The 50,304-nt window shown below is 56.9% G+C and carries 41 protein-coding genes; 19 read left to right on the top strand and 22 right to left on the bottom strand.

The genetic code is table 11. The features are described from left to right. The first annotated feature begins 146 nt into the window (after positions 1-146). The 3 genes from P1S46_00780 (at position 147) to P1S46_00770 (ending at position 3,746) form a co-directional block, all read left to right on the top strand. Positions 147-1,406 (top strand): multiheme c-type cytochrome, encoded by a 1,260-nt coding sequence (locus tag P1S46_00780; protein ID MDF1535022.1) that lies wholly within the window; start codon positions 147-149, stop codon positions 1,404-1,406. Positions 1,407-1,589: 183 nt separating this feature from the next. After that, positions 1,590-2,147: a redoxin domain-containing protein gene (locus P1S46_00775; protein ID MDF1535021.1), complete on the top strand. Its 558-nt coding sequence runs from the start codon at positions 1,590-1,592 to the stop codon at positions 2,145-2,147. Between the two features lie 315 nt (positions 2,148-2,462). After that, positions 2,463-3,746 (top strand): multiheme c-type cytochrome, encoded by a 1,284-nt coding sequence (locus tag P1S46_00770; protein MDF1535020.1) that lies wholly within the window; start codon positions 2,463-2,465, stop codon positions 3,744-3,746. 474 nt (positions 3,747-4,220) lie between these two features. On the opposite strand, the gene P1S46_00765 is transcribed toward P1S46_00770, so the two are convergent. After that, positions 4,221-4,790, bottom strand: coding sequence for a TlpA disulfide reductase family protein (locus tag P1S46_00765; GenBank protein ID MDF1535019.1), 570 nt, complete (start codon positions 4,788-4,790; stop codon positions 4,221-4,223). A gap of 20 nt (positions 4,791-4,810) precedes the next feature. Beyond that, positions 4,811-5,263 (bottom strand): TlpA disulfide reductase family protein, encoded by a 453-nt coding sequence (locus P1S46_00760; protein MDF1535018.1) that lies wholly within the window; start codon positions 5,261-5,263, stop codon positions 4,811-4,813. An 871-nt stretch (positions 5,264-6,134) separates the two neighbouring features. On the opposite strand from P1S46_00760, the gene P1S46_00755 reads away from it, so the two are divergent. The 4 genes from P1S46_00755 to P1S46_00740 are packed head-to-tail and all read left to right on the top strand — an operon-like array spanning position 6,135 to position 11,314. After that, positions 6,135-7,613 (top strand): 6-bladed beta-propeller, encoded by a 1,479-nt coding sequence (locus tag P1S46_00755; protein MDF1535017.1) that lies wholly within the window; start codon positions 6,135-6,137, stop codon positions 7,611-7,613. Further along, positions 7,613-9,580, top strand: coding sequence for a cytochrome c3 family protein (locus P1S46_00750; protein ID MDF1535016.1), 1,968 nt, complete (start codon positions 7,613-7,615; stop codon positions 9,578-9,580). The genes P1S46_00755 and P1S46_00750 overlap by 1 nt, the downstream gene beginning before the upstream one ends. Before the next feature lie 5 nt (positions 9,581-9,585). Next, entirely contained in the window at positions 9,586-10,197 is a 612-nt protein-coding gene (locus tag P1S46_00745; protein MDF1535015.1) for a sigma-70 family RNA polymerase sigma factor, read from the top strand. Positions 10,198-10,225: 28 nt separating this feature from the next. Further along, positions 10,226-11,314: a PQQ-binding-like beta-propeller repeat protein gene (locus P1S46_00740; protein MDF1535014.1), complete on the top strand. Its 1,089-nt coding sequence runs from the start codon at positions 10,226-10,228 to the stop codon at positions 11,312-11,314. Between the two features lie 63 nt (positions 11,315-11,377). Here P1S46_00740 and P1S46_00735 read toward each other — a convergent pair whose 3' ends face one another. From P1S46_00735 to P1S46_00665, 15 genes are all read right to left on the bottom strand, one after another. Further along, positions 11,378-11,632 (bottom strand): hypothetical protein, encoded by a 255-nt coding sequence (locus tag P1S46_00735; protein MDF1535013.1) that lies wholly within the window; start codon positions 11,630-11,632, stop codon positions 11,378-11,380. A 439-nt stretch (positions 11,633-12,071) separates the two neighbouring features. Then, positions 12,072-13,169, bottom strand: a complete 1,098-nt coding sequence (locus tag P1S46_00730) for a hypothetical protein (GenBank protein MDF1535012.1) — start codon at positions 13,167-13,169, stop codon at positions 12,072-12,074. Beyond that, the gene (locus P1S46_00725; GenBank protein MDF1535011.1) at positions 13,159-14,202 is read right to left on the bottom strand and encodes a hypothetical protein; all 1,044 of its coding nucleotides are present in this window, start codon (positions 14,200-14,202) and stop codon (positions 13,159-13,161) included. The genes P1S46_00730 and P1S46_00725 overlap by 11 nt, the downstream gene beginning before the upstream one ends. Then, on the bottom strand, positions 14,199-14,555 hold the full coding sequence (locus P1S46_00720; GenBank protein ID MDF1535010.1) for a DUF192 domain-containing protein: 357 nt from the start codon (positions 14,553-14,555) through the stop codon (positions 14,199-14,201). Before P1S46_00720 ends, P1S46_00725 begins: the two co-directional genes overlap by 4 nt. Then, a complete protein-coding gene (locus P1S46_00715; protein MDF1535009.1) occupies positions 14,552-15,289 on the bottom strand; it encodes a type II secretion system F family protein in 738 nt (245 codons plus the stop codon). Before P1S46_00715 ends, P1S46_00720 begins: the two co-directional genes overlap by 4 nt. Further along, positions 15,289-15,951, bottom strand: a complete 663-nt coding sequence (locus tag P1S46_00710; GenBank protein ID MDF1535008.1) for a type II secretion system F family protein — start codon at positions 15,949-15,951, stop codon at positions 15,289-15,291. The genes P1S46_00715 and P1S46_00710 overlap by 1 nt, the downstream gene beginning before the upstream one ends. Beyond that, complete coding sequence (locus tag P1S46_00705; GenBank protein ID MDF1535007.1) at positions 15,938-17,545, bottom strand: ATPase, T2SS/T4P/T4SS family; 1,608 nt, start codon at positions 17,543-17,545, stop codon at positions 15,938-15,940. The genes P1S46_00710 and P1S46_00705 overlap by 14 nt, the downstream gene beginning before the upstream one ends. 51 nt (positions 17,546-17,596) lie before the next feature. Then, complete coding sequence (locus P1S46_00700) at positions 17,597-17,893, bottom strand: ComEA family DNA-binding protein (GenBank protein MDF1535006.1); 297 nt, start codon at positions 17,891-17,893, stop codon at positions 17,597-17,599. Positions 17,894-17,930: 37 nt separating this feature from the next. Continuing rightward, entirely contained in the window at positions 17,931-19,142 is a 1,212-nt protein-coding gene (locus P1S46_00695; GenBank protein MDF1535005.1) for a type II and III secretion system protein, read from the bottom strand. Then, positions 19,139-19,864, bottom strand: coding sequence for a Flp pilus assembly protein CpaB (gene cpaB, locus P1S46_00690; GenBank protein ID MDF1535004.1), 726 nt, complete (start codon positions 19,862-19,864; stop codon positions 19,139-19,141). Before cpaB ends, P1S46_00695 begins: the two co-directional genes overlap by 4 nt. A gap of 23 nt (positions 19,865-19,887) precedes the next feature. Next, positions 19,888-20,043, bottom strand: coding sequence for a hypothetical protein (locus tag P1S46_00685; GenBank protein MDF1535003.1), 156 nt, complete (start codon positions 20,041-20,043; stop codon positions 19,888-19,890). Continuing rightward, positions 20,030-20,647: a hypothetical protein gene (locus tag P1S46_00680; GenBank protein MDF1535002.1), complete on the bottom strand. Its 618-nt coding sequence runs from the start codon at positions 20,645-20,647 to the stop codon at positions 20,030-20,032. Before P1S46_00680 ends, P1S46_00685 begins: the two co-directional genes overlap by 14 nt. Continuing rightward, positions 20,644-21,768, bottom strand: a complete 1,125-nt coding sequence (locus P1S46_00675; GenBank protein MDF1535001.1) for a hypothetical protein — start codon at positions 21,766-21,768, stop codon at positions 20,644-20,646. The genes P1S46_00680 and P1S46_00675 overlap by 4 nt, the downstream gene beginning before the upstream one ends. Then, on the bottom strand, positions 21,758-22,288 hold the full coding sequence (locus P1S46_00670) for a pilus assembly protein (protein MDF1535000.1): 531 nt from the start codon (positions 22,286-22,288) through the stop codon (positions 21,758-21,760). The genes P1S46_00675 and P1S46_00670 overlap by 11 nt, the downstream gene beginning before the upstream one ends. A gap of 14 nt (positions 22,289-22,302) precedes the next feature. Continuing rightward, a complete protein-coding gene (locus P1S46_00665; GenBank protein MDF1534999.1) occupies positions 22,303-22,551 on the bottom strand; it encodes a hypothetical protein in 249 nt (82 codons plus the stop codon). 492 nt (positions 22,552-23,043) lie between these two features. Here P1S46_00665 and P1S46_00660 point away from each other — a divergent pair, with 492 nt between their 5' ends. The 6 genes from P1S46_00660 (at position 23,044) to P1S46_00635 (ending at position 31,017) form a co-directional block, all read left to right on the top strand. After that, a complete protein-coding gene (locus tag P1S46_00660; protein ID MDF1534998.1) occupies positions 23,044-24,564 on the top strand; it encodes a right-handed parallel beta-helix repeat-containing protein in 1,521 nt (506 codons plus the stop codon). Between the two features lie 10 nt (positions 24,565-24,574). Then, a complete protein-coding gene (locus P1S46_00655) occupies positions 24,575-25,681 on the top strand; it encodes a DUF362 domain-containing protein (GenBank protein MDF1534997.1) in 1,107 nt (368 codons plus the stop codon). Beyond that, positions 25,665-26,564 carry a phosphate/phosphite/phosphonate ABC transporter substrate-binding protein gene (gene phnD / locus P1S46_00650; protein ID MDF1534996.1) on the top strand — a complete coding sequence of 300 codons (900 nt, stop codon included), beginning with the start codon at positions 25,665-25,667 and terminating at the stop codon, positions 26,562-26,564. The genes P1S46_00655 and phnD overlap by 17 nt, the downstream gene beginning before the upstream one ends. Positions 26,565-26,582: 18 nt before the next feature. Further along, positions 26,583-28,844, top strand: a complete 2,262-nt coding sequence (locus P1S46_00645) for an ATP-binding protein (protein MDF1534995.1) — start codon at positions 26,583-26,585, stop codon at positions 28,842-28,844. Beyond that, a complete protein-coding gene (locus tag P1S46_00640; GenBank protein MDF1534994.1) occupies positions 28,792-30,285 on the top strand; it encodes an HD domain-containing protein in 1,494 nt (497 codons plus the stop codon). Before P1S46_00645 ends, P1S46_00640 begins: the two co-directional genes overlap by 53 nt. Positions 30,286-30,453: 168 nt before the next feature. Continuing rightward, the gene (locus P1S46_00635; GenBank protein ID MDF1534993.1) at positions 30,454-31,017 is read left to right on the top strand and encodes an AAA family ATPase; all 564 of its coding nucleotides are present in this window, start codon (positions 30,454-30,456) and stop codon (positions 31,015-31,017) included. A gap of 193 nt (positions 31,018-31,210) precedes the next feature. On the opposite strand, the gene P1S46_00630 is transcribed toward P1S46_00635, so the two are convergent. Then, on the bottom strand, positions 31,211-32,815 hold the full coding sequence (locus P1S46_00630; protein MDF1534992.1) for an AAA family ATPase: 1,605 nt from the start codon (positions 32,813-32,815) through the stop codon (positions 31,211-31,213). A 383-nt stretch (positions 32,816-33,198) separates the two neighbouring features. Here P1S46_00630 and P1S46_00625 point away from each other — a divergent pair, with 383 nt between their 5' ends. Beyond that, on the top strand, positions 33,199-34,062 hold the full coding sequence (locus P1S46_00625; protein ID MDF1534991.1) for a hypothetical protein: 864 nt from the start codon (positions 33,199-33,201) through the stop codon (positions 34,060-34,062). Positions 34,063-34,182: 120 nt separating this feature from the next. Here the strand turns inward: P1S46_00625 and P1S46_00620 are convergent, their stop codons facing one another. From P1S46_00620 to P1S46_00605, 4 genes are all read right to left on the bottom strand, one after another. Then, positions 34,183-34,734, bottom strand: a complete 552-nt coding sequence (locus P1S46_00620) for a nitroreductase family protein (GenBank protein MDF1534990.1) — start codon at positions 34,732-34,734, stop codon at positions 34,183-34,185. A gap of 317 nt (positions 34,735-35,051) precedes the next feature. Beyond that, positions 35,052-35,261 (bottom strand): zinc ribbon domain-containing protein, encoded by a 210-nt coding sequence (locus P1S46_00615; GenBank protein MDF1534989.1) that lies wholly within the window; start codon positions 35,259-35,261, stop codon positions 35,052-35,054. Positions 35,262-35,597: 336 nt separating this feature from the next. Continuing rightward, positions 35,598-36,524: a thioredoxin-disulfide reductase gene (gene trxB, locus P1S46_00610; GenBank protein MDF1534988.1), complete on the bottom strand. Its 927-nt coding sequence runs from the start codon at positions 36,522-36,524 to the stop codon at positions 35,598-35,600. 208 nt (positions 36,525-36,732) lie between these two features. Then, complete coding sequence (locus P1S46_00605; protein MDF1534987.1) at positions 36,733-37,125, bottom strand: CoA-binding protein; 393 nt, start codon at positions 37,123-37,125, stop codon at positions 36,733-36,735. 153 nt (positions 37,126-37,278) lie between these two features. Here P1S46_00605 and P1S46_00600 point away from each other — a divergent pair, with 153 nt between their 5' ends. The 5 genes from P1S46_00600 to P1S46_00580 form a co-directional block, all read left to right on the top strand. After that, the gene (locus tag P1S46_00600) at positions 37,279-38,112 is read left to right on the top strand and encodes an MBL fold metallo-hydrolase (protein ID MDF1534986.1); all 834 of its coding nucleotides are present in this window, start codon (positions 37,279-37,281) and stop codon (positions 38,110-38,112) included. 298 nt (positions 38,113-38,410) lie between these two features. Continuing rightward, the gene (locus P1S46_00595) at positions 38,411-39,052 is read left to right on the top strand and encodes a zf-HC2 domain-containing protein (protein MDF1534985.1); all 642 of its coding nucleotides are present in this window, start codon (positions 38,411-38,413) and stop codon (positions 39,050-39,052) included. A 26-nt stretch (positions 39,053-39,078) separates the two neighbouring features. Continuing rightward, a complete protein-coding gene (locus P1S46_00590) occupies positions 39,079-39,654 on the top strand; it encodes a hypothetical protein (protein MDF1534984.1) in 576 nt (191 codons plus the stop codon). A 267-nt stretch (positions 39,655-39,921) separates the two neighbouring features. After that, positions 39,922-42,519 carry a hypothetical protein gene (locus P1S46_00585; protein MDF1534983.1) on the top strand — a complete coding sequence of 866 codons (2,598 nt, stop codon included), beginning with the start codon at positions 39,922-39,924 and terminating at the stop codon, positions 42,517-42,519. 227 nt (positions 42,520-42,746) lie between these two features. Further along, the coding region (locus P1S46_00580; protein ID MDF1534982.1) for a CxxxxCH/CxxCH domain-containing protein at positions 42,747-50,304 on the top strand (7,558 nt) is incomplete at its 3' end.

Below are 50,304 nucleotides of genomic sequence, written 5' to 3'. Positions count from 1 at the left end.
AAGGAAAGGGAAAACGACGCTTTTCCCTTTCCGTGGAGCGAAAAGTCCCGGATTGGACTTTTTGCGACCCTGTCAAAAGTTGATGGACTCGCAAAAAGTCCATCAACGCGAGAACCTGATTTTTCGATGTGAGGGGGCTCCAGGTCATGTTCCGGTCTGCGATCGCGATTCCCAGGTTGTTTCTTGCAGGGTTTTCCTGCCTGCTTCTGGTATTCTTTTCCTGGCCTGTGCCTTCGGGACTGGCTGAGGGAGTAGCAGAGGGAGTAGCAGAGGGGGTAGCCGCCGGCAGCTCCCAGGCGGTTTCCTCGTCCGGGCAGGCCAGGGTTGTCGCCGGCTTTACGATCAAAAGGGACGGTCCGAACGGTAATGACTACCTTGGTTCGGAGGGGTGCATCCCCTGTCATGAGGGGGAGTACAACGGCTGGAAAAAGACCTTTCACAGCACAGCCGTTCAGGATGCCAGGGCCAATCCCGCCGCCATCCTCGGCGACTTCACTCAGGAGGAACTTCCCTTCACCAGGGACGAGATCGAGTACACCATCGGTTCCCACTGGGACCAGCGCTACATGAAACTGATCGACGGAGAATATTACGTCCTTCCCCGCCTGTGGTCAGTCCAGTCAAAGGAGTGGCGGCCCTATTCGGTCTGGTCCTGGAAGAAGAAGCCCTATTCCCTTTACTGCGCGGGATGCCACACGACCTTCATCGACCCGTTGAACAGGACCATCGGTGACCAGGGTGTCGGGTGCGAAGCGTGCCATGGCCCGGGAGGAAAACACGTCGAGGCCGGCGGTACTCCGGAACTCATCGTCAACCCGTCAGACCTGACTATTGAAAGGTACAACATGATCTGCGCCTCCTGCCACGTCAGGGGGACGGACATTTCCGGGGAATATTATTATCCTGTGGGCTTTATACCGGGGGATGACCTGACAAAGTTTTACATTCCCCTCGAGATAAAAGCGGATGAGAGTGTCCGGGGCGCCATCAGCCGCTTGTACCGTGACTGGACCGACAAGAAGCTCAATTCGGCGAGGGCAAGGTGCGAGGTCTGCGGAATCGCGGGTACGGATGGCGCCAAGATCGATGAGGGGGAGAAGAACGATATGCTGGATTTCTGCTTCTCCTGCCACAATTTCAGGGCCAAGATGCAGCTGCACACGCACCATCCCACGAATGTGACCCACGTCTGCATCGACTGCCATGTCCCCAAGGCCAAGCCCCTCAAGGAGAGCATGGAAGGGGACATCCATTCCTACAGCTACTTCATGGTGCACAACGACAACTGTTACGACAAGGAGATCGAGAAAGCGTGTGTGGTCTGCCACGAGGATGAGGAGGGCGGGCTTTCATGGGCAAGGGATATCATGGGGGGATGGAAAAAAACCATTTTCGTGGACCACTAATATCCGCAGCACGTCAGCGGCTTGCTGTGGATATATATTTGGGGCAGTGTTTTGGCAGGTGCCTGAATTGAATCTGCTGGAAAATGCTTCAGAACCGGCCTGAAAAGGCTATCAGGTTGAGGAATTTATGATCCGGAATCGGCACCCGGTTTTGGATGGAGGCACTCCTCGGAGGTTAAAGAAATGAAGAAAAAGAAACTCGTGATGGCGACCATATTCATGCTCGTGGTGGCTCCCCACGCCACCTTCTGTTTCCCGGGCGTTTCAGAGGCCCAGAGCACCGCCATGAGGGTGCAGATCGGCCAGCAGGCTCCCGACTTTACCCTCAAGACCCTGGACGGCAGGGAGATCACGCTCTCGGACTATTTCGGCAAGAAGGTGGTCATGCTGGAGTTCTGGGCCACCTGGTGCAACATCTGTGTCGCCGAGATCCCCAATATCCTGAAGAACTATGACAAGTTCAAGGACCAGGGGTTCGAGATCCTGGCCATCACCCTGCAGTCCGGGGATGACACCGAGATCGCCAAGGTTGTGGAGGAGAACGGTGTCACCTATCCGATCCTCATCGACGAGAGGCTGAAGGTGGCAACAAAGATTTACGGCCTTTCCGGCCCTATCCCCCTAAAGGTAGTCATCGGTGTCGACGGTGTCGTCAGGTACAGCCATGTGGGCGACTTTCCGCCCGGTGAAGATGAGATCCCCTTTGTCATCGAGGACCTCATCCAGGCTGTTCCGAAGTAAGGAGATCTGTGTGTATCCAGGTATGCAGGTATCTATGTGCCTATGTAAGAACCTGATATCGCAGGCAGGTGGAAATCTGGGAACTTGGATACGTAGATACTTGATGGACTCGCAAAAAGTCCATCAACGCGCCCCGCGCGGGGCGCCCAAATCAATGACTTACACCGTAAGTCATTGATTTGTAAGGAAAGGGAAAACGACGCTTTTCCCTTTCCGTGGAGCAAAAAGTCCCGGATTGGACTTTTTGCGACTCTATCATACTTAGTCACTTGGATATTTAGTTGCATCATTGAACTTTACTCAAAGGGGCCGGCCTTGAAGCGTTCCATGAACCAGTCCATTTTTCTGCCGATCTGCATCCTGATCACCCTTTGCCTCATTCCCGCGCAGGTTCACGCGCAGGGGGCCGAGGGTTTCATCGGTTCGTGGGAGTGCCAGGAGTGCCACGAGGAAATTTACGCCCAATGGCTCCGTACCCCCCATGCAAGGATGCTCCGCAACGCCATGAAGGACCCGAAGGCTGTCGAGGCCACCGATTTCGGGCCGAGCATACCTTTCGAGAAAGGCGATATCTATTTCACCATCGGCAGCCACTGGATCCAGAAGTACATGACCCTTCTGGGGGGGCAGTTCTACGTTCTGCCGAAGTACTGGAATATCGCCGAGGAGAGGTGGGAGCCGTATTCCATCTGGAACTGGAACGAACAGCCTTATCCCCTGTACTGCAACGGATGTCACGCGGTCGGCTTCGACATGGAAACCAGGTCCTACCAGGAGGAATCCATCGGGTGTGAGGCCTGCCACGGCCCTGGAGAGGCGCACGCCGATTCGGACGGGGACCCGGAGAAGATCGTCAATCCGAGGAACCTTTCCAAAAACTTGCGAGACATGATCTGCGAGGCTTGCCACACAGACGGCAAGGACAAAAAGACCCAGATCTTCCCATTTCCTGTTGGCTACATCCCAGGTGAGAATCTAAACGATTATTATACCGAGTTCTTCATGCCCAAACCCAAGTCAAAGGGCTGGTACTGGGGGACCATGGATTACCATGAACGCCACAGGATGTTCATGTTCTGGGCCAACAAGTTCTACGCCACCGACCGGGCCTGCGAGGTGTGCGGGTTCGACCGTGGGATCACGGTGACCGAAGCGAGAACGATGACCCGAAGTGAGTACTGCGGCACGTGCCATCGCGGTATCTATAAAAATTATAACAATCACGCTTTCCACTCCGAAGGCCAGGCTACCTGCGACGATTGCCACATACCCACCGTTATCGAAGGCGGTCAGGAGTACAGCATCCACGACCACAGGTTCGATTTCAGCCGTCCGGCCCCCCCCTGCATCGAATGCCACGGGGAGAGCATGGAAGGGCAGGAAGCGCCTGCCGAGAAGAACCACGACTTCAATTTCAGCCCTGTAAAGGTCCAGGAGAACCTCACCATCGTGCAGGCCTGTGCCCGCTGTCACACCAGGAAGGACGATGTCTGGCTTAACGAGCAGGTCACCCGAATCCAGAACGAAGGGTTCGAGGCCAGGAAAACGGTCGTCATCGAGGAAGAAAAAGAGGAGCGTATCGTCCCGCTGATACGGTAGGGATAGCCTCGGGAGCCGGACTCAGGCAGGAAGGTGTAAGGGCAGGGTCTAGGTGTCTGGTATCTGGGGAAGAACCGTGATTTTCCCCACCTGAAACCTAAAACGTAAAACCCGCGGAGTGGCAGCTCTGCGCACCAGGAATTTGAAACTCCGGCACATTGCCGGAGTTATTTTGTTCGGAGGTCGGCGTTCATCGGTCCATCCCGATGCAGCGTACTGTTCTTTTGGCATTCCGGGCGTCCATTAGTGTATTTCGATACTCTCCCTCTCCCCGCCGTGGGAGAGGGTCGGGGTGAGGGGGAAAGAATTTCCAGAGGGGGGGGATTGTAGGAAGGGGTGATGTCCGGAATGACGGACCCCCTGTTCTCCTGCACCTTTCCCTGGATTCATCCAAATTTAAAGGGGCTGCAATTTGTGCAGCCCCTTTTAACCTACAACCTGAAATCCGATGGATCCCAGGGGTTTTGTCGGATTTCAGGTTCCTGACATGGATTGCCTGATGACCTCCTTGAGTTCGCTGGGCTCAAGGTGGCCGACAGTCGAAAAGATCACTTTGCCATCCATCCCGATGGCGTAGGTTGTGGGTGTTCCCGCCACTCCGTAGGGATCGGCGATCTTGTACTCCAGACCGTTCAGTTCGTCGTAAACGGTGATAAAATTCAGGTTCGAGTCGGCCATGAACTTGGTGATGGCCTTGCCCAGTTTATCCCCGTCCAGGTTGACCCCGATAAAGGCGACCTCGTCCCGCCCGAACTCGTCGGAAAGGTTCTGCAGGACCGGCATCTCCTCCCGGCATGGGCCGCAGAAGAAGGACCAGAAGAAAAGGACCACCGGTTTTTGTCCGATGAGCTGCTTGAGAGCGAACTCGCTTCCGTCCAGGCTGCTGCACGTGAAAAGGGGTGCGTCCGCGCCGACCTTGAGGATCCGGCTTTCAAGCAGGCCCTCCTTTTCCGCTGACATGGAAGGGGGAGCGGCGAGGAAAAGAGAAAGGCACATCACGGTAATGAGCAGGGGGTGGAGGTTTGTCTGTCTGATCGGGTTCATGAAATGAGTCCTTTCCAGGATCACTTTAAAAGGGATTCGATAAGGTGGTCGAACTCCTTCTCATCTCCGGGTTTGTAACCGATGTGGAACATCTTCACCTTGCCGTCCTTGCCGATGATGATGGTGGTCGGCAGCATCCCCACCTTGTAGGCTCCGGCGATCTCACGCTTCTGATCGATGATCACGGGGTAGGTGATCTTGAAGTTGAGGCCATCGATGAACTTGCCGACCCTGCGGGGGCTGAACGAGTCGAGGTCGACTCCGTAGACCATCAAACCCTGGTCCTTGTATTTTTCGTACAGATCCACGAGGGAGGGCATTTCCTGGACGCAGGACACGCAGTAGATCGACCAGAAGTCGAGCAGGATCACATCTTTACCCAGGTGAGGCTCGAGACCTCTCATCTCCCCGTTCATGTCCGCCATGGCAGGCCAGATAGGCGAGGGCTGGCCCTCGAGGGGGTTGGCGGCCATGGAAACTCTAGGGAGAGCAAGCGCGGTGAGGCTTACGGCACACAGGAACAAAAACAGGCAGAGCTTTGTAACCCGTGATAACCGTTTGGGGAACATGGAAGCGGACGTCATTAATAAAATCCTCCGTTGCTGACACGAGGATATGGAGAGGAGGGCCTGTATGCCCCCCCAAACCCATGAATACCTATCAGCGCAGGGCTTCATTTGTCAACCCGAAACCCTCGATGGCGATCCTGGTTTGTTACCAGGGGATTGTATTTAATTTCATTATTGTAACTCTCTGCTTTTGGATTGTCCACATTTTGACTATCCTGCCGATAACCTTTTTACACAGGTTTGATGAACTCGCAAAAAGTCCATCAAACATCTCGCGCCTGTCAGGGAAAAACCGGTTCGGGGGAGTCACGCTTATGGCGTGATCCAACACCCCGCAAAATGGCTCGAAGGGACTTTTTGCGAGGTTGCCGAATTTGGTAATGAATGGGGGTTTTCTTTTGTGTTATATAATGCGTTACTGTGACAAGTGAATTTTGATGGACTCGCAAAAAGTCCATCAACGCACCCCGCGCGGGGTGCCCGGATCGATGACCGGCAAATATGTCAGCGATCCGTGAGGAAAGGGAAAACGACGCTTTTCCCTTTCCGTGGAGCGAAAAGTCCCGGATTGGACTTTTTGCGACCCTGTCAATTTTGATAGATGAAGCCGCTTTTTAAAAGAGCGTTCAATATATCGGCAATCAGCTCCCTTCTCCTGGTTTTCATTCTGGTGCCCTTGGCGTCTGCCCAGACATCATTATCTCCTCCCAAGTGGATCGATATCACCGAAATCCGTGGTGGTGTAAGCCTGCGCTGGTTTCGGGTGCAAGGGGCTGTGAAGTACCAGGTACATCGGCGTGTTGGAGAGAAGGGAGATTTCCTGCATGTTGGTGACGCTGTGAACCCTGTACTCGATGATTTTAACTTATCTCCCGGGGAGGTCTATTTCTATACGATCACCGCGCGGGATATTAATGGGATAGCGAGTGAAAGATCGGAGATGCGGTACATAAGGTTGGCGCCTCCAGAACTTGGGGCGCTCCTGCCTCCGAGTTGGGCATCATACCAGATCCGCCCTGAAGGGATCGCCCTGGCCTGGCTTCATGAGAACCCTGAACATGTGTTGGCTTTCAACCTTTACAGAAGAAAAGAGGGTGATAGTTCCTTCACCCTGTTAAGCAGCACTCTGGATTCGACTTTTCTGGACAGGGATGTGTTCCTGGGCAACCGGTACGAATATGTCGTTTCCGCTCTGGATAGGAAACTGCAGGAATCTGACAACAGTGATGTCCTGAAGATCTTGAATGTGTCGTCAGCAGTTCTTGCACCAGCGGATTCCAGACTCTTGGCCATAAAAACTCTGGAGGAGGTAACCGCTCGGACAGAGCTTGTCACGCAGTTCAATCAAGATGGGTACGGATTTGTCAGTCCCGTGGACATCGAATACCTGCCCTCTGAGCAGAAACTTTTTGTGTCTGACAGTGGTACAGGACTGATAACGGTCATCGGTCCCAACGGGGATATCCTGGCCCGGCACGGCGGCCGGGGGGCACAGCCGTGGGAGTTCGAAAGACTTCTCGGGATCGCCGTGGATGAGCACGGTTACGTTTTTGCCGCGGATGCGTACCGGGGAGAGATAGTGGTCTTTTCTCCTCGCGGCAATTTTGACCGAAGAATACAGCTCAAAGAGATGGTCCTTGAATACTTCGGCCCGGGATTCCAGCTTCGATTCCCGTGGTTCAGGTTCGGCCTGGTGGATATTATCGCCGGCAGCGATGACAGGCTTTTTGTGGTGGATAATCCCAACGGGTGGGTCTACGTGCTCGACAATAAGGACGAACTGGTCAAGGTCATCGGTGAAAGGGGATCCGACCCGGGAAGGATGCACTATCCAACCTTTGCAAACCGTGATCCCGGCGGGCGGCTTGTCGTTTCGGACACCCTCAACTCCAGGTTACAGATGTTCGACCTGAATGGAGGATATCTCGGAGCCATCGGTGAGAGAGGCCTGGGTATCGGTCAGTTCCTGCGACCAAAAGGCATTGCCATCAGTAGGGATGGGCACATATATGTGGCAGACTCACAACAGAACGTTATCCAGGTCTTCGATGATGAAGGAGAATTCGTATTTCTCCTCACGAATGAGCGCGGGTTGCCCATCGATCTCGGTTCACCCAACGGGCTGGTATTTGTGGAACCGGACCTGCTGATTGTTTGTGAGAAACTGGCTCGAAGAGTCCAGATCAGAAAAATTCTTTTCGCAACGGCGGGTGGAGGGGACAGGATCGATGTTGTTCCCCTGAAAAAACCATAATGACTCCTTTAAAACTCAAAACATCGGTTCCCATAATGGGAACTGTCCTGATGCTCTTTTTTTTGCCGGGACCTGTTGGTGGAAATATTTTTAATTCCCCTCATGATCTGTATGAGCAAGGGTATCTTCAGCTTACAGAAGATTTGAAGCGTCAAAATCCGCAGTGCAAGGTCTGTCACCCTTTACAGACTGACGGCAGGCCCTTGATCTGGGACTCACTGCCGGAGTCGCTTCTGGAGTATGGAAAGACAGGCAACATCTGTGCTTCCTGTCATGACGGTGTCGCGATCGTCGATCAGAATGTTGATGCCGGTTTGACGGTATACCATCCTCAAAGCCACGGATACGATCCGGGAAACGGTCCGACTGATACGGAGTTGAGTAACACGGGGCTGGCTTATGTGAAGGGCGAGAAGATCGAGTGCTCACTTTGCCACGACCCCCACAACCCGGCCCGCAGGCCGTTCCTCCGGGTTCCTCTGGAAGGGTTATGCGTGCGGTGCCACAAGAATAAGGTACATCAAGGGTACGGTACCCAGAATGTCACAGGTACCCACCCGGTGGGTATAGAACCGTATGATCAAACAAAAGGAGCAAGCCCGATTATTGTCGATGCGGGCTTTATGGTCCCGTTTCCGGAGCCTTATCCGCTTTCCAGTGGAATGTTAGCCGAAGAGGGACATTGGACTTTGGGTGGGCACCTGACCTTTGGAACATACGGCAAGATAGAGTGCACCACCTGTCACGCGTTCCATGGCATCGAGAGCGTGGGACCCACGGAGAATCTGCTCTCCAAGGACCCTGTAAAGGAAGTGTCGAACGAATTCTGTGAAGGGTGCCACAAGGGAGAAAGGGGTGATAAAAAAAGTCAGCCCCCCTATCCCAACCCCGGTGGTACGGTTACGGAAAGGACCTACCATCCCGTGGATGACGACGAGGCGAACGGAACCGGTTGGATCGCCGCGATAGCCGATACTACTGAAAGGATCTATCTCGAATGGGGAAAAACAGATACTGATACCGATCTGCCCCTGATGATCTGTACGAGCTGCCATGTGGCCCACGGTGGAATGGAAAATTCACCCGCTCTCATCGATATCCCGGCACCGGTCAGGGATGGCGATGTCGATACATTTTGCGAGATATGCCACAGGGAACCGCCGGTAGGTCATCACGGTTATGAGAATGACGGTCTGTTAAGCCCGGAGATCGCCCAGCAGATAAGCTCCAACCAGGAAAGTTTGGGTAAAACCTACGGCGAGCCGCTGCCGGACAGGGTATACTGTTCTCATTGTCATCGGGCCCATAATGCGGGGTATGGTCGGGTGGAGGTGAATTTTATCCCTATTCTTGTGGACATGCTTGCGGATATTTGCGCCAATTGTCACCAACTGGGTGTCAGCCATTTTATGGGTGACCCCACGTTGCCATCAACATATGATAAACTGGATCCGCCGCTTTATCGTGGGGAATGGCCTGCGACGGGCATGGTGTCCGCATACGATGGTGAAGGCGACACACCGACTACGATCACGTGTCTGACCTGTCACTATCTGACGCCACTTCCGGGGACGGATCCTTCGGTGCCTCATAAGCTCCTTGCGCCGGCTGGCCCGGATTCTGAATGGAGCGATGAGACGCCTGAAGATTACCTCTGTATTGGTTGTCACGGCATGGACGCGGAGACTTTTGGAGAGGGCCACACCCACCCTCTCCTGGAAGCTGACTGGCTTTCATTTCCCAATATATATACAACTCACCTGTTGCCTGATGAATATCCGGCTACATATACGCAAAATGGGAACATGAATTGTCATTCGTGTCATGTGACTCACAACGCCATCACACGTGGTGGTGCATATATTTTTAAAGTGGGGGATGGCGATAACATCGATCCAAAAGCGATTCACCCGAAAATCGACTTTACGCGTCTTTGCCACTCCTGCCATCCGGCGTCAGCTTATTGATCGTTATGGTAACCGGCGACACGGATCGAAAAGATGCTGTTCTCGCAAAACTTGCCCAGAGAGGTGACAGGGATGCCTATGGCGAGCTAGTCACCCGTTTTCAAAACCGGATGTACAGCTTCTGCTACCAGTTCTTCCGAAACCCGGACATCGCCTCCGATCTTGCCCAGGAAACGTTCCTGCGGGCCTACCGTTACATCAAGAAGTATGATCCCGACAAAAAATTCTCCACCTGGCTTTACAGCATCGCTAAAAATATCTGTATCGACGAGCATCGTAAGATGGGTCGAGGCAAAACGGTTTCCATTGATGACCTTCCTCCGGAAAAGATCAGGTCTACTGAGGACAGCCTGCATTTGAAGAACCCGATGCAGATTTCGATGCAGATACAGGATCGGATGATGCTTGAAGAGGCCATCGGACGGCTTCCTGAAAAGTACCGGACCGTTATCATCCTGTGTTATTTTCAGGAGATGCCCTACCAGGAGATAGCCGACGTGCTTGGTCTCAACCTGAACCTGGTCAAGGTGCGGATCTTCAGGGCAAAGAAAAGACTCCTGGAGATCCTCAACGAAGAATCGGGTGCGGGCATCCCTGAAGGGAACGAGGACGATTAACTCTTTTCCTGCCAGGAGACCATTTGTGATGCGACCGGCGAGAAAGGGCTTTTCCCGGCTCCTGACTGCTCTCTTTCTTTCCATGGTGATTTCATGCGCCACAGTGGAAAAAAATCAGGATAATGTGCCGCTCGAACCAGACCGACAGGCCGAACTGGCCCTTTTATGGAGATTCCAGGCTGCCGGTCCGGTTGTTTCATCCCCTTTGGTAAGCGCTGGAATCCTTTATATCGGTGACAACACCGGTGCGGTCTATGCACTGGATTCAGCAAGCGGGGAGCAGAGGTGGAAGTTCAAGGCGTCTTATTTTGTGCAGTCAACTCCTGCGGTTTTCAAGGGAATGCTCCTCGTTTCAGCCTACGATTTTAGCTTTTACATGATCGATTTGTTAACCGGTGAAATGGTTCATCGGATCGTGACGGGTTCCTCGAATCAATCCTCTCCAATCATCGCTGATAATATTTTTATATTCGGTAGTGCCGATCATCACCTTTATGTTGTTGATATCGATAACCATGATAACATCTGGAAATACAGAGCAGATTCGGGAATTTTCACCACTCCTGTTATCGATGACAACCGGGTTGTTTTCTTCGGAACCGAGAAAGGCAGCTTCCTGGCTCTGGATATCGTTGAAAGGAAAGAACGTTGGACTGTCTCCAATGGTACAAGAATATTTTCCTCGCCGGCTCTCCAGGCTGGGATGGTGGTCTTCGGATGCGACGACGGCAACCTCTACTGCCTGGATCAAAATACAGGTGAAGAGATCTGGAGGTTCGGTACGGGGAGTCAGATCATTTCCAGTCCGCGGATTGCCGATGGGGTGGTCTATGTGGGTGGAACGGACGGCACCTTTTACGCTATCGACCTTTCGACCGGACAGTTGAAGTGGGAACATGTCGTCGGTACCGAAATATATTCTTCCCCTCGTGTTTCGGGAGGGGCGGTCTTTTTCGGGGCACAGGACGGGACTTTGTACATACTGGCGGAAAAGGATGGGAGACTTCTCACGAAATACCAGACCGGAGGGCCGGTTTCCTCTTCGCCTGCCGTGGAGAATGGCGTCGTCTATTACGGAAGCGACGACGGCTACGTCTACGCCCTTAAGGTGGAATAGAAGATATGCTGGCATCCAGGATAGGTGATGGATACAAGGAGGGCCACTGATCCGTGGCCCTTTTTATTTGCTTTTGATCTTCCCGCCCACGATCTGGCCCAGAACAGTGCTGGCCAGGAAAAGAGGGATGAAAAAGTAGGTAAACCCCCCCCATCTACGCATGATGAAGATGAACGGGATGACCAGGTGGATGGCCAGCCACCACTGGACGGTGAATTTACGGCACCGGGCGCGCCACATCCCGAAGGGCAGGGTGATGACGAAGGTCACAGCCAGGAGGGTGACCAGCATGAGGGGGTTCTGGGGGGGGAAATCCATGGCGAGGGTTTTAGCAGAGGGGCAGGGCGGGGTCAAGGATAGGTAATAACGACTCACAATAGCACGCCATCTACTTCGTACTCCCTCCTCGGGAACCTCGAAGTACCAACTTACGTACGTCTTCGGTTCCCTCGTCAGTCGAGCCTCGTATCTGCCATACTCTTGTGAGCCTTCCTTTAATTGAGGTGCGGATAGGTTAGGATAAAGATTGATGACTTCGCAAAAAGTCATCAACGCGCCCCGCGCGGGGCGCCCAAATCAATGACCGGCACCGCAAGTCATTGATTTGTAAGGAAAGGGAAAACGACGCTTTTCCCTTTCCGTGGAGCGAAAAGTCCCGGATTGGACTTTTTGCGACCCTATCAAGATTGATTGCCCTTGGCTTTGCATGCTCAGAGAGAAGACAGTTGCTTCTTCTCCGCGTCCGCGTATCTCCGTGTCACCGCGTCGAAGTTACTCGACATCCATCCAGAAGCGTCTGCGCCTTCTGCCAGGCGGGCAGGAACTCCAGCCGGCACATGACGATGTCGTTCAGTATCCTGACCGATTCGGATCGTTCGTAATCTTTAAGCAGGTAGGCTTTTTTGTACTTTTCCTGCAGCGGAGGATCCATTATCCCGATGATCTGAACCCGCTGGGCATGGTTTGCAAACGGTACAATGGGCCTCACTGCCCTCACCGCCTCGTTTATCTGCCCCCTCCCAAGCAGGGACCTGACCGTCGAAATGATCTTTTCGAACTGGTCGGCCTTGATCCCTCCCTGCGATGCGCTTAATGGATCTGCTTTTTCGTTGACGCCCGCAGCGGTGATCCGGGGGGATTGATCTCTTCCGGAAGGACCGCGATCCAGGGGGACGGACGGCGCTCTTGTAGCAGGGTTACTTTCTTTAAAGGGTGGGTCCTCTGTTTTAACGGTGTCTCTCGATACAGGCAGAACGGTTTCCGTCAGAGCCGCTCCGCCTGCCAATTCGTTTGAGCTTTCGTTTGTTTTTTGCCCGACCCGGCTGGTTTGAAAGGGCGCTTCCGGTGCCTCCAATGGTTCAACGTTCCATGAGTGGGAGACAAGGACATAACAAATGGTTGTCACCAGGATCAGGGCTCCTGATATGGCAAACCCTGATATGGTGGACATTGACCGGCGGACCCCCTTGCCGGATCCGGCCCTGTTAGCCAGGATATCACCAGGACCCATGAGACGCACGGAGTAGGGACCGAACCGATAATCTTTTCCGGGAACCATAGTGTTCAGCGCCTTTGAACCGCTCCCGTTACCGCCTTCCCGGTAATGGGGAACTGGTCCCAGAATGATCTCCCCAGCCTGGCGGGGGAAGGCAGGATGCGGCAGCACGATGGAGTTGTTCCGGGAACGGCCGAAGGTGATCTGTTTTCCTCGGGGCTGGAACGTGTGGACGACTTTTCCCCCTTCCCTCACGACGACCAGGTGCCCTCCGCCATTATGACCCCATGAATTTCCCGGCAGTTTCAAGCCGGTATTGGTCGCTTCATCGAAAACATCCCGGTTATTGTCAGAAACCATTGAGAATCCTCCAGCCTTCCTCCCACTCTTCAGGTATCCAGTCCCGGGTTCGGGCTGCCAGTTTCCCGGCAGTTTCCTCGTCCCCCATGATACGCGCAGACCTTATCTGAAAAGTGGTTTCCTGCAGTATTTCGATCATCCTGTTGTGCACCATATCAAGGACGCTGTTTTTCATCGAACTCAGCTCGGGCAGATGGTTCGGGATCGAAATTTTGTTCAGGATCCCATACAAACGGCCGAGATCCGGACCGTCGAGCACTTGCTCTTTCAGGAGATTGTTGGCGCCTTCCAGAGTTTGTCTGACGGCGGCCTGGTCCATGGGGCGCTCCACGGTCCGGATCGATTCGACCTCTTTCACACCCCATCCGTTGGTGTCCGGTAACTGTGAAAAACGGCGAAACTCTATTGTGTTTTCTCCCACCTGGATCATTTTGGCGGGAATCCGGACCACTCTTTTCATACCCCATCCTTCCGGCAGTTTAATTGAGTTCAGAGGGGGATTCTGATTAACCGAAAGAGATAGTGTGGAGCCGTCCCCTTCGCCGCCGGGCACAAAGGTAATGTCGTGAGGTTCGGCTGCCTCGGCCTCAAAAGAGTAAAGGATCCCATCCCGATGGTTGTGATCCTGGCGGCAAAAGCCATAGGCTTCCCTTGCAGGAAGGGGGATGGCAGACCAGTCCTGAGCACTGGATCCCCCACGCACCGCTTCGAGAACCAGGGCCAGGAGAATGGCCGCTAACAATGAAACCGCCGCCAGTAAAACGGGCAGCTTCAGCGACCGGCAGCGTATTTGAAGACCCGGCACATCCGTCGACCATCGGACTTTCCCTCTGTCGATGTTTTCTCCCCCATTCTTTCCCATACCCTTCCGTGGAGCATTAACAGCCAGGGTTTGAGAATTATCATGCAGGAACGGGTGGTTGACGATAAAATCGGACTCTTTTCCGGTACCGATGACCAGGGCTTTTCTGAAGGTCAAAAAGTACCTTTGTTTTTTATCCGTTTTAATAAGGATCAGGGAGGGGATCATCATCCTGCGCTCCAGAGGATCGAAACCTGCTCACCCGCTTCCAGTTCAACAGACAGGTTGTGGGCGTGGTGCGGGATTTCCAGAATGTGGCGGGTCCCCCGGGGCGACCGCGGGAACTTCATCGGCCGAATGGCCTGGGAAGAACCGAGCAACCGAAGGGAGGTGTCGAAAAAGTACAGGTCCAGAGGGAACAGCATCCCCAGGGTGTGGACCCTGGGAGTGTCAAGAAAGAGCATACCGGGACAGTTAATGAAACCTCTCAGAGCATATCCCGTTAAACGTCCGAAAAAGGTCGACCTCACGTCCAGCTCATCCAGGATCACCTGTCCCGTGTTACTGTTTACGAGAGCGTTCATGGTATCCTGCCTGCCAGAGACACGATCACGGGACTGAAGATCACCAGGAACGCCGCCGGGAAGATAAAGAAAAGAAGAGGTATCAGGATCTTGATTGAAGCGGTGTTAGCGAACTGTTCTCCCTCAAGGATCATGTGCTCTCTCATCCTGACAGATTGTTCACGGAGCATCGCACCCATGGGAGTGCCATGACGCAGGGCGCCGGATATAGCCTGGAATGGGACTTCTGCTTCAGGGCTGTTCATGAATTGGATGGTTTTTTCCAGGGCTCCTTGAAAAGTCTCCCCGACCTTCAGATGGCGGTCGAGCTCTGTCAGGCTCTGACAAAGGGGCGCTGATGGTTTGAACAGGCTTGGGGCAGACCGCAAGGCGGACAGAAGGGAGTGGCCCGATTCGACCTGAAGGACCAGGTAATCCAGGAGCATGGGAAGGTCCCGTCTGATGGCGGCTCTTCGGATGACAACCTTCCGGTGGGTGTGGGATATTAACAGTGCCCAACAGAATAAGATCGCCAGTGTGGAAAGGATCGCGACCCTCGGTGAGAAGGATGTGAAAATAGTGATCAGAAAGGCCATGCTGCTCATGGCGGATATTGTGATCGCTGAAGTTCTCCTGTCCTTTGTTTCCATATTTTTTACAGGTTCAGTGTCCCCGGAAAGGTACTCGGTAACCAGGACCATGATGCCTGTGGTAAACATCGCCACCAGAAGGCCGGTAACAACTGTAATTCCCATCACAGGATCTCCTGTTTTAAAACCCTCCTGATCAGAAGGGCGCCAATGGTCTGAAGAAGTAATGCTGCTGCCATGATATTTCTGCCAAGATCCGTGCGGATCACCGGGATCATGTTCTGTGGGCTGACGATATACAAAAGGATCATGAAGACCAGGGGAACAGCCACAATGACGCTCCCTTGCATCCTGCTTTGAGCTGTCCTGGCCAGGATCTTTTTTCTCAGATTGGATCGCTCTCTGCAAAGAGTAGCAAGAAGGGAGAGCGCTTCGACCATGTTGCTTCCAGAACGGTAGCAGGCTGCAATAGAGTTGAGCGCCAGAGACATACTGCCTGTGCTGATCTCATCGGCCTCTGATTTGAGAGCCTCTTCGAGAGACATGCCTGATCTGTGTTTGAGAAGGATCTTCTGCACGAATGTCATCAGCGGGTCAGGCGCCTTCCTGATACAGATGTCCATGGATTGCTGAAGGCTGTTACCTGCCGAGAGGCCAGAGGCGAGAGTGTCCAGGAAGGCGGGCAGCTGCTCTTCCATCTGCTGTGAACTCTTGCGGGATATCTTCTCCCTGTTGGATCTTTTCCCATACCATCCTGCCGCGAGGAAGGTGATGGTTGTCGCCGCTGCCCCTGTGAGAAACGTCGAAAAAATATCAAGTAAGTGCATTGGAGCGCACCTCCATTGAAGGGGAGTGGACCTTTTCCATGATATCGCTTCCCGAAAGGAATGAAGCCTGGATACCGGTGGCCGCAGCGCCGCCCTCGTCACCGTCGGGTTCGAAGATGGGTTGTGTCAGGACCTGTTCTGATTCGTATCCATCCACTTCGACGATGTGAGTTACTGCGCGCCTGCCACCGGGCAGACGAACGATCTGGACGATAATGTTGACGGCAGATGCGATCTGTTCGCGGATAACATGCTGGGGAACGGCCAGGCCGCCCATGAGGGCCATCATCTCGATCCTTTTGAGTGCGTCCCTGGGCGAATTGGCGTGACAGGTCGTCATTGAACCTTCATGCCCGGTATTCATGGCCTGGAGCATGTCAAAAGCCTCACCGCCCCGACACTCACCGACGATGATGCGATCCGGTCTCATCCTGAGAGAGTTTCTCACAAGGTCTCTGGTAGTAATCTCGCCCGTCCCCTCCAGGTTGGCCGGCCGTGTTTCCAGGCGTACCACATGTTCCTGATTCAGTTTGAGTTCCGCGGCATCCTCTATGGTCACGACCCGTTCCAGGTCCTGGATGAAGGAGGCCAGAACGTTGAGAAGGGTTGTCTTCCCTGCGCCGGTGCCCCCTGAGATGATGATGTTCCTTTTCTTGCGCACCGCCTGCTTAAGAAAGGAGGCAGCGTCCGCGCTGACCGTCCCGTTGGCAACCAGGTCGTCGATCCTGGGTTGTCGAGCCGGGAATTTACGTATGGTTACAACGGGACCGATGAGGGATGCCGGAGGGATGACCACATTGATCCTGGAACCGTCCGGCAATCGGCCATCCACGTAAGGGTTTTTCTCGTCTACACGTCTGCCCAGGGGGGCAAGGATCCGGTCGATGATGCCCATGATCAGGTTGGAGTCACCAAAAGGGGTCTTCACTCTTAATATCTGTCCCTTTTTTTCCAGGTAAGCAGAGTCGGTTCCGTTGATCATGATCTCAGAAACTCCCGGGTCTTCAAGCCATTCCTCCAGGGGACCCAGACCAAGAGACAAGGTGAGGGCTTTTCGGGTCAGGATTTCGGCGTTGCCCGTTCCCGTGTGCGAACCCAGCAGGTGGATGATCTTCTGATACAGGATCTTCTCAGCTTTGACGGACAGCTCCTCCCCCCCTTCACCGTTGTGGTTGTGCCGGGCAGCTTCCATCAATGCCGGGAGGGATCTGACAGCTTCCTGGACGATGGAATCCTCCTCCGGGGAACGATCATGGGATACCTGGTGAGGTCCGGCGGGAAAAGAACTGAGGTCTGGTGTCACACAGAGGTGAAAACGGAAGGGACCGATCTCAAGGTTCTGGTCCGGATAGAGAGTCGTGGAGCTTTTCACCGGGACTCCCTCGAGAAAAGTCCCGTTGGCGCTGCGGCAGTCTTCAAGAAAAAAATGGGATTTGCCCTCGATCAGGGTGACACGGGCATGTGTCCTGGATACGGAAGGGTGATCCAGATTGATTTCAGCGCTTTCATCGCGTCCGATAACGATCCTGCTGCCGGTCGCTGAAACGACCCTGCTTTCTTTCACCGGAGATATGAAGGTTGCGATCATTTTCATGAGTTGCCTCCCCGGGGACAGGGTGGCCCCTGCCCCCGTCAGGGAAAGTTGTCATTCGGTCGTTACCAGGTCTCTTAGCTTCTCCACGAGTCCCGCTCCTATCCCCCGTATTTCCAAGAGGCCATCGACGGTGGCAAAGGGCCCGTGCCCTTCGCGGAAAGCGATGATCGCGTCGGCTTTTGCCTGCCCGATCCCGGGAAGGGATGTAAGCTCCTCGGATGTGGCAACGTTGATGTTGACCTTCCCGCCGTCCATTCCGGAAGCCACTATGGGCAGGAGAAGAGAAACCGCGGCCAGGAGAACCAGCAGCAAAGTCCCCGTACGTAAAAACCTCGATCCACTTTTCATTACTTCCTCCTTTTTCACGGGCCCTTTTCAGGCTCCGTTATCGGGCCGCCTCCGGCAGCGCTTCGTCATATTCGTCAGTGTCGGAGACAGCGGTTGGTTGGGGCCGCAAAAAGACGGCCAGTTCCGTTTCCCTTTTCTGAAAGTCCCTGGACTTGAAGAGCTCACCCAGTATCGGGATGTCTCCCAGAAGAGGGACCTTTTTGATCCTTTCACTGTCGTCACTGTGAACGAGACCGGAAAGGACGATCCATTGCCCCATGGCCAGGCTCAGGCTGGTCTCGACTCTGCGGGTCAGGATTCCCGGGATACCCTCGACGGCGTTTGCCTGGTCCACCATGCTGACTTCCGAAAGCACCTGGACGTGGATCATGTCTTCCTGGTCTATGGAGGGCGCGACCTGGAGGATGATCCCGTACGGTTTCCAGGTAACGGAAATGCCGCCCTCCTGATCCGTGCGTGGTATGGGGATTTCACCCCCGGCCTGAAAGGTCGCTTTTTGGCCAGAGCGGCACGCCAGCCTGGGTCTGGAGATGATCCTGGCTTTTCCTTCGCGGATAAGGTGCTGGATGGTGATCTCAAGTGAGTGCGCAGGCGCCAGTTTCCCCAAACGCAAGCTGTCCGGCGCGGCCAGGGTGGTGGAAGCAGGCCAGTCGATCCCGATCTCCCTGAAAGCATCCCGGTTGATCTCCAGAAATGAGACTTCGAACAGGACCATCCGGCGGTCGGCTACCAGGGAACGGGTGCCATCGATAAAAGGGATATTCAGCGCTTTGCACATTCTTTCCACTCTCGACGCGTCCCCTTCTTCGGCCGGGGTTCCGGATAGCAGAAGTGTTTTCCCGAGGGTGGACAGATGCAGGCCCTCGACGCGGTTCTCTTTAAGGATGCGGTTCAGATAATCCGCTGATACTGCCAGGGCGTCCGGGTGGTAGGAACACAGGTTTATGATGTTGCTCATGGAATCGCTAATCGTGCTGACCCGGCGCATGTCTTCAGACAGGAGCAGCTCTCCTCTGAAGATCGCCCCTCCAGGGAACCGGGAAACGATGAGATTTTCTATGTCCTCGACGGACTGGAGAGTGCGGTCGAGGGCCTCTTCTGAACTGTGGGACAAAGGGATCGCCTGCAGGGAGCCGGCTTCGCTGATGTCGTCGATGTCGAAACTGTCATCGCAGGGCGATGAGCCCGAAAAAAGAAGAGTTAAGCACAGCGCTGCCGCCGGGATAAGGGTGGGCCGGTACCGGTTCATCTCGTTTTCCTTTCATCGGTTTCGAGAATGGTGGTCTCCTTCCCCAAAATCTCGGAAAGGATATCCCTTCCCCTGACCAGGAAGTGGACCTCACCCACCTGGGACGCCTTAAGTATCCTGGCAGCGATGGCGGGTTCAGCCAGCAGCGTGACGGAAAGGGGATAATCGCTCTCTTCGTCGCTCCGGTCCCAGCTGTCCAGATGCAGTCCAACACCCAGGATAAGGATCCCTTCTGCCACCGTGTCGGTGATCAGCCCTCCCGCTGATTCCGAGAATGACGAAGCGAGCACATCGACTTTGTCTCCTGGTGAAAGGAAATGGACCATGGTGTGGATCTCGTCTGCAGGCAGAGCGATCGCGCGATAGCCTGGAGGGATTCTTTCAGATGGGTTTTTCAGCCTTGGTCCCTCCGGCAGGTCGGTCCAAAGGACAGTGTCACCCGCTGGTATGGTGTTGAGGGTCCGCCGGTTACTGACAAGTTCCAGGTCGTCAGGGGTAAGGGCCCTCCGAGAAAGAGATTTACGCGGAACCATGACCGCCGTCAGGGTGTCAGGTTGAAGGCGCTCACCGGCGTGAACCGTGCGGCTTGCTGTCAGGGCAGGGGCCATTTCCGTGAGGTCGGTGATCTCGTCACGGATCGACTGGATCCGGGACATGTATCCAGAGGCGCTGATAAGGCCAATCAGGCAGGAAATGATGAGAACGGTTCTTTTACTTTTCATGGTGACTCCTTAAGGTGCCTGGCTTAGGGTGCAGGGCTGGCGATAACTGACAGGATAAGGTCGATGAAGCGGACTATCCTCTCGTGACACACTGCCATGCTTCCGATTGCGCCCAGAGAGACAAGAGCTGTCAGAAAGGCCGTTTCCGTGAGTGACTGGCCGGATTCACTTCGTCTCATCTGGTTTTCCTCCTGAATCATTCGCCGGAACCGCATCGAGATTGAGGTGAAAAAGGTTGATGCCCAGTTTTTTTAATACGGTGTCTTTTCCCCGCAGAACCCCAACCAGACTCCAGCTTTTCACGTGGCGGGATACGTCCTGTTCCTCGAACCTGTCTGGTATGAGCAGGGACAGACTGCGGGTGACCGTTTCGCTGGTACGGGACCACGATGCCATGACGCTGCCGGCCAACAGGTCTTTTCGTGTGAGAGTCATGCTGAGTTCATGCCGTATCATCCGGTCCGGGAGAACCCCGGGCAGTGAGAACGATATGTTGCCGGTTGGAGTGCTTGTCGAGGTTTCTTCGATTGTTTCCTCGTCGGGATAAGTGGGTGTGCGGCAGCTTCCATGAGCTTCGGAAAGGATGTCAGGGATCAACTCTGTCTTTTCCGTGAGTTGGGAAAGGGCCAGTCTTTCGTCGAGCCACGTCGGGAATATCCCGTAGGCTGTCAGGGGCAGCACGCAGGCGAAGAGCAGGAGAAAAACCGGCAGGATAACGAGCAGTTCGATCAACGCCTGTCCGGTTTGTCTGGCAGTTTGTCTGTCGGACCTGAAAAGACTCAATGTCGGATCTCCTCGAGGATCATTTTCGGTACGATCTTTTTCGCCGTTGGTTCGGATGCCACCGGAATGAGTTGGGTCTTCCAGAATGGATTGAACACGTTGGGCTGTTCTTCAGGATGAGACTCCCGGTGATAGAAAAGGCGTCCTGCGGAGAGGGCAAGAAAATTTCTCTCATCTATCTCCCCGAACAACTCGCCCGAAAAGTTCCACTGCAGGGCCAGGGGCAAAGTGAATTCAGTGTTCTTCCCACGGTTAAGGGAGATGATCCGCTCAGGAGCTTTGTAGCCGAGATCCGATGCGAGGTTTTTTTCTGACAGGGCCGTTTTCCAGCGCCAGCGGAGCCGCTTGAACACTTTTATTCGCAGCTTGTCCTGGGCTTGCAGGTCCCCCGTGGGGATGTTGAGCCCGCCCGTTTTCTTTATTGGAGAGAACCCACCGACGCTGACCCTCCAGTTCCGCTTCAGAGTGTGGCTGTCCATGGTAGCCCTTCTGACCGCTGCAGCCTTCTCCATTGGGATGGGTTCGAGACTTTTTTGGATCTGTCGTGCCTTGGTTAACAGAAGCAGCTTGCCCGGCGCGGGCATTTCCGATCCCGGCATGTTCTCCTCGATGGAGCGCTGGGCGACCTTCAAGGAATTCAGCGGCAGGAGCTTTCGGATAAACTGCTGGCTCCGGCCAAGAAGGGAGTTGGCCCCGCGGCAAAAAGGAAGGATCAGGGAAGCTGATCGTTTCACGAGGAGTTCCATGGATCTGGCGCCCTGAGAAATAAATGTCAGCGCCGGCCCAACGTAAGGAACGAACTTCAGGTACTTTTGGAACTTTTCCACGAACCTTCTGTAAAAACGTGATTCGCAGCTAAGGGCGTTGAGCTGTGCGGCCAGGGCATCATTTGCCAGGATGGCCCTGTTGGCCAGGGCGATGGAATTGAGAGTGTTGGCCTGATGGTTCAGCACGGAAAGGACGGCCATGTCAGCCGTTAATTGAAGGCGGATCTTCTGCTGCACGGCTGCCGACACCGTGAAAAGGCCCAGGAGGAGAGTGCAGCACAGGCCAAGGACCAGAACCGCCAGGATAAGGACCTGTCCCCGGATTCCCGATCTGGAGGCGGGTCTACCTTTCATCGCTGTTTTCCGTTTCTTTGTATTGTTGCATTTCCATGGTCCACGAAGCGTGCAAGGGGATCGTGGGCCCGGATCGATATGGGCCTGTTCCGGATGATCTCCCGAACAGCCTGCTTGCCAGCGGGACGATCAGGGGGTAGTTCCAGGTGACCCGGATGCCCAGATGCGTGTTTGGAGCAGGCCCCCCCTGTGGTCTTTGTCGGTCCGTTTCCTGGTCGTTCCCATCGATCAATTCGATCAGCAGCGATCCTGGCCGGAAAGGAGACAAGCCGGGTGACGCAGCCAGGATCCTGGAGGCGGTTTTTTCCATGACCCGGATATCCCCATCGTGGACAACTCCTGAACGCGCAGCGTAAAAGGCGGCGTACTGGAGTTGGACGCGTGCTATGGCAAGGAAGAAAAGCTGGAAGATGAGGCATACAAGTACGAGGAAGACAGGGAGGGCCACTATGGCCTCGATAACTCCCTGTCCCCTCGCGTTTCGGGGTGGCCCGGATTCTTCGGTCTTCACGAATGCCATCGCCGGAGACCCTTTCAACGGGCCGGGGACGAGAAGTCGCCCATACCCCTCTGGTTCTTTTCTTTTTCAGCTTTTTTGACGATATCTTTCGCTTTGCCGTGAGCCGGGCTACCGGCCAGGGCGGCCGTCATGGTGTAGAATTGGTTCCGTACCACATCGCCAAAGAACCCCACCACGGTGATTGCCGCCACAGCGATAAGCGCGACGATGACGATGTATTCTGTCATCCCCTGTCCAGACTGCGTGTTTCGTTTCTTTTTCATGAGCGATGCCTCCTTTCGTTGACCAGGGATGAGCAAGGCCTGGGCCAGACGAGGATTTTTTGTAAAATCCCTGTATATTCAAACCGTTACAGAACAAACAGTGATATCCATGTTCTTCATGACCCTGTACCTGGCCTCCATGTCGTCCGGGAACCGGACAAAGTGTCCGGGTGTTCGGCCGCAAAGGCGGGGGGAAGGGGAAGAGGGCGTGGAAGCATGGGAGCAGGGAAGCATGGGAGCAGGGAAGCAGGGGGCAGGTATCTAAGTATCCAGGCATCAACGACAGAACATACGTAGACACGCAGACACTTAAACACGTAGACACTTAGGCAAGTCGTTACGTCGGAAGCCAGGTTGCCTCTTCGCGCTTCGTACTTTGTACCTCACTCCAGCCCAACGATTACAAATTTGTACCGTTGCCCGTTGCCTGCCTTGTGTGGTAATAGCTGATATGTTAAGGGAGTGTGGTCCAATCCGGGAGGAAAGTAGATCATGAACCTGAGACCGGTCTGCATATCGGCAATCCTCATGGCGCTGGTTCTGACTGTGGTCAACTGCGGCCGCGACACCGTCGCACCGTCCGACCCGGCGTCGACAGCGGACATCCCTCCCGTAGTATTCTTCCATAGCAGCCCCGGCGCCGAGATCGCCCTGCGGGGGACGGTGAGCGACAACGTCAAGGTCGCCGAGGTCTCGGTGGCCATCAACGGTACTTCCTTTGCCACCGCAACCATAGAACCTCCCGGAGGTGCCCAAACCGTAGATTGGACCTACATGGCGACGGCTGCCGAACTGCCCGCCGGCGCCAACACTGTCCTCGTCAGGGCTGTGGACAGCAGCGACAACGAGACCGTAAGCTCCCCCATCATCGTCGAGAGTACAATGGGCTCCACCATCGACAGCCTTCTGGCTGTCCTCAGCGTCCCGCGGCTCGCTGATACGATCGGTCTGAGCACCGGAAGCGGTCAGGCCTTCGGTAACAGTGCCACCTCATGGACGATCCCCATCGATGCCGGCCTGACACTCTCCGGGGCCGGCAGCGCAACGATCCTTGAGGCTGATATCTCCCACCCGGTGTTGTTTTCGGTGAGCGCAAACCTGAACCTGAAAAACATGGTCGTCAGGGGCGCCCAGGTAGGGGTCGAAGTGAGTGATCCGTCGGCCGATCCGGAGATTCTCATCGAGAACTGTCTCTTCGACGGGCAGGGGGCCTGGGCCATCGACGCTGTGGACGACGAAGGTACTAACGTCCAGTTCCTGTCGAGCACGGTGGACGCGTCGGCGGCCAGCAGCGCCAGCCGCGGCGGCCTGTATCTCGAAGGGGTGACCTACTACCTTGTGGCTGATTCCGTGTTCACCGGGCACACTGACCCAGGAGGGCCGGCCGACGGCACTGTGGAAGGTGCCGCCGTTCAAGTCGTGGGTAGTAGCGGCCAGATCACCGAGTCCATTTTCGACGGCAACGCCCTCGCCATCTGGGCCAGCGGAGGTACGCCATTGATCGATTCCTGCAGCATCTCCGGCGCTGCTTATACGACCTACGGAATCAACCTCACAGGGGGGCCGGGCACACCGATTCTCCAATACAATCACATATCAGGCAATTCCGGCTACGGCACCAGGATCGGTGGAGAGATGACACCAGTGTTTTACCGCAACGTCATAACTCTCAATAAAGAATCCGGTGTCTTGGTTGACTTCACAGGGACGCTCCAGAACGCCGGTGAAATAGTCCTTGGTGATAATGATAAAAAATCGACGACGGGCTTTAACGATATTTTCGATAACGTTTATCCGGGCATTACAGGGAAAATTGAAGTGTATGTTACTGAAGCAACACCTAATGATAGTAAACCCTACCCGGTGTATCCGATTAAGGCCCACAACAACTATTGGGGTGCAACTGTCCAGGATTTCGTCAACGCCAGGACCTACGATAATTTCGATACAGTTCCCAATGACAGGTTAGCCCTTCAGCCAACCTTTTTCACTAACTCCAGGAACAACGATTGAGGTTAAAGCCATGACTGCATCCACCGTTTACTTCACAGACCTCCGCACCCGGATGGGGTATGGCCTTCTGGACAAAACGCGGAAACTTTTCAAAGTTTCCGCGTTCGCCGACCGTCTCGACAAGGGGGACAAGGTGGCCGTGAAGCTCCACTTCGGCGAGGCGGGAAACACATCCTTTCTGTCGCCCCAGTTCGCGAGAGCGATCATCGACGAGATCAAGGCAGCCGGCGGAAATCCGTTTCTCATCGACACCAACACCCTTTACAAGGGCTCCCGCGGAAACGCGGTGGACCACCTCGAGACGGCGATCCTGAACGGTTTTTCCTACGCCACGGTGGGGGCCCCCATCGTCATCGGGGACGGGCTCATCGGCATGGACTACATCCGGGAGCCCGTCGACGGCAAGCATTTCTCCGAGGTGAAGATCGCCGCCGGTTTCCACCACGCCGATGCCGTGGTAGACCTGACCCATTTCACGGGCCACGAGCTTTTCGGGTTCGGTGGGGTCCTCAAGGGGATCGGGATGGGGGCGGCCAGCCCCAGCGGCAAACAGGAGATCCACTCCGACGTCCTGCCCTCGGTCATCACCGCAAAGTGCACCATGTGCGGCCGCTGTTTCAGCTGGTGCCCTGAAGACGCCATCGAGTGGGAGGCCGGCACGGAGGCGCTCATCGTCGAGGAAAAGTGTATCGGCTGCGGTGAATGTACTGTAGCGTGCCAGGACAGCGCCATCGCCGTGAACTGGAAGACAGACACCGGCATCACCCAGGAGAAAACGGCCGAATATGTGGCCGGCGCCCTGAAGAACAAGGCAGGCAAAGGGCTCTATTTCAGTTTCCTGATGAACATCAGCCCTGACTGTGACTGTTACGGGTTCAACGACCCGCCCTTTGTGGCCGACATCGGTATCCTGGCCTCTTTCGATCCGGTGGCCATCGATCAGGCGGGGATGGACCTTGTCAACGGCGCCCAGGCTGTTGCCGGGAGCAAACTGGAGGATCTGGAGGCTACGGACAAGATCGTGGCTATTACCGGCATCGACTGGGAGCCGATCCTGGCGCATGCCGAAAAGCTCGGGCTCGGATCACGGGAGTATACACTTGAAACGGTTGCGTAGGATCGCTGTCCTGGCCCTCGGTGCCTTTCTTCTTACCGCGTCCCTCTCATGGGCGGCGGCCGAAGGGAAAATAACCCTGCGGATCCTCCTGGTCCCGGAGCGGAACATTTTCGAGCAGGAGCGAAAGTACCAATATCTTCGCGATTACACCTCTTCCCTGCTGCCCATGGATGTGAGGTTCGAAGTCCTCGGCGGATACGGAGAGGTGATCAGGGCTCTTGACGAAAGGAGGGCGGATGGCGCCTTTCTGGGCAGCTTTGTGGCCGCCCTCGGCATTGAGAACCATGGTCTCGTTCCCCTGATCCGGCCCGAATGGCCGTCGGGGGAGACCTTTTACCGATCCTACATCTTCAAACGGTCCGGGACACCCATTACCCGTGATGTGAGTACCTGGAAAAACCGTTCCTTCGTTTTCGTGAGCCCTTACACTTCGGCCGGGTACTTTTTTCCCCTGGCGCTTCTGAAAAAGGCGGGGGTCAACGAACCGGCCGAATTTTTTTCAAGTATACAGTATTCAGGCAGCCACGACGCGGCGATCTGGATGGTGGCCAACGACATGGTCGAGATGGGCGCCGCCAAGAACACGATATACGAGGAACTCCTCCAGAAAAAACCGGAACTCGCCGGCAAGATAGAAATCCTGTACTCGGGGGGACATTTCCCTGACGCCACCCTCTGTATGAAGGCTGAGACACCGGACGAGGTCCGGGAAGCGATGCGGTCCGTATTCTTGAGGATGTCATCCAGCAAGGAAGGGCAGGAGGTCCTCAAAATGTTTGGAGCCGCCCGGTTCGTCCCCGCTTCCACGGGGGACTTCGGAGAAGTCCGGGAGGTCGTGAAAGAAAGCGGCCATATCCTCAAGCAGATGAAGATCCTCAATTAGAACCAGGAGCGTAAAGGTTTGAAGAAAAGAATCATCACCGGGCTTGTATCCATCTTTGTCGTCGTTCTCCTCGGCAGCGGACTTGTATCCAACATCATGGGGCAGCTTTACACCATGAACAAGGCACGGTTCCTCATCGACCGGGTTGCGCGGACGATCAACGAACTGGATCTGATGGTCCTGGAGACCGTCAAGGGGATCGAGCATGTCCGTTACGGGGAGGAGGATGTCCGCGGACTCATCGACGATGTCGATCGTATCAAGAACAAGATGAGAATAATGGAAGATGAGATCATGTCGGGCGCGCTGGTAACCCAGAGCTGTGGAGTTTGTCACGAGCAGCCTGAACGTCTGGTCAGGAACCTCGGCATCATCACCCGGAAGATGGAAGGCACTTTCGGTGACCTGATCATGCTCACAAGCATCCTGGTCACGGGAGAGGTCAAAAAAACCATCGGCATGGTCGTCACCGAGATGGTGACGACTATGGAAATCTATCACAACCACGTTAATGACCTGGGGGACATCCTCGCTCTCATGATCGATCACATCAACGATAAGGTGAACAACAATATCGTGCGCATCAAACGGACTCACGACGCGACGATCATCGTGACGACCCTGTTCGTTCTGCTGGGTATTATCTTGCTGGCTTCCACCATGACGAAGCCCATCCGCCAGTTGAGCCGGGGAACCGAAGCTATCGTCAAGGGCAACTACGACCACAGGATCGAGATGAAAGGCCGCGACGAACTTTCGATCCTGGCTGAGCGCTTCAATTACATGGCTGAAGTGCTGTCGAACCGGGAAAAGCGCCTCCACCAGAAGAAGCTCGAGCTCGAGGACCTCAATGAGAACCTGGAACGCAGGGTGAAGGACCGGATGAGGGCGCTCAGGGACAAGCAGGAGGAGGTGAACAGGAAGTACCTGGAACTTGAATCGGCCAACGAGGAGCTCCAGGCATCCTATGTGCAGCTCCAGTCCACGGCGGCTGAACTGGAAGAGGCCCAAAGCAAGCTCCAGGAGAACTATAACGTCCTTAAAACCATGAACACGGAGCTCCAGAGAGCCAACGAGGTCAAGAACAAGTTCCTGTCAATCATGTCCCACGAGCTGAGGACACCGCTGACAGTCATCAACGGGTACCTCTCCCTGGTCCTGGATAAAAACTACGGGAACCCGAGCAGGGAACTGAGGGATATCATCGCCGTGGTCAAGGAGCAGGGGAACAGCCAGCTCGGGCTTATCGAGGACCTTCTTGACCTGACGAAGATAGAGTCCGGAGAGTTCAAGCTTCACAGGCAGGGTATCACTCCCGACAACCTCATCGACAAGGCAGTGGAGAACTTCCGTCCCAAGTACGAGGAGAAGAACATCTCCGTCGAGATCCATGCCGAAGAAGATATGCCCAAAGTATACTGGGATTTTCAGAAGATGCTCCAGGTGTTTCAGAACCTCCTCGACAACGCCCTGAAGTTCACGCCTTCCGGCGGGAGGATCGAGATCCACGCCAGCTCCAAGAGTGATTTCATCGAGCTCAGGGTCGCAGACAACGGTATCGGGATCCCGAAAGATCGCCTGGACCAGGTCTTCGAGCGGTTCTACCAGGTCGACAGCTCGTCGACCCGTCGCTACGGCGGTTCCGGACTCGGGCTTTCCATCGTCCGGGAGATCGTCATGGCTCACAACGGGAAGGTCTTCGTGGAGAGCGAGGAAGGGCGTGGAACGGCGTTCCTTATCCTCATGCCCACCGGAGAGTCCGAGAAGATCAAGGAGCCGGAGTCTTCAAGGGGAGCGGGAGGCGAGGCAGTGCGAACAACCCCCAGGGGTGGAGGTGAAAAGATCCTGGTGGTCGATGATGACGAAGCGTTTCTCAAGATGATGAAGATGATCCTGCCCAGGGAGGGGTACAGGGTTCATTATACTTCCGATTCTACCAAGGTGATCCAGTACGCAAGGAAGCACAATGTCGACCTGATCATGCTGGACCTCATGATGCCCGAAATGGACGGGTATGAAGTCTGCCGAAGGGTCCGCAAGGACGCTGATGTGAGACATATACCGATCCTGGTTGTTTCAGCGGCCGGCGGGAAAGAAGTGGCCAAGAGGGTTTTCGAGGTTGGCGCGGACGAGCATATCACCAAGCCGTTCGACCAGCAGGATATCCTCTACAGGATCAACTACCTGTTGGGCCGGAGTAAGACCCTCTCCATGAACGGGAGAGCAGATGTCGACGCCAATGCTGATGGAGATCCTGAAGAGGAAAAGCCTGAGAGTTGATCTAGCTCCCGGTTTCAGGGACCCGCTGACAGAACTTGTACGGGATGTGGCCCCGTTCGCGAAGCGGCTGGGGTTGCGTGTTTTACTGGTGGGCGGTACCGTCCGCGATCTTGTGGTCCACGGGTGTTTCTCCGGTGAATGGGACCTGGTGGTTTTCGGTGACGGTGATGGAGATGGTGACGGGGCCGGAAAACTTGCGGAAGAGATGGCCAGGACCTGGAAATGGAGAGAGCCCGTTTCTTTCCCAAGGTTCGGGACCCACCTGGTTATCGGCAAAGGCTGCCGGGTGGAGTTATCCCAGGCCCGGCTCAGGACAAAGCTCCGGGACCTGGACCCTGATCCGCTGACATCGGATGCCCTGTCCCGCGACTTCACTCTCAACGCCCTTTATGTAGATCTGACCGGGATGGGTCCGAAGGGACCAGGACCCATCCGCTCCCCCCTCGATTCCCCTTTCCATTCCGTCGATGTCCTGGACCCCACGGGTCGCGGAATTGCCGATCTCCATGACGGCATATTGAAGACCCCACTTCCCGGGAAAATCACCTTTGTCGAGGACCCCTTGCGGGTATTCCGGGCAGCGAGGTTCAAGGCGGTTAACGGTTACCGGCTCGATCCCGCGATAGGGCGAGCTGTCGGAGCTGCCATCCATCGGCTTCCGGAGATCGCGCCCGAGCGCATCCGTGAGGAACTGGATCGGATCCTGTTGAGCCGGGAACCCTCCCTCGGATTGGAGCCCCTGGGGAGGTGGAGCGCCTTCTCCAGCGTCGCACCGGAGATCCAGGCCATGGTCGGGTTCGTTCAGGACACGCCGTGGCACTTCCCCGATCTTTTCAGGCATACCTTGCGTGTCGTGGACCGGTGTCCCCCGGATGTGGGACTCAGGTGGGCCGCGCTTCTCCACGATTGCGGAAAGCCCCTGACAAGGGTCCACGCGGAGGGTGGAGACATTTACCACGGTCACGAGTCTGTTGGGGCCGATGCGGCCGGGAATGTCCTGAAGCGTCTGAAATGCAGCAGGCACAGGGTAAAGGAGGTGCAGAGTCTCGTCCGCCTGCACATGGTGCATTATCAGGACGAGTGGAGCGATCGTGCCGTGGGGAGGTTCATCCGCAGGTCAGGCAGCCACCTGGACAAGTTGCTGGACCTGGTCGAGTCCGACAGCCTGGCCTTGCGGCGTCGCCGAGGCAAACTGGAGGAACTCGGGAGGTTAAGGGAGAGGATCGCTTCGATCAGGGAAAGGCTGCCGGCTCCGGCTTCGCCCCTTGACGGACGGAAGATCATGGAACTCCTGAACCTTGAAACCGGCGCCCTTGTCGGCCGAGCCAAAGAGGCGGCGGCTGAGGCGGTGGGCGACGGTCGGATCCCCCCCGATGAAGATGCCGCCAGGGCTTTCCTCCTCGAGTGGTTCGCCCAGGTGGAAATGAGCGGGCGGTCATAGCCCTTTCGGTCCCTTGGTATCAGAGACCATGCGGTTGCCTCCTGACCTCTCCCCCGGTTCCATAGAGCGAGGGCTGCGTGACAGGATTCTTCCTTGCATCTGATGCGCTCTAGTAGTAAACAACTTGCACAAAAAAGTATTGAGAAGCTCGGATATCAAGGAGTAAAAATGCCGACCAAAATATCCATTACAGGAGGGCCAGGCACAGGGAAGACAACGACCATTAACTTGCTTGCCGAGCGGCACACTATTGTTCGAGAGGTGGCTCGGGATCTTATCGACACGCAGTTGAAGGTAGAGGGAGGGATCCTGCCGTGGACCGAATTCATGACTTTCCAGCACATGGTCCATGCCGTCCAGAAACAGCGGGAACGGGGCCTTACACCTGGTTATGTCTTCCTCGACAGATGTCACATCGACCAACTAGCCTATGTCGATGTCTTCCACACCCGCCATGATGAAGATGATTTTCTCCATTACACCCGGCTGCTGGTGAAATCGGCGAACTATGCACCCTTTGCCTTCATCCTCGATCCCATCCCGGATGAGATCATGGAAGCGGATCCGAACTACAGGAAAGAAGACCCCAAAACTTCCCGCGTGATACACAAGGCTCTCGAAACGGTCTACCATGAATTCGGGATCGAACTCCTTCACGTCCCGTACATGTCCGTTCCGGAACGGGTAGCCTACATGATAAGTGAGACTGAGGACAGGGTTCCAAGAAAATAAAGGTTCCTAGAAAATAATAGACTTCCCCTGGTGTCAGAGACCGGGGTAGAGACCGTAGGTGGAAAACGGCTGATTTTGACAGATGATAGTATTCTCAGGGCGCTGGTTCAGCCTGTTCCGCCTGTCCTGCTTGTCCTCCGTAGCTTCAGCGAAGTCGGAAGCCTGCCAGGGAGTTTCTCCTCGAATAGTTCGCTCAGTTGGAAAGAAGCAGGCGGCAGTAGGCCGTTCGGACCGATTCGTCCGTCGGTGTTGAGGCGTCCAGGGATAAAACCGTTCCCTTTGGAAATTCATAAGGTTCGACAAACGCGGCTGCCTGGTCGGACAGGATCTCCTCACGTCCGTCCGAGATCGTTCCGATCTGTCCCTCCCTCGCCTGCAGCCGGGACCGCAAGGTGTCCTCATCCGCCTTTAGATAGAATATAAGAAAACGCGCTCCGGCTTTCCGGGCAGTCTCGGCGGCCCTGAACCTCATCCCCGGTTCCATGTAGCTGGCGTCCAGAAAGAGGCTCTGCCCCCTCTTGAGGGAATCCAGGGCCCGTTCGTGCATCATGGAATAGGTCAAGTCGGTATATTCCCTGGAATAGATATCCGCACAGAACGGCACGCGGCGCCTGTTGGTGGGTTCAACCCCCGCCAATTCCTTCCTGATCCTGTCGGAGGAGAGGATCTCGATGTCGAGGAGTTCCGTCAGCCCTGCAGCAAGGGTGGTTTTTCCGGATCCCATGAGGCCGCAGCCAAGGATCATGGTCGGGGGGAGAACTGCCCGAGCGTACTTTTCGGCCAACCGGTGGAAGGTTCGGGCGCTTTCACGAGCTGAGGCAGCGTCGTCTTCGGTGATGTTGGAGTCGCTGGAACGGAAACCCTCAACCTTGCCCCGGACAACAGCCCTGTAACAGCAGTAAAAGTTAAACAGGGGGGTCTGATCCTCCTGTCCCATGTTCACCAGGTACGCTTCTGAGTAACGTTCCGCCAGTTCTGTGAAACCGAGCCTTTCGAGATCCATTGCCAGGAAGGCCGCATCCGCAAGGACATCACCGAACCGTAACCTCTCGTTGAACTCGATGCAGTCGAATATCTGGATGATTTCTCCAAGGCAGATATGCTGGGTGTGAAGGTCACCGTGGCCATCCCTGATCCAGCCTTCCTCTTCCCTGCTGGCAAACAGGCTGGTATTGACCTCCATGAAGGTTCGTGTGAAATCGGCAATACGCTCATAGGTGAAGCTTTCCAGGGTTTGCCCTATGTAAGATTCGATTTGCTGGAAATCCTCTTCAGTGTTGAACTTGACTGCCCGGGTCCCACCGATTCTGGTAATATAAGGGGAAGTTTCAGATTTCTGGTGGAACTCCGCGATCCGCCGGGCGATGCTCACAATGAGACCCGCGTCGGCTTCACCGCGTGCCAGCAGTTCGGAAAGCATCATCTCCTCGTCCAGGCGCTCCATGACAACCGCGTAATCAAGAGCGGTTTCCGGCGTCGATTCAATTTCATCGGTCAGATCGATGTCGCCGAAGCGAAGGCCAACAGGGCCCTGTGTTACTGCGACCACTTTGAGATACATTCCGGGGCTGAGTCTCCGGTTAAGACGGAGCTCTTCATGGCAAAACTTTCTTCTCTTTTCCAGGGTGGTAAAGTCCAGGAACCCGAAATCCACGGGTTTTTTGACCTTGTAGACCCTGTCGCCGGCGAGGAATACGATCGATATGTGCGTCTGTACGATCTCGACCTTATCCACCGGGTACGGGTAGGCTTCAGGCCTTGAGAGCTCTTCGATGACCTTTTCCGTGGGAAGGTTCATGGGCTCGCTCCCTCCGGGTTTTGGGTTTTGAGTTCCGGGTTTATACTCCATCCCTATCCCTGGTTAAGTTTAACTCTGTGAAACCTCATGGTGCAAACCTTGATAGAGTCGCAAAAAGTCCAATCCGGGACTTTTCGCTCCACGGAAAGGGAAAAGCGTGGTTTCCCCTTTCCTTACAAATCAATGACTTATGGGGTGAGTCATTGATTTGGGCGCCCCGCGCGGGGCGCGTTGATGGCTTTTTGCGAAGTCATCAAACCTTAATTCTTAATTCTGGTGTTCCATTGCAATGAAAAGGGGAGCCTGTTAGTCTCAGCGTTGACAGGGTCGCAGAAAGTTAAGGGGGAACTTTTTGTAAGGTCACCAATGTCAGAGACCGATCGATGAAAAACTTCTTGAGGATAATGCGTGTCCTTCTCGTCCGCAAAGTGGGACAGAGAGCGGGCGACATGGTCCGTGAGGCTGCCGGGGCCCATAACCATTCCATGATCCTGCACCTCCTGGGCCGGGAGATGCACAGGGTAGGGGCCGATGTCGCCCCGTTCCTCCTGCGCGAACTGATCATGGGAGCGAGCCTCAGAAAACCGGGTTACACTGAGTACCTTCAGCACGTTGGTGATGCCAGAGCCCTGGCCGCACACGCGGGAAATGATTTCATGAGCGATGTGCTGCAGAAAAGCCGCCGGTACCAGTTTGACGAGGTCGTGGCCCTTATGACCGACGTGACACCTCACAAGCGGATCTATCACACCGAAGAGCTTGAGAGCCGCCATCCGGCGCAGGATTACATCCCTCTTGGGGTAAGAAAATCCATGGCTCGAAAGCCCAGCATGGATACCCTGGAGAGCCTTGTCAGGGAACAGAACCCTTCGGTGATCCGCAACCTTCTCAACAATCCGAAGACCATCGAGGAGATGGTCATAAAGATGGCCTCGTTAAGGCCCACAGCGGCAGAGGTTCTGGAAGAGATCAGTGTGCACCCCAGGTGGTCGGCGAGGTACCCGGTAAAAAAGGCCCTGGCCTTCAACCCTTATTCGCCGCCAAGGGCTGTTCACGCTCTCCTTCCGGCGCTGCTCATGGGGGATCTCATCGAGGTCACCCTGAGTCCGACTCTTCATCCGGACATCCGGGCAGCCGCCAAACGGTTCATCATGCATCGTCTGGCGAAGATGAACCCAAAGGAAAAAGAACAGTTTCACGAGAGGTACGGCAATACCCTCAAGAGGATATTCCTGCAGGTAGGGTAGGCTCGTTTGTCCGTGCGTCCGTGAGTGCGCAGGTCCGTAAGTGAGTGGGTGATTTTTTCGTCAGTGCCCGGGCTTTTTTCGCGTTCACGCTATTACGCTTCACGCACGTACGCTGTTTATTCATCGCCTCGCGATCAATTCGCTGATCTCCTTGCGTTTTCTTTCCTTCGGCGGATCCCTGTCCGGGTGCCCCAGGGTCATGAGGATCACGACCTCCTCGTTCCTGGGGATGCCCAGGAACTTCCCGACCTTTTTCCGGTGAAACCATCCGACCCAGCATGTTCCAAGTCCGAGTTCGGCGGCTACCAGAGACAGGTGGTCCATGGCGATGATGGCATCGGTGCGATGGTAATCGGTATCGATGACCTGCGTCATCTTGTGCCAGACCAGCTCCGGCTTGCCCACGGCTGCCACGATGACCGGGGCTGTCTTTATCCATGCGTTTACCGAAGCCGGGCCCAGGGGTACCGCCTCGGCGATCCCGGAGATCGTTCCTTTGCCAGTGATAAAATGGAATGTATATGGCTGACGGTTGCACGCCGACGGTGCCCACTTGATGGCCTCCTCCAGCAGCACCATGAGCTCCTTTTCAACGGGATCGGGCCGGTACCTGCGGCAGCTGTACCTTTTTTTGATCGTTTCAAGCACGGCGCTTGGTAACACTTTTTCCATGATCTTCACCCGCATTATTTTTGTGCCTGGTTTCGGGGGCTGAGGCCGGTTTTATGATGTGAAGAATGGCCGACGTGAACACCGCGTGGTTTTTGAAATATTGATGGCCTTGTTGCGAGTCCATCAACGCGCCCCGCGCGGGGCGCCCAAATCAATGACTCACCCCGTAAGTCATTGATTTGTAAGGAAAGGGAAAACCACGCTTTTCCCTTTCCGTGGAGCGAAAAGTCCCGGATTGGACTTTTTGCGACTCTATCGATATTGGCAGCACTGAAAATTCAGATAATTTTTTCCGCGAACCGCGGAAAAAATTATGCTCAGCCGAACCCTCCGCTATGGGAGTGGCCGCACCCTCCTCCACCGGAAGCCTTTGATTCCGTACCCGACGTGGAGAACATGGAGAGAAGCTTCCGCGCTCCTGTTTTCCCGCACTCTGGACATTCAAGGCCGGAACCGTCCTCGTCCCTGCCGGCAAGGGTCTCGAACTGGTGGCCGCATTTTTTACATCTGAATTCGAAGATCGGCATTGCAAATCCCTTTCAAAATATCGTTCCCAATTGTTGATGGACTCGTAAAAAGTCCATCAACGCACCCCGCGCGGGGTGCCCAAATCAATGACCCGTCCCGCAAGTCATTAATTTGCGGGATAAGTCATTGATTTATAAGGAAAGGGAAAACGATGCTTTTCCCTTTCCGTTGAGCAAAAAGTCCCGGATTGGACTTTTTGCGACTCTATCAATTGTGTAGACTGGATTCCGGATTATCACGGCGTGTGTTCGATGTCCGGAATGACAGAAAAGTGGCCACCTCGTTACTTCGATACCGCTTTCTCCCAGGCTCCCCTGCTAACACGCCCCCACGCTCTATTCTATTTCCTCCAGGTATTTATAGGCGTAGAAAGAGGCCGTGGCGCCGTCACCGACAGCCGATGAGACCTGTCGGATGCTTTCCGACCTCACGTCTCCGGCAGCGTAAAGGCCCTCGACCGAGCTTTGCATTTTCTGGTCGGTGATGATGTAGCCACCCTCATCCCGTTCCGCAAGGTCGCCGACAAACCCGGTCTGGGGCGTGATCCCCACGTAGATGAAGACGCCGTCGGCCGGGAGCGATCGGGTCTCGCCCGTTTTCACATCCTTCAGGACCAGTTCCACGACTTCATCGTCACCGATGACCTCGGTCATCACCGTGTTCCATTCAACGGTGATCTTCTCATTGGCGGCTACCCGTTCACGGATCAGGGGTACTGCTCTTAGTTCATCACGTCGATGGACCAGGTGAACCCTGCTGGCGAAACGGGTCAGGAAAAGAGCCTCCTCCGCGGCGGAATCGCCTCCTCCGATCACGGCGACCACCCGTTCCCTGTAAAGGGCCCCGTCGCACGTCGCGCAGTAGGAAACCCCCCTGCCGGTTAGCCTCTCCTCGCCGGGAACGCCCAGTTTGTTGGGAGTGGCGCCGGTGGCGATGAGCACGGTCCGGCTTCTGACTTCCCCCTGACTTGTGGCAAGGGTGAAAAGGTTTTCTTCCCTGGCGATGCCATCGACTGAGCGGTACTCGATGGGCAGTTCAAAACTCTCGGCCTGTTTGTACATGAGGTCGGCCAGTTCGAACCCGCCTATCCCTCCGGGAAACCCGGGGTAGTTCTCGATATGGGCGGTGGTCACCACCTGCCCTCCATAGGCGCCTTTTTCGAAAAGGACAACGTCCATCCGTGCCCGGGAGGCGTAGATGCCGGCTGTAAGACCCGCGGGCCCGCCGCCGATGATGACCAGGTCCTTGATGTTTTCGCTCATACGTTTCCTTCCGTTAATTGATCGCCGAAAACATTTTGACGCGGAGAGAAAAACTTTATCCCCGTGTCTCCCCTTCCCCGTGTCCCCGTATCCAGCGGTTTTTCAATGTGATCTCCACCTGAAGATCAACAGCCCCCTCACGTTCCTCCACCCGAGGACAGGATCCAAACGATAAATACCACAAGGATGAGGATCTCCAGGCCGCCCATTATAACGCTGCCTTTCGGTGCTCTGAGAGGATACAGAGATCAGATATGACCGTCAGACCGGCAGAGCGGGCCCTGTCTTCGGCCTCGGGGTGGGTGACCCCCTCCTGCAGCCACAGGACCTTCGCCCCGATTTCGATCGCTTCATCGACAACGGGGCCGACAGCGTCCGGTTTGCGGAAAACGTCAACGATATCAACCGGGAAAGGGATCTCTTTGAGGGATGTATATACTTTTTCACCAAGGATCTCATCCTCCCCGGGCCGGACCGGCACGATCCTGTACCCGGCCTGTTGGAGGTATGCCGCAACACGGTGGCTGGCCCTGTCAGGATTGGAGGAAAGCCCTACCACGGCTACCGTCTTGGACTGTTTCAGGATGGTCTCGATATCCATATATAATGTATACTCCATATTCAGGTTGACAGCCTCGTTAAAAACCCCGTTGTTCTTTTTTACAAGTCCATCAAGGTTTTAAATAAATAAACTATTTCCAATAAATTATTATATACTAATAACATGTATAATTAGAAAGTCAAGGGGGACTCCGTGAAAACAAGGGTTACCGTTCTATCTGAAAACTCCGTGGTCAAGCCCATGGGACTCATTGGGGAACACGGTTTCGCGGCCCTGGTCGAGAGGGGGGACAGCAAGGTCCTCTTCGACACCGGCCAGGGCTACGCCCTTGTCCATAACGCGCGGATCCTTGGTGTCGACCTCGGTACTGTAGACACCGTGGTTCTCAGCCATGGCCATTACGACCACACGGGTGGGCTGGCGGAACTTTTGAAAGGCGGAGGGCGAAAGCGGATCTTTGCCCATCCCGGGATATTCGTGTCGCGTTACTGGGAGGCAGTTGACGGTTCGAGGGAGCCCATCGGGATGCCTTTTACCCGGGCCTACCTGGAAGGCCTCGGGGCGGATTTTGTCCTTTCTGAAACATCTCAGGTTGTGGCAGAGGGGATCTCGACCACGGGTGAGGTTGCAAGGGAGACCGTGTTCGAAAAAGGAGACACGACATTGTTTCTCTGTGAGGAAAATGGGGGCGGCCCGGATCCTCACGTTGATGACCTGTCCCTGGTGGTTGAAGGGGAAAGCGGGCTTCTCGTGCTCCTTGGGTGTGCCCACGCCGGATTGGTGAACATCCTGCGCCACGTGCAAAAGACGCGTCCCGGTATGGTTGTCAAGGCCGTCGTCGGAGGCACACACCTGGGTTTTTCAGGTGAGGAACAGATGCAGGGAACCGTCGAGGCCATGACCGGCATGGGTGTGGAAAAAGTAGGGGCCAGCCACTGCACCGGTCTTGCCGGATCCGCCCGGCTCAGGGAGGCCCTCGGCGACAGCTTCTTTTTCGCAGGGGTTGGCTCAGTTCTTGAGGTTTGAATTCAGCTTCACGGCTATAAAATCAGGTTTCCTCCGCCTCTCTACGCCTGTCCCGAGCTTGTCGAGGGGTGCCTCCAGTGAGTCACATGCCTGGTGTGACGAACGGGTGGTGAACGCCCTTCCGGGTTTGGCCGTAACGCCGCGCAGGTACGCATTAACCGGATGAGCCTAAAATCATACGTAAATTTAAGTTCAGGCTGGCATCCCGGTTTGTAACTTAAATTTACGTTATCCGTATGAAATAGCAGGATTTAAGTAGTCCATATTTTCTGTTTGCGGTGGGAGGGGTTCCTGAACCATGAGCTGCATAAAATTCGAACGAATGATCGATCCATATCTTTCCGGTGATCTCGCGGAGAAGGAGAGAGCAAGGTTCGAGGCCCACCTTGAAAACTGTGGGGCGTGCCAGGAGAGTGTCGCCCAGTTCCAGGCTCTCGACGGCCTTCTGGACCGGGCTTCCGAGTGGCAGGTCGAGCCCCCCCCGTACTTTGCCCAGAGGGTCATGGCCAACCTGCCCGCCAGGCAGGCCAGCGGGGCGTTCTCCTGGCGGTTCCTGCATCCCATTGTCGCGGCCGTTTCCCTGGTTCTTGCCATCGGGATTGGTTTTATCGCCAGGGACATGTTCCCGGGACCGCAGTCCGATGCCGTCATTTCCCAGCAGGTGAGGATCATTTTCTTCTCTCCCGAGGCCGATTCGGTGGCCCTCATCGGTGACTTCAACGAATGGGGGCAGAGGGAAGTTACCCTGGCCCAGGCGAGCGACAGGGGGATCTGGGAATTTTCCCTGGCTCTCGATCCCGGTGTCTATCATTACAACCTTCTCGTCGACGGAGAACGGTGGGTCGCCAACCCCAAATCAGCGACCCTGGTCCCTGACGGTTTCGGCGGCTACAACTCCGTGCTGGTCGTCAGCGAAAAATGCCAGGACGACTGCTCCTGAACCTGATTCCAACCTGGAGGCGTGTCTTGGCCTTTTCAACGCTGACAAAGGGCTTGTTTGTCACCTCCCTCGCCCTAGCCTTGCTCACGGTACCGGTCGACGGTTCCTGCAGCTGGAAGGAGGTCGATTCCATCCTCCGGCAGGCCTACGGTCCTGAGGTCGCGCTGGAATGTGAGAGTTATTACGGTTCACTGGATATCCCGGAAGAACAGATCGCCCCGATCAGGGACGCGGTCCGGATCCTGGTGGAAGCGGGGTACCCGGTGGGCTGTCCACGGGAATACCTGGAATTCGCGTCCGAACTTGCCCGTGCCGATATCGCCCTTAAGGACCTGAGCAACAAGATCCGGGAAGGGGTTGCCAAGAAAGTCTCTGCCGAACGTCTCAACACGGTTTTGCAGCAACGGACCAAGGCGCTCCAGGAGGCGAGGGTGATCGTCCTTGGTCTTGCAGATCGAGGGGTTGTGTTTCTTGACAGGCAGATGGCGTATTCGGTGATCGCTGATTACCTCCTCAGGGGCATCATGACAAACGACCTGGAGGGGGCATTGCTGGAGGGGGATCTGGCCAGATACCCGGCGCTCGAGAACGTGATCAGGTAATTACGCGGTGCTTTGTCCGTTGCCATGGACAGCGGGTCGTGCTAAAAATTTGCGGATTGCCCGAAGTCGTCTATAAAGTTGTTTTTGTGCAGGGCCGTCGGCCCGAATTGCCGGGTCGTTGAAGGGAGCCATCTGCCTGACCGGATGATGGGAAAGGTATGCTTTACCGTGCTTAAAACCTTTTCAGGGAAAACAGCCGGCTTTGCCAGGGTGCGCCTGAGTGCTGTGCGTCCACGCCGGGGAGCGATAGCACGGCATGCCGATTCAATGTGCTTTATAGCCATTGTCTTTTTCTTCATTTTACTTAACGCTCCCTCACTTCATGCTCTTCCTCTGGCGGGAGGGCCCCACGATCGCTCTTCGGATCCTGCTTATACAGCATCCGGTATCAAGGGTGTGTGCGACGAGTGCCACATTGCCCATTACTCGCCGGAGTTAGCCCAGTACAAAAGAGACCTTTCCCCGGACGCTGCCGTACTTAGCGACCTGTGTCTTGATTGCCACGACGGCACGCCACCGCCGTGGGCATCCACCGCCCGGGATCAGAGCGTTGCCGAAGGGTCGCTCCACGATTTTTCCTCCCGCACCATCGGCTTCGGGGGGGTCTGCTGGCCCTGCCATGACTTGCACCTTCCCGATGAAAACACGGTTTCAATGGCGGGCAGTTCGTCGGGCAATTATTTTGCCGATCATCTGCTCTGGAAGCGTGACCTGACCGGTGACCTGGCCGGATATTACCAGAAGCGGGACCTGGCGACCGATTCGTACCCATCAGGCGGACCAAACTATCTCGTTGGCAAGACCATTTTCTGTTATGACTGCCACGGGGGAGACGCCAGGGTTGGTGGGCCGACGGACAATGACTTTACCAACCCGCCCCAGGATATCGCGTTTGCCTATGATCAGGATACCGATCCCAATTCGGACGGCAGCAACCTGGGGTATTATGAGCTTCCGAGTGGGCGAAAGCCGGGAACCACCAACAATGCTCCCAGCCTTCCTTCTGTCAGGGACAGCTACGAGAACCCGGATAACGTGCCTGGAGGCCACTATGTCAAAACGTGGATGAATGACGGGGCGACGGATGACAATTACGAGGTCCGTGCCCCCTCCGGCAAACTTCTTTATAGAATCAGTATTGCCGACAAACTCCCTTGTGAACTGTGCCACGATCCTCATAAGGGTGAGATAACAACCAGTGACGACGAGGTGTTTTTCCGCAGGGATATTTTCGTCGGTGAGGGAAGCGGTGGCGCCGGCCTGGTTGTCGATCGTTCGTCGGAGAGCTTCTGGAGCAGCAAGAAGCTTCAGGCCAGCCCCGAAACGCGAAACGGACAGGGGAACGGCCGGCTCATGTGCATTTACTGCCATGGAACCAGCGACTGGGATGAAAACCTGAGTTACTCCACAGGGGTGTCCCCCCTCATCGTCGACTGGACCAGAAAGACGACCATATACGGGATCCGAATCCGTTATCCGAAAGACAGGGTCGACTGGAAGGAACAGAAAATGTCTCGCTCATTCCCGCTTCCCCCGGTGGATGCCCACCTCCTCGACCCGGGGGTCCCCGGGGCAGGCGATGACCCGCCATGCCAGAACTGTCATCAGCACAACAACGCCATGAGCGCCAACTGCGCCGGGTGCCACAAGTACGGAAGCACGCTGCCGGGTGCGCACACAAAACACGTGTCAAACGGTTTGACATGCGACGTGTGCCACGGAGTTGGCGCTGAACTGGGGCAGCAGCCCGGCCATTCCTTCGCGGCAATTCCCATCGACGCCGACAAGATCACCCTCCTCGGGTCCTCCGGTTACGAGGCAAGCTGGGGTGCACGGCCGTCGTGGTTCGGATCCACCTGGGGAGGGCCCGGGATCTCCGGTGACACGGAGGTCACCTACACCACCCTCAACGATTTCGCGTGCGTCAACGTCCGGTGCCATGGACTCGAGGGCGGTGAATCGGTTCCCTGGAACGGCCTGGCAGGTTCCCCGACCTACAACAGCATCTGCTTCGACTGCCACAATATCTCGCCGGCCTCCTTCCAGCTGCCGGGAGGGTCTTTCTTCCAGGCCAGCAATGCCGCCGCCAATTATGTCGGTCCCATAAGCGGGTTCAGCAGGGGCGGGCATGGCGATTCGACTATCAACGACCCGGCCTGGTTTACCGACAGCGCTCCAGGCACGTCGGTGCCCCTCGCCTGCGTCGCGTGCCACGATGAGAGCCAGGGGCATTTCCCCGTGGAGTCCGGGAACCCGTACAGGGTCTCTGATGCAGCGTTAAACAACAGCCTCCCTGGACGAAGCTCGGCCGAGGGGCCCCTGACCAACCTGTGCACTCAGACGGACTGCCATCCCAAGGTTCTCGGGGGTGGAGACTACGGGTTCCTCACCGACACCATCAAACATCCGAGCGACCATTTCCCCATTTCGAATCCGGCGGCTGTCCTCATGGATTATCCGGCGGCCGCGATTAACCTGGAATCCCCTTCTTCAACGACGACGCCGGCCTACGATCCCCAGTGGCGTTCCATCCCCGTAGACCTGCACATTGACCGGTATGTCGACCACTGGGGTTACTGGGGCGCTGTTGCCTGTACAAGCGACGGGTCCGATGACGATCCTTTCATGCCCCTGGGCGATCCGCTGATCCGCCAGGTGGGCGAGAATTTCGACAATTACGACGGAGGGACACCTTCCGAAAAATACCAGCTCGTGACGTGCGTGACCTGCCACAGCCCCCACGGGACGGACCTTTACGTCTCGGGCCAGGGGTGCGGCCAGGCCTCCACCCTGACCTCCATCCCGGACAACAACATGCTTCGGCTCAGGGAGCAGGACGACGAACTGTGCATGGGGTGTCATTGATTTTTCGTCTTGAAATGCCGTGTGACCGCAGGCCAGCAAGGAAGTAAATCATCTCCGTAACCTTCCTTGTCGGGACATGTAGGTGTTAACAGGAGATTTCGGCATGATCTGCCCGTGGCCATTCTGGAACGGTAAAGGATAGGGTAGCGGCGGATCATGCTTGTGACCCCGAAGCTCCCGTGCCTCAGGCAGGGGAGGGGGTCACTCAGGGAGCCTTGATGGGTTGGATGTGGCCAAATAAAGGGCGTTTCCCGGCCGGAACCGCGTTGGTGGTGACCTTCGCGGCGGTTATCCTGCTGGTGTTCGGGGTTCCGCTGGAAGCCGCCCACAAGCTGCAGGAGTCCCAGTGCAGCGACTGCCATTCCGTGGGCGGCGGCCGGGATTCCGTCGTTCTCTACACGAGGCTGCTGAAAAAAGACCTCAGGGTCGTCGAGATCCTGTCTAACCCAGACAATACCTGGAGCCCGGGACAGCCGGTCCCATGTGTCTACTGCCACGATGCCGACACGGTCCGGACCAACATGGTCGGCATAAAGAGCCACTTTTCGGATCTCTCTTTTTCCAAGCACCCGGTCAACTACCTGACCTCCAGTACCGGCAGCGCTGAAGCGGATCTCAAGTGCGTCGACTGCCACGCGACGTCGACGACGGCCTACGTAACCGGAGGCGCAAGCCCTCTCGACCCGAACATCCACGGCGTGGATACGAACTCCGTTTCGTGGACGGGGGGAACGGGGGCTCTGGATGTTTCGGCAACCTACCCGTCCGTGGGGGCGACCATGCTCGACCCCTCCAATACGGGGGGCAATACCCTGTGTACACAGATATGCCATGACGCGGGGCAGACCGGTTACGCTTCGGGGAAGGTGGCTCACGCGGTAACCGGGCCCCTGGTATCCCTCGAATACAGCAGCTCCTTTGCATCTCAACCCGCGGGGTGTCTGGACGAGGGGAACCTGACGGGCTGCCACTCCCCCCACAACTCGACCGAAAGCACCGCACTTATCACCATCGACAGGAACCTCGCCGGTGACCCGGTCACCCCGGAAGACTGCGGGATCTGCCACAGCTTCGACGACCCGCCCTCCGACAGGGCGTCCAGCGACTACTATCTTGCCGGCCACGGCAAGGTCCAGACCACCGTGACCTGCACCGATTGCCACGACCCTGCCAAACCGCACTTCAATCCCAACGGGTCCAGTTCAGGCAACAGGCTCAACTTTGTCGAGGACACCAACCTCTCGCAGATCTCCGATCCGCCCAAGTCGGTCCTGTCCAATTGCGTCAGTTCCAACTGCCACGCCGGAAAGGGAGCCCACTCAACAGACCAGGTCAACGTCGGATGCCTCGACTGCCACGATCCCCACGGTTATGGTGTGGGATCCAACATCGCCATGGTTCGCAGGGTTCCCCCGGTTTCAGCACCTGCCACAAGCCTCTATTTCGAGACTGCCGGAGCCTATTACGATTCCAGCACCTATGCTCTCGACGGTGTGTACAGCAACGCCATCTGCGATAATGAGGATTGCCACAGTGTCATCGGCGGCCCGGGCAACATCTCGAACCTCATGAATACCGCTCTGGGCGGGCCGAAACACACTGGAGGAACGGGAATCCTTTCCGGCTGTGAAGACTGCCATATCCACGACGACGCCGGCGGGTCGTTCCAGGCCAGCGACGTCTGCGATACCTGTCACGGGTACCCCCCTCTCGCGAACTACGGAGGAGGCCCGGACGGGTACGCCTTTGCCGAAACCAGGACTTACGTTGCCAGCGGCCACTTCAAGGAGGAGGACAAGACGCCCCACGCTGTCCACTCCGCTCCCATCCCGAACGGTTATGGCAAAGTCTGCAAAACGTGCCACGTCCGGGTGACCTCTTCCGGGTACCACAACGAGGGAGAAAGCGCCTCCGGGACCTTCCGCAACGTTATCTTTGACCTCGCCGTCAACCCCAACGCCCTGCCCGAGGACCTGCCCAGCAAGAGGAGCCCCTCCTATTCGATAACAGCATCAACGCCCAACGTATGTCTGAACCTTTACTGCCACTCTGACGGCCAGGGGACGGACCGCTTCAATACGGATGTCGTCGCGGCCCAGGCCTGGACCGATAGCCTGGCCGCGGGTCTCGACTGCGAGGGGTGCCACGGTTCATTCCGGTCGGACGCCCTCGGCACCAGCTATTTCGGGGCTCCGGATTATCCCACAGGCAGCGGCGGGGCCGGGGATAACACCTACACGGCCGGCAGCGGGACCCTGGCTTCCCAGACCAAGGCCAACAGCCACCTCGATACGACCAAACACGGACGCTACACCTGCTCGGTGTGCCACTACGACACGATCCAGGATACCGATGCCAGTGACGGCTATACAATTGGCAACCGGGTTCTCCACGTGGACGGCGATATTGATGTCTTTTTTGACGGGACCACCGCTTCCGGTGCCTACAGCGAATCGTCCAAGACATGCCAGGTCGCCTGTCACTCCCTCGGCTATGGCTCGCGGGAGGCCTACTCCGGCTCCATTACCTATGTCACGGCCGTCTGGGGCGGGACGGTGGCCTGCGGCGACTGCCATGCCATAGGCACTGCCCTGACCACCGGGTCCCACGCCGTGCACCTGAACACGACGGCGTATCCCAACGGTCCCGGGATCCCCTGCAACGATTGTCACACTTCGGACACCGATCCGGAGCATGCCGACGGCAAGGTGGACTTCAACGATTCCGCGCTCAAGAGCACCACGACAAAGTGCGACGCCTGCCACGGCGGCGCCACGGACGCGGCTACTGCCAAGGCTTCCTGGCTCGATCCCAGGTACGGCGACTACACCTCCGGGGTGACCTGCGAGTCGTGCCATGAGAACGACGCCGACGGTGTGGCCATTATCGAAACGATCCCGGCCCCAGACACGGCCACCGGTTTCGTGGACAGGGGGCACGGCAACATCCTGGGCCTCCCCTGGAGCGGGAACGCTCCGGGACTCGTCTGCGTGGACTGTCACGACTGGCAAAAAAACCACGTGGACGGAGTCACCGGCTCCATCGGGAACCTTCCAAGACCCCTCGATTCCATCGACGGAGTGGCCATCGGTTCAACCAGCACCTCGGACGTGAACACGTGGTGCTCCGCGTGCCACGACGGGTCGCCGGGGGTGGGCGTCATCACCCACAACAACACCTGGGTGGAACCGGACGGCTATTACAGGGAAGGGGCTTTCACCCTGAACTGCGGCGACTGCCACGACCCCCACAGCGACCCGGCCAACATCTTCATGGTGCTCGGCAACGTGTCCAACACCGCCACGAGCCCGGACCAGCCCCACAGCGTTGTTTTTCTCGACGTGACGGGCATTAACTCCTTCGACGATATCTCCCAGGTCAACGATCCCAGCGAGGACCCGGCCAACCCGGCCAACTCAGCCGGGACCACTGATGTCTGCGCCACCTGCCACTACGACCCGGGCACCGACGGCGCTCCCACGAAATACAACTTCGGCGGCGAGGACAGCACCCAGCACGGTGAACGGCGCGCTACCGACTGCCGGGAGTGCCACATCCACCAACGGGGATTTGTGGCCACCTGCGATCAGTGTCACACTTACCCGCCGACGCTTGTTACCGGCCAGCACCTCGTGCACATCGACAAGTACGGGAGCAACTCCTGCGACTTTTGCCATATCAACAACGACCACAACGAACTCGTTGTCCAGACCGACCTCCAATACCAGGCCCTGACGCCCTCCGAGATCTCGTCGAACATCGACATCGATCTTTCCCTGAGCGACAAGGACGGCGCTGTTCCCTGGACCTACACGCCGGGGGCTCCCAACGCCGGAACGTGCGGCAACCTGTACTGCCACGGGGAGTTTTACGTTTCGTCAGGCTTCAACGTCCGGACGGACAACGCCAACTGGGGCAGCGTCGGCAGCGGCGCGTGCGGCACCTGCCACAGGGTGGGGAGCACCAACAAGACCGGGAGCCACGAGACCCACGTCGACCAGGCCAGTGTCAGGAACTACGGTTTCCGCATCGGATGCATGGATTGCCACCTCGAGGTCCAGGGTTACGGAACGGGACCCGGGGACGCCGGCCACGTGAACTGGCGCTCCGACGTGGCCGTCGCGGACACATGGGGGGCGCTGGCCGCCTACGACGCCCTGGCCAACGGCGGTTCGAGCGCCATCGGCGACATCCCGGGCAGCTGTTCGGATGTCCTGTGCCACGGCTCGGGGCTCGATCCGGCCGCCAGGGGTGTGGACACGACCCCCGACTGGGGTGATCCGGCTACGGCCGACTGCGGAACCTGCCACCTGGTGGACGACCCTGCCCAGGGTCTGATCGCCCAGGGGAGCCACCCGGTGCACGTGGGGACGGCCTCAGGGAAGTACTATGACATCGAGTGTATACGCTGTCACAGCGCCGTGGACCAGATCCTGGACGGCCTGGCCTCCATGGACGACCCGACCTACCACGCCGACCTGGCCACGGATGTCGATTTCGACGGCTTCAACGCCTTGGCCGCGACCTACGGGAACCTGGGACCCGGCCAGTGTTCCAACCTGTACTGCCACGGGAATTTTATCGGTTCCTCCGTCAACCCGGCCGGCGGCAATAACACGACGGCCACCTGGGGCAGCCCTTCAACGGGCGCCTGCGGGACGTGCCACGGGACCGATGCCAGCGCTACTCCCGATACCCTCGCCCACCCGGCGCACCTGGCCACGGTTCCCAACGGCCCGGGGGCTTCCTGTGACCTCTGCCACGGGCCCGGCGCGGCCACGGCGGCCCACGCAAACGGCAACACCCTTCTCCACGTCAACAGCAGGGTGGACCTTTACGCCAGCGTCAACCCGACGGGCGCCGGTTCCACCCTGACCTGTGCGCCCTCCTGGGTGACCGGGTGCCACAACGGCAAGCAATCTCCGCCCTGGAACGGTACCGCAAACTGCGTCGACTGCCATGCGGCAGGAGGCGGTTCCTTAGGGGATCCGGTGAGCGCCCTGCATGTGATAGCGTCAGCTTACTCGGCCGTGGTTCAATCCCACGACGAAGGCCTCTGGGCAGGCACCGCCGGGGTCACGGGCTGCGAGACCTGCCACGGCGCGTCACCTTCGGACCTCCATTACAACGGCACTGTGGACCAGAAGGCCGACACGATCAACTTCGCGGCGGACCTGGATTTCATGGCCGGCACCGTTCCCACATGTTCGCCCTCCAATGCCCTGGCCGCCTGTCACAGCGACGGCGGCGACTGGCAGAGGCAGTGGACCGACAACGCCGAGAGTCTCGTCACCACCATCGGAGACCCACGGTGCGATGCCTGCCACGGTCAGCGGGGCGCATGGAGCGCCGGGATGACGGTGAGCCACGCCAGGACCGCCGTCGACGACTCCACCCATTCGGAGTGCCTGTTCTGCCACGTCTACGGCGACCCCGCCTACGACTGGAATACCCACCACGAGTCAGGGGACATACAGTACAACTCCCACCCCAGCATCGGGTACAGCCCGGCCGTCGGGGCGTGCAACGCGGCCTGCCACGACAACACCCGCGTCATGGGGGTCTCCTCGGCCTTCGCCGAGAGCCCCCTCCTCGGGCCTGGAGTGAACTGCGCCTACTGTCACGGTGACGAGTCCGCCGACCGTTTGTGGCCTGACAACAACGGTACCAACAACACATACAGGGTCGATTACGCTGACGATGACATCGGGGCCCACGACAACCACATCCTGACCATCGGACAGTACCTGGGTTACGGATCAACTCCGGCCGATTTCGTACCCAGCGAGCAGATTGTCATCTGCGCCTACTGCCACCCCTTCCCGGGAGAAGTCGGGCATTCGGCCAACGCGGGAACCGATCAGAGGGTGGACATCCAAGCTCCAGGGACCTTCCTGAGGCACGATACGGCTGCTTTTTCTACTACCGTAGATTCGGCCAGCGCCGCCTACAACTACACGACCCAGGGGTGCAACCTCTCTTGTCACAACCAGGTGGACACTCCCACCGGGATTAACGACTGGAACAACCCGCCGGCACCCTCCTGCTCCCTGTGCCACCCGCCTGCGAGCTACACGAACCGCCACGGCACCCACATTATTGACCGGGGTTACGAGTGTACCCAGTGTCACCCTGATAACGGCACCTCTTACGGCCACGGCAACGGCGAGGTGAACCTGTTCTGGGCCAACTCGCCGAGCTTTGAAAACAGCTACGGCGGCGGGTCGGTGACCTACAGCCAGGCGGGTTCCCTGGCCTATAAGGACATGACCTGGGGCACCTGCGACTCGGCCGCCTGCCACGACAACAAGATGTCACCGCAATGGGATGCCGCGGTGACAGATCAGTGCTCGGTCTGTCACGAGGACGTGACGGCCACCGGAACGGCTACAGGGATCACCCACCTGTCCCACACCAGCGCCGCCGGCTCCTTTGGGCGGATCATCAACTGCGCGGACTGCCACCAGGGCCCGCCGGTGTGGAACACGACAGAGCCTTCCCCCGGACACATCAACGGCACCTTTGCCGTCAGCGGGTCCGTCACCTTCGCCTATGACGGCACCTACGACGTCACATTCGGCTCCTGCGGTATCAACGAGTGCCACAACCTCGGTGATGGAACCACTTCCCCATACAGTGCCGGCGGATCGTACATGTGGGGCAGCACCCTGGATGACTGCACGACCTGCCACAATAACCCCAACACCGCGGCCGAGACCGGCAACGAGGGCGCCCGCCACACGGTCCACGTGGGAAGTTCGTATTTCGTATCCGGCAGTTGTTCCGAGTGCCACACGGCCCAGACCGCGACCACCCACCTCGACGGGACGGTGAACATCAGCGGCAGCGCCAACGTGTCGGCGTTCAACGGGACCACCGGCAGCTGCACAAACAACTGCCACGCCGTCAACGCGGCCGTCTCCGGCGACTGGGCCGATACCGCCGATCTGGCCTGCACCGACTGCCACGACGCCGCGGGGCTCAGGCTGGAACGCGGCTGGCCGCCCGCCCAGGGCGAACATGCCGCCCACGTTTCCAACACGGCCTACGTGGACACGGGAAGCGGGTTCTGCACCGACTGCCACAACGACAACAACGCACCCAACACCCACAGTACGTTAGACAGCGTGGTGACCTCTCCGGCCCTGGGGGCAAAGATCACCACCTGGGCCGGGGACGGCAGCTGCGCTAACGACTGCCACTTCGCCGCCGATACGAACGAATGGACGGCCGACCTGAACTGCGTGGACTGTCACGTGGGTTCGAAGGGCCTGGGTGTCGGTCACATGTACACGTCGGGTCTTCACGCGGTGACGCCCCGTCTGAGCCAGGCGACCCACGCCGAGGCTCTGTCACCGTCGGCCGGCTGCGGCGTGTGCCACACGGCCATGGTGCCCATGTCCTCTGATCCGGCCAGCCACGTGGACGGGAGCTGGGAGGCCGACGGCGCGGCCCAGACCGAGACCCGCGGCCTGTTCGATGACTACAGCGACGCCAGTCCTGGATCGTGTTCGAACACGGGCGGCGTGAACGAGGTCGGTGTGGGTGGCTGCCACGACGGTCCTGGCGAGACGGGCAGCTGGTCGAGGAAGTGGACGACCACGGTCACGGCCGGTGACGGCAGCGAGTGCGCCAACTGCCACGGCGACTTTGTAAACGGCTGGGTTTCGGGGATCGTGAACCACGACCTGCCCGAGATGTCCGACACGACGAACCACGGCAACTGTTCCATCTGTCACGTGTACGACGATTCCGCCTACACCCTGCCCATCGGCTGGGGCGGCG

The sequence above is a fragment of the bacterium genome, from assembly GCA_029210545.1.
Classification (GTDB): domain Bacteria; phylum BMS3Abin14; class BMS3Abin14; order BMS3Abin14; family BMS3Abin14; genus JARGFV01.
The sequence above is the reverse complement of the archived record's forward strand: the minus strand, read 5'-3'. Positions and strand labels throughout refer to the sequence as shown.

Coding starts and splice junctions, on each gene's coding strand:
- P1S46_00780 (MDF1535022.1), top strand. CDS start 147: ATGTTCCGGTCTGCGATCGCGATTCCCAGGTTGTTTCTTGCAGGGTTT.
- P1S46_00775 (MDF1535021.1), top strand. CDS start 1,590: ATGAAGAAAAAGAAACTCGTGATGGCGACCATATTCATGCTCGTGGTG.
- P1S46_00765 (MDF1535019.1), bottom strand. CDS start 4,790: ATGAACCCGATCAGACAGACAAACCTCCACCCCCTGCTCATTACCGTG.
- P1S46_00760 (MDF1535018.1), bottom strand. CDS start 5,263: ATGGCCGCCAACCCCCTCGAGGGCCAGCCCTCGCCTATCTGGCCTGCC.
- P1S46_00750 (MDF1535016.1), top strand. CDS start 7,613: ATGACTCCTTTAAAACTCAAAACATCGGTTCCCATAATGGGAACTGTC.
- P1S46_00745 (MDF1535015.1), top strand. CDS start 9,586: ATGGTAACCGGCGACACGGATCGAAAAGATGCTGTTCTCGCAAAACTT.
- P1S46_00740 (MDF1535014.1), top strand. CDS start 10,226: ATGCGACCGGCGAGAAAGGGCTTTTCCCGGCTCCTGACTGCTCTCTTT.
- P1S46_00735 (MDF1535013.1), bottom strand. CDS start 11,632: ATGGATTTCCCCCCCCAGAACCCCCTCATGCTGGTCACCCTCCTGGCT.
- P1S46_00730 (MDF1535012.1), bottom strand. CDS start 13,169: ATGGTTTCTGACAATAACCGGGATGTTTTCGATGAAGCGACCAATACC.
- P1S46_00725 (MDF1535011.1), bottom strand. CDS start 14,202: ATGATGATCCCCTCCCTGATCCTTATTAAAACGGATAAAAAACAAAGG.
- P1S46_00720 (MDF1535010.1), bottom strand. CDS start 14,555: ATGAACGCTCTCGTAAACAGTAACACGGGACAGGTGATCCTGGATGAG.
- P1S46_00715 (MDF1535009.1), bottom strand. CDS start 15,289: ATGGGAATTACAGTTGTTACCGGCCTTCTGGTGGCGATGTTTACCACA.
- P1S46_00710 (MDF1535008.1), bottom strand. CDS start 15,951: ATGCACTTACTTGATATTTTTTCGACGTTTCTCACAGGGGCAGCGGCG.
- P1S46_00705 (MDF1535007.1), bottom strand. CDS start 17,545: ATGAAAATGATCGCAACCTTCATATCTCCGGTGAAAGAAAGCAGGGTC.
- P1S46_00700 (MDF1535006.1), bottom strand. CDS start 17,893: ATGAAAAGTGGATCGAGGTTTTTACGTACGGGGACTTTGCTGCTGGTT.
- P1S46_00695 (MDF1535005.1), bottom strand. CDS start 19,142: ATGAACCGGTACCGGCCCACCCTTATCCCGGCGGCAGCGCTGTGCTTA.
- cpaB (MDF1535004.1), bottom strand. CDS start 19,864: ATGAAAAGTAAAAGAACCGTTCTCATCATTTCCTGCCTGATTGGCCTT.
- P1S46_00685 (MDF1535003.1), bottom strand. CDS start 20,043: ATGAGACGAAGTGAATCCGGCCAGTCACTCACGGAAACGGCCTTTCTG.
- P1S46_00675 (MDF1535001.1), bottom strand. CDS start 21,768: ATGAAAGGTAGACCCGCCTCCAGATCGGGAATCCGGGGACAGGTCCTT.
- P1S46_00670 (MDF1535000.1), bottom strand. CDS start 22,288: ATGGCATTCGTGAAGACCGAAGAATCCGGGCCACCCCGAAACGCGAGG.
- P1S46_00665 (MDF1534999.1), bottom strand. CDS start 22,551: ATGAAAAAGAAACGAAACACGCAGTCTGGACAGGGGATGACAGAATAC.
- P1S46_00660 (MDF1534998.1), top strand. CDS start 23,044: ATGAACCTGAGACCGGTCTGCATATCGGCAATCCTCATGGCGCTGGTT.
- P1S46_00655 (MDF1534997.1), top strand. CDS start 24,575: ATGACTGCATCCACCGTTTACTTCACAGACCTCCGCACCCGGATGGGG.
- P1S46_00640 (MDF1534994.1), top strand. CDS start 28,792: ATGTCGACGCCAATGCTGATGGAGATCCTGAAGAGGAAAAGCCTGAGA.
- P1S46_00635 (MDF1534993.1), top strand. CDS start 30,454: ATGCCGACCAAAATATCCATTACAGGAGGGCCAGGCACAGGGAAGACA.
- P1S46_00630 (MDF1534992.1), bottom strand. CDS start 32,815: ATGAACCTTCCCACGGAAAAGGTCATCGAAGAGCTCTCAAGGCCTGAA.
- P1S46_00625 (MDF1534991.1), top strand. CDS start 33,199: ATGAAAAACTTCTTGAGGATAATGCGTGTCCTTCTCGTCCGCAAAGTG.
- P1S46_00620 (MDF1534990.1), bottom strand. CDS start 34,734: ATGGAAAAAGTGTTACCAAGCGCCGTGCTTGAAACGATCAAAAAAAGG.
- P1S46_00615 (MDF1534989.1), bottom strand. CDS start 35,261: ATGCCGATCTTCGAATTCAGATGTAAAAAATGCGGCCACCAGTTCGAG.
- trxB (MDF1534988.1), bottom strand. CDS start 36,524: ATGAGCGAAAACATCAAGGACCTGGTCATCATCGGCGGCGGGCCCGCG.
- P1S46_00605 (MDF1534987.1), bottom strand. CDS start 37,125: ATGGATATCGAGACCATCCTGAAACAGTCCAAGACGGTAGCCGTGGTA.
- P1S46_00595 (MDF1534985.1), top strand. CDS start 38,411: ATGAGCTGCATAAAATTCGAACGAATGATCGATCCATATCTTTCCGGT.
- P1S46_00585 (MDF1534983.1), top strand. CDS start 39,922: ATGTGCTTTATAGCCATTGTCTTTTTCTTCATTTTACTTAACGCTCCC.